Source organism: Pseudomonas sp. Leaf48, from assembly GCF_001421885.1.
In the GTDB taxonomy this organism is placed as follows: Bacteria; Pseudomonadota; Gammaproteobacteria; order Pseudomonadales; family Pseudomonadaceae; genus Aquipseudomonas.
On sequence record NZ_LMLH01000030.1, the window covers coordinates 57268 to 113866 of the forward strand.

Sequence of the window (56599 nt, forward strand, 5' to 3'; positions counted from 1 at the left end):
GAGTCGATGGGGCTGCGGCTAACCAAGCGTTTGGGTGTGGGTCAAAGTGTGGGTCAAGGACGGTGCTTTTTATCCGGGCCGCATTCTACGTGGATTTCAGGCATTAAAAAGCCGGCTTGTGGCCGGCTTCTCGGGGACTGGCTTGGTTTATTTTTGGTAAACCGCGCCAGCCTTCAAAACGTACACCCGGATCTTGCGTCCGGCTGTGGGACCTGGCGAGAAAGTCATCTGCCGGTCGATGCGATCTGAGCCGCGTTGGGGCGGGTCGATGCGCAAATGTGGGGCGCAGCATACTGATTTTTTTGGGGAATTCCCAGTCTGGTGTGTCGGGTGGGGCGATTTTGCTGGTGTGCGGCCGCAGGTTTCGTCTGCGGCGGCGGGTTGTGCATTTACAGGAAGGGCACTTGTGGCCGCCGTTTATGCAAGGTCGACCACCAGAACACCCAGCCCAATATCCTGATGTTCTGTTCTTCAATCTGTGCCGCCCTGAAGATCTCATCCGGGTACTCGGCGCGGTTATGGCTGCGCAATCGCAGCGCGTTTCCGGGTATTCGATGCAGGTACTTGATGCGCAGCATGCCGTCATGTTCGATGGCGTAGATTTCGCCATCGATAATCTGGGTCAGTCCGCGGTCGATTGCCAAGGTGGAGCCGTCTTCAATTTTCTCGGCCATGCTGTTGCCGATCATCTGCGCGCAGATGGCGTCGATGTGTTTGACTTCCAGGGAGTCGAGGTGGCTGCGGGGCAGGCGGATGGAGTGATCACGATCTTCGATGACGTGGGTTTTGTTGGAACCGGGGGCGGTGACGGCTTCTTTATAGAAAGGCAATTCGACGTCGGTGGGTTCGACGACCGTGTAGACGCCTCGAATGGTCTGGGCGTCGAAGGTATTGCCGCTGTCGTCGAGCAGGCGCAGGTGCCGGGCGTCCTTGGGGCCTTCGCCGGTTTTCAGCCAAGCACTGTTGACGGACAGTTTTCTGGCGACTTCTTCCATGCAGTGGGCGGGCACGCCGCGGGTGTACCAGTTATGTACATTTTGCGGTGCCGTGTCCAGGAAGTCGGCAAATCCTGTGGTCGTGATGTTCGCTGCTTCAAGTAGCTCTTTAAAGCGAGGGCCGCTGGTGTTCTTTTTCATAAACACGAGTCTACTGGCGCCGGATAAGGCTTTGAATAAACGCTATGTTCAAAATCAGCGGGAAATTCGAGACCGGATGTAAGACGCTCTTGGGGAAAATTAAACAGGAAATATCGAGATAAGATCGAATTAAACGTGCTGTGTGGTTGGTGCTTTTTCGCGGCCAAAAAAAACCCCGGCTTAACCGGGGTTTTTTTTGTCGCTAGCAGCTAAAAGCTACTGGCTGTACTTAGCCTTTATAGGCCGCAACCGACTTGGTGATCGCTTCGCGGGCGGCGTCTGCGCCGGCCCAGCCTTCGATCTTCACCCATTTGCCTTTTTCGAGATCTTTGTAGTTCGCGAAGAAGTGCTCGATCTGCTGGATCAGCAGTGGCGGCAGGTCGGTGTATTCCTTCACGTCGACGTACAGCTGGGACAGCTTGTCGTGTGGAACTGCGATGACTTTGGCATCGCCGCCGCCGTCGTCGGTCATGTTCAGGATGCCGACCGGGCGAGCGCGGATTACCGAGCCTGGCGCAACCGGGTAAGGGGTCACGACCAGCACGTCGAGGGGGTCACCGTCGTCAGCCAGGGTGTTCGGGATGTAACCGTAGTTGGCCGGGTAGAACATTGGGGTGGCCATGAAACGGTCAACGAACAGGCAATCGCTGTCTTTGTCGATTTCGTATTTGATCGGCGCGTGGTTGGCCGGAATCTCGATCGCGACGTAGATGTCGTTCGGCAGGTCTTTGCCAGCCGGAATCTTGCTGTAGCTCATTGGGCGTTGCCCCCGTTAGTTGACCAGAAACACTTGGCCGGATTGACCAAAAAGTGGCGGCGATTATAGGCATATTCCTACGGCGACGCCATGTACCAGAGGTCGTGTAGTCATCAGTGAGCCCGGTAGACCGGATCTTGCGCCAGAAGTTGCCGAAGCCGGCCCAGCGGGTCCTGTCGATAGAACAGTTGCAGCTGTTCATAGACCTGTGGATACGCTTCGTGGAGCAGATCCGGGGCGCTGAAGAAGTATTCGCTGGTGACGGCAAAGAACTCGGCAGGGTTTTCCGCGGCGTAGGGGTCGATGGCGGTTTCTGCGTCGGGGTTGCGCTCCAGTTGCCGGTCGAGGTCGTCGTAGGCCTCTTGCATGATCCTGGCCCAGTCGCTGACCCGCATGTCGGCGTGCAACGGCGGCAGGCCGTTGGCGTCGCCGTTGAGCATGTCGAGTTTGTGCGCCAGTTCGTGAATCACCAGGTTGTAGCCTTCCCAGCCGCCGCTGGCCATCACGCCCGGCCAGGCGAGGATGATCGGACCTTGCTGCCAGGCTTCGCCGCTGTGTTCGCCGTCCCACTCGTGCTCCACACCACTGGCGTCGCGATGACGCTGGGGGCTGAGAAAGTCGTCGGGGTAGAGAATGATCTCGTGGAAACCCTGATACCAGTTGAGGTCGCCCAGATGCAGCAGCGGCAGTTGCGCCTGGGCGGCGAGCAGCAGGCGTTGTTCCTGGTGCAGTTCGACACCGGGCAGGGCTGTCAGGTGTTTGTCTTCGAGAAACAGTACGCAGGCTTCGCGCAGCCAGCGGTCTTCGGCGGCGCTGATGCCATCGAGAAAGCTCAGGTGATGGCGCACCCGTTGCCACATGTCATCGGCAATCGGGTGCCTGGCCAGGATGCGCCGGCGACGCCAGGCGCTGAGGGACCACATGCTGTCAGCGTGATTCGGCTTTGGGATTGGAGCCGCCGAGACGGCTGCGCACGACGCTGATGATCATTGGCAACAGCGACAGCAGGATGATCCCGACCACCAGCAGCGACAGATTCTGCTTGATGAACGGCACGTTGCCGAAGAAGAAGCCGAGGGTCACCAGGCCGCCAACCCACAAAATGGTGCCGAGTACGCTGAAGGCGAAGAAACGTGGGTACGGCATCTTGCCGACGCCGGCGACGAATGGGGCGAAGGTGCGGATGATGGGCAGGAAACGCGCCAGGGTCACGGTTTTGCCGCCGTGCTTGTCATAGAAATCATGGGTTTGTTGCAGGTAATCGCGGCGGAATATTTTCGAGTCCGGGTTGCTGAACAGCTTTTCCCCGGCTGTTCGCCCAATCAGGTAGTTGGTGCTGTCACCGAGAATCGCCGCCAGCATCAGCAGGCCGCCGAGCAATACCGGGTCCATGCCGCCACCCGCCGCAACGGCGCCGGCAATGAACAGCAGGGAGTCGCCCGGCAGGAAGGGCATGACCACCAGGCCGGTTTCACAGAAGATCACCATGAAAAGAATCGCGTAGATCCAGGTCCCGTAGTTGGTCACGAGCATGTCGAGGTAGACGTCGAGATGCAGGATGAGATCGATCGGGTTGAAATCCATGGAAAGCACCTATGGTGATGGCCCGGCTCAGCAGGCCTGTGCGGATGACTTCGCGTAAGACTACATGCATGCGTAGTTTATTCTTACAAGCCGGAAAAGGTCGGCATTATACGGGCCGTGAGATGAAAAGCGCGTCGAGATTGTAGCGGGGGATGTTTTCGGGGGACGGGCAGGGTGGTGCAAAGATCGTCCGAAGGCTCGGGCCGGTTCGGACGATCTCTTGCGAGGCTATTTACAGTTCGTCGCTGATCGGCAGCACGTAGTTCTTGAACTGGGTATCCACCTTGAATCCGATGGATTCATAGGTTTTCTGCGCGACTTCGTTGTTGCTGCTGGTGGAAACGCGCATGCGCACGGCATTGGTTTCCTTGGCCATTTTTTTTGCGGTGCGGATCAGATTGTCGGCGACCAACTGGCGGCGGGCGTCTTCGGCGACAAAGATGTCGTTGAGAATCCACACGCGTTTGAGCGAAAGCGAAGAAAAGCTGGGGTACAACTGACAGAAGCCCATCAGTTTGTTGTTGTCATCATCGGCCAGGGCCAGGTAGATCACCGATTCCTTGCGGCGCAGGCGTTTTTCGAGGAACGCCCGCGACGAGTCCGGGTACGGCAGGGAACCATAAAACTCGCGATATCTGACGAACAAGGGCACTAGCAGGTCCAGGTGTTCGAGGGTCGCTTGAATAATCCGCATCGTAGGTCTCGTCTTCAAGTGGCTGTCTAACGTCATTTGACGGCAACGGGAAACCTTGGCGGCCGCGGAACGATCGTGCCTGAAACCGCAACACAAACGCAATGTGGAACGGTTCAGGTTTGCGGTGGGTCGAGTAGAAAGTTGCCTTTGAGCTCTGTGCCCGGGGCTGCTTCCAGCGTTTGCAGTTGCGCTTCGTCCTTCAGATTGACCCCTGAAAGCTGTCGCCGACAGGCTTCGCGCATCAAATAAAGCAAACGATGTGCCGCCACGCCATAGCTCAGCCCTTCAAGCCGGACATTGGAGATGCAGTTGCGCCAGGCATCGGTCAGGCCGACTTTGGGATTGTAAGTGAAATATAATCCCAGGCTGTCCGGCGAGCTGAGGCCGGGGCGCTCGCCGATCAGGATCACGGTCATTTTTGCTCCCAGCAACTCGCCGATTTCGTCGGCGACTGCCACGCGCCCCTGTTCCACCAGCATGACCGGTGCCATGGTCCAGCCATCTGCGGCACTCTGTTCTTCAAGGCGCGCCAGAAACGGCAGGGTGTGGCGATGAACCGCCAATGCCGACAGGCCATCGGCGACCACGATCACCAGATCCACCCCGCCAGGATGGGCGCTAGCGTACTCGCGCAAGCGCTGCGCCGACGCATCACTGAGTTTTCGCCCCAGATCGGGGCGCTGCAGGTAACTGTTGCGATCGATTGCCGCACTGTGCAACAGCAGGCTTTCGCGGCCCTGTTCGGCCAGCTGCGAGCTGAGGGTCGCATGGTCGAATGGCAGGTGCACGGCATCTCGCGCCTGGGCATGGGCGAACTGGAAGTCCAGCTGGGCGCGGGTTGGCAGGCTGGTACCGGTGCGGCCCAAGGCAATTCTTGCCGGGGTCAGGCGGCGCAATTCCAGCCAAGGGTTGTGCGGATCGTAGGGTGGTTTATCCATGTCGGCAGTCATCCCAGTTGTGCCAGGGCCTGACGGAAGGCGGCTGGCAAGTTGCTGCCAAACCTGACCTTGCCGTCCGCCTGGGTGAAGATGCCCGTTTTCGCCAGCCATTGCTCGAACTCCGGCGCCGGCTTGAGGCCAAGGGTCTGGCGGGCGTACAGCGCGTCATGAAACGAGGTGGTCTGGTAGTTGAGCATGATGTCGTCAGAGCCGGGAATGCCCATGATGAAGTTGATCCCGGCCACGCCCAGCAGGGTCAACAGGGTGTCCATGTCATCCTGGTCGGCCTCGGCATGGTTGGTGTAGCAGATGTCACAACCCATGGGCACGCCGAGCAACTTGCCGCAGAAATGGTCTTCGAGGCCGGCGCGGATGATCTGTTTGCCGTTGTAGAGGTATTCCGGGCCGATGAAGCCGACCACGGTGTTGACCAGAAACGGTTTGAAATGCCGTGCCACGGCGTAGGCGCGGGTTTCGCAGGTCTGCTGATCGACACCATGATGGGCATTGGCCGACAGGGCGCTGCCCTGGCCGGTTTCGAAATACATCAGGTTCTGCCCCAGGGTGCCGCGATTGAGGCTCAGGCCGGCGTCATAACCTTCCTGCAACAGGTTCAGGTTGATACCGAAACTGGCGTTGGCCGCTTCAGTGCCGGCGATCGACTGGAATACCAGGTCCAGTGGTACACCGCGATTGACGGCTTCGATCGAGGTGGTGACGTGAGTCAGTACGCAGGCCTGGGTGGGAATTTCGTAGCGCTGGATAATCGCGTCGAGCATTTCCAGCATCGTGCAAATCGACGCGATGCTGTCGGTGGCGGGGTTGATGCCAATCATGGCATCACCATTGCCGTGCAGCAGGCCATCGAGAATGCTGGCAGCGATCCCGGCCGGTTCGTCGGTGGGATGGTTGGGTTGCAGGCGCGTGGACAATCGGCCACGCAGGCCCAAGGTGCCGCGAAACTTTGTGACCACGCGGATTTTCTGGGCCACCAGCACCAGATCCTGTACGCGCATGATCTTCGACACGGCGGCGGCCATTTCCGGGGTCAGGCCGGGGGCCAGCGCGCGCAGGCTGTGTTCGTCGGCGGCGTCGCTGAGCAACCAGTCGCGGAAATCGCCGACGGTGAGGTGGCTGACGATGGCAAAGGCCTGCTTGTCATGGGTGTCGATGATCAACCGGGTAACTTCATCGGTTTCGTAGGGAATCAGCGCTTCCTGCAGGAAGTGACTCAGCGGGATGTCGGCCAGGGTCATTTGCGCGGCCACACGCTCGCCATCGTTGAGCGCGGCGACACCGGCCAGAAAGTCCCCGGAGCGTGCCGGGCTGGCTTTGGCCATGACGTCCTTGAGGTCGTCGAAGCGGTAGGTCTGGGCGCCCACGCTATGGGAAAAACTTGCCATTTCAGTCTCCGTTTCAAATGGGACAGTGCGCTGCCCGGGGCCGGCCTTGGCTGAGCATGCCACGCCCGGTGTGGGCAGCGCACTTCAATGCAGCGGACTCAGGCCGTTGCCTTGGTGCCGTCGGGGTGCAGGGTTTCCGGCAGTGGCAGGCCCAGGTACTCGCCCTTGGCAATGATCCCGGCGGCGCGGTCCTCGGCCTCCAGTTGCAAGGCCTTGGGTACCGACAGCCAATACGCCAGGCCCACGGCAATGAAACCTGCACTTATCTTGCCAATCAGCACCGGCACAATGATGGTGGGCTGGAAGTTGGCGGTGAAGGACAGGTGGTCGCCCAGCAGGAAGGCCGCGCACACGCCAAAGGCAATGTTGATCACTTTGTCTTTGGGCGGCATGAAGCGCACCAGGCGGAACATGGCCAGGATATTGGCGATGGTGGCCAGCATGCCGGCACTGCCAACGGCGCTCAGGCCGATCTTGCTGCCCAGGCTTTCCAGCGGTTTGCCCAGGTATTTGCGCAACAGGTAGACCATCGGGAAGGCGCCGGCCAGCATGATGCCGATATAGCCGGCGGTTTCCAGGGCGCGGGTCTGGTCCTCGGCGTCGGCGATGATCGGGTGGAACCCCCAGTTGCCGAACACCAGGGTGAACACGCCGGTGAAGTACTCGACGATGGAGAACACCAGCACCAGCTTGATCGCCGCGTCCAGGGTGCGGCCGAAAATGATGAAGCCTTTGATCATCAGGTCGGGCAAAAAGCGCAGGCCCAGGGCCAGGGCTACGACGAAGATCAGGATCGGCAACAGGTTGGCGAAGATGCTGCCCAGGCCCAGGGCCAATTGATAGGTGGCTTCGCCGTTGGTCGACACCAGTTCCCGGACCAGCGGGTTGCTGAACGCGAGGATGACACTGGCAATCAGCACGCCCAGGGGGATGGTCAGGATGCCCGACATGATGCCCAGGGCCATGTATTTATGGTCACGCTTGTCGAGCATTGCCAGGCCCATCGGGATCGAGAACACAATGGTTGCGCCGCCCATGAACCCGGTGATCAGCGCCATGACCAGGGCTTCTTTGCTGGCCGCCAGGCCCGAGGCGAGGTGATAGCCGCCCATGTCCGAGGCGATGATCATGGTCGCTGCCAGCGCCGGGTCTGCGCCCAGGGAGCTGAAGAACGGGCCGAAGGCTTTTTCGATGACCACGGTCAGGTAGGGGATGGACGCCATGATCCCCGCCGCTGGCACGAAGATGTGCCCCGTGGCGTGGATACCCTCCATGAATTCTTTACCAAGTCCTTCGTCGCTGTTGTAGATCGCCGCGAAGGCGCCGAGTACGGCGCAGAACATGATGAGATAGAGCACGTAGTTGCCGATCTGATCCAATGCGGACTCCTTTCTTATTGTTGTTTGCAAGCGCGGACGCTGTGTTTACCAAGGGCGCGCGGGCCTTTGCGTTTTTTTGCGTGCAGCCGTGCATCCGGCCGCCGACGGGGGCTGAATGCATTGGACAAAAAATGGGTCTTGCCGGAACAAGCCCCTCCCGGCGACCGAAGTCGCCGGGAGGCTCGATCAGAAGAAGCCCAGCGGATTGATGTCGTAGCTCACCAGCAGGTTTTTGGTCTGCTGATAGTGATCGAGCATCATCTTGTGGGTTTCACGACCGACGCCGGACTTCTTGTAACCGCCGAACGCAGCGTGGGCCGGGTACAGGTGGTAGCAGTTGGTCCACACACGACCGGCCTTGATGGCGCGGCCCATGCGGTAGGCGCGGTTGATGTCGCGGGTCCAGAGACCGGCACCCAGGCCGAACTCGGTGTCGTTGGCGATGGCCAGGGCTTCGGCTTCGTCCTTGAAGGTGGTGATGCTCACTACCGGGCCAAAGATTTCTTCCTGGAACACACGCATTTTGTTGGTGCCCTTGAGCAGGGTCGGCTGGATGTAATACCCGGTCGCCAGGCTGCCCTCGAGTTTTTCTACCTTGCCGCCGGTCAGCAGCTCGGCGCCTTCGCCCTTGGCGATTTCCAGGTACGAAAGGATTTTGTCGAATTGCTGTTCGGACGCCTGGGCGCCGACCATGGTGTCGGTGTCCAGCGGGTCGCCACGTTTGATCGACAGGACTTTTTTCATCACCTCTTTCATGAAGTCGTCGTAGATCGACTCTTGCACCAGGGCGCGAGACGGACAGGTGCAAACTTCGCCCTGGTTGAAGAACGCCAGCACCAGGCCTTCAGCGGCTTTTTCGATGAAGGACGGTTCGGCCTTCATGATGTCTTCGAAGAAGATGTTCGGCGATTTGCCACCCAGCTCCACGGTGGACGGAATGATGTTTTCGGCGGCGCATTTCATGATGTGCGAGCCGACCGGGGTCGAACCGGTGAACGCGATCTTGGCGATGCGCTTGCTGGTGGCCAGGGCTTCGCCGGCTTCTTTGCCGTAACCCTGGACAATGTTCAGCACGCCCGGTGGCAGCAGGTCGCCGATCAGTTCGATCAGCACGGTAATGCCCAGCGGGGTTTGTTCGGCAGGCTTGAGTACCACGCAGTTGCCGGCAGCGAGGGCCGGGGCGAGTTTCCAGGCGGCCATCAGGATCGGGAAGTTCCACGGAATGATCTGCCCAACCACGCCCAGTGGCTCATGGATGTGATAGGCCACGGTGTTGCCGTCGATTTCGGCAGCGCTGCCTTCCTGGGCGCGGATGCAGCCGGCGAAGTAGCGGAAGTGGTCGGCAGCCAGCGGAATGTCGGCGTTGAGGGTTTCACGCACGGCCTTGCCGTTGTCCCAGGATTCGGTGATTGCCAGCAGTTCCAGGTTCTGTTCGATGCGGTCGGCGATTTTCAGCAGCACCAGCGAGCGCGCCTGGGCGGACGTGGCGCCCCAGGCATCGGCAGCGGCGTGGGCAGCGTCCAGGGCCTTGTCGATGTCTTCGGCCGTGGAACGTGGGAATTCGGCAATGGGTTGGCCATTCACTGGCGAGGTATTGGTGAAGTACTGACCTTTGACAGGCGCGACGAACTCGCCGCCGATGTAGTTACCGTATTTGCTCTTGAACGAAACGATAGCGCCTTCAGTACCGGGGTGAGCGTAACGCATGATGAGTCTCTCCTTGCTTTTGTGCTTATAGGGAGGTGCGCATGTGCGCTTGTTATAAGCGTAGAGCAAAGGCCGGGCCAGCGCCCTGCAGCTCAGGCAAATCAAGGCTTTGCGCGGTTTTTGTCGGACGGGCGGAGGACCGCTGTGACGCTTTCGGTACAAGCTGGGTGACACTTTGTACCGTTGCTGGTACAGCGAGTGACTGACCAGTCTCGCCAGCATTGCAAAGCCCGCCCGGCTGGAGGATGCTCGGACGTGCGCGTCGCCGAGGACCGGGGAGAACAATAAGAAATGCACGACAACCACTTGAGTCGCCATGCCCAGCAAGTACTGACCGTGACCCAGGGCAAAGCCCACCTGCAAGGTCCTGGCAGCGATCCATCCATCGCCCGGTCCTGGCTGCGTTGCCTTGAGGACTATCACCTCGACCCGGCCCAGACCATGGCGCCGACAGTGCTGGAGCACGGCCGCGTCCTCGAAAGTCGCGAGCGCTTGCAGCAAGTGCTGCACATCGCCGGCAACGAGATGAACAGCCTGCACCAGCAACTCTCGGGCGCTGGCCACGCAGTGTTGCTGACCGACGCACGCGGCGTGATCCTCAACTGCGTCACCGCCCCCGCCGAGCGCAGGATTTTCGAGCGCGCCGGGCTATGGCTCGGCGCCGACTGGAGCGAAGCCTGCGAAGGTACCAACGGCATCGGCACCTGCCTGGTGGAGCGGCAATCGCTGACCATCCATCAGGACGAACATTTTCGCGGTCGGCACACCGGGCTGACCTGCTCGGCCAGCCCGGTGTTCGATCCCCATGGCGAACTGCTGGCGGTACTCGACGTGTCTTCGGCGCGACGCGATGTCTCCCGGCAGAGTCAGTTTCACACCATGGCCTTGGTCAATCTGTCGGCGAAGATGATCGAGAGCTGCTATTTCCTGCGCTGCTTCGATAACCAATGGCTGCTGCGTTTTCATTTGCAGGCCGAGTCTGTCGGGCTGTTCAGCGAAGGCTTGCTGGCGTTTGACGGGGAAGGGCGGATCTGCGCGGTCAACCAGAGTGCGCTGAACCTGTTGGGGCATATTCGTGGCGGTTTATTGGGCAAGCCGGTTGAGGCGTTCTTCGATTGTTCACTGGACGAACTGCTCGGCCGAGCGTGCGTGAACGCCAGCGCCAGTTGGCCGTTGCGCACCCGTGACGGGCGCTGCCTGTTCGCAGTGTTGCGCGGGCAAGCCCGCCGCGCGCCCATGCCGCTGGTGCCCGCGCCAGTGGTTGAAGAGCGTGCGCAAATTCCTGGCATCTGCCTGGGTGATGCGACGTTGCAGGCAGATTTTCGCAAGGCTCTGCGCGTGTACGAGCGAGACGTGCCGTTACTGGTCAACGGTGAAACCGGATCGGGCAAAGAAGCGTTCGCCAAAGCGATTCATCACGCCAGTCAACGCGCCGACAAAGCCTTCGTCGCCCTCAATTGTGCGGCGATTCCCGAGAGCCTGATTGAAAGCGAGTTGTTCGGTTATCGCGGTGGCAGCTTCACCGGTGCGCGCAAGGAAGGTATGCGCGGCAAGTTGCAACAGGCCGATGGTGGCACCTTGTTCCTCGATGAAATCGGCGATATGCCGCTGGCCCTGCAGACACGGTTGTTGCGAGTGCTGGAAGACCGGCAGGTCGTGCCGATCGGCGGCGAGCCGGAGTCGGTGAATGTGCGGATCATCAGCGCCACCCACCGTGACCTGCTGGGACGGGTGCAGGACGGTAGTTTTCGCGAAGATTTGTATTACCGCCTCAATGGGCTGGAAGTGGCATTGCCGGCATTGCGTGATCGCACGGACAAATCGCAACTGCTCGACTTCCTGCTGGCCGAAGAGGCCGCTGGGGACAGCGTGCTGATCGACGCGCCGGCGCGGGAAGCCTTGTTGAGTTTTGCCTGGCCTGGCAACGTGCGGCAGTTACGCAATGTGCTGCGAACGTTGGCGGCGTTGTGTGACAACGGGCGTATCGGGCTTGAGGATTTACCGGCGATGATTCGTCAGGCGCGGCCGGCGGCATTGCCGGTTGAGGGGGCGTCCGGGCATCCTCTGGAGGATGCTGAGCGGCTGGCGTTGTTGAGTGCGCTGGAGCATACGCGCTGGCATATGACGCATACGGCGCAGCAGTTGGGGGTGAGCCGCAATACGTTGTATCGCAAGTTGCGTAAGCATGGGATTGCGCGGTAGACCTCAAAAGCGCCCTGACCCTAACCCTCTCCTGGAGGGGACTGACCGAGTTGTCTGTCAATGATTTCGCGGCCTGATATTTCCAGGTGAACCGAGAATATGAAACCAACCGAGATCAGCTCCCTTACCCCTCTCCCCATTGGGGTGAGGGGATGGATCTCGAGCAAAACGCAAGACTCCAAAGCCACCATCCCTCGGTCCCCTCACCTAAAGAGTGCGATTTTCCCCTCCCTAAGCTAACCTGCGGCCATGTTTTACGAGGTCGACTATGCACATTCATATTCTGGGTATCTGCGGCACCTTCATGGGTTCGATGGCGGTTCTGGCCAAAGAGCTGGGCCATCACGTGACGGGCTCTGATGCCAACGTCTATCCGCCGATGAGCACTCAGCTGGAGGCCCAGGGCATTGAGCTGACCCAAGGCTACGACCCTGCGCAACTCGATCCGGCGCCGGACCTGGTGGTGATCGGCAACGCCATGTCGCGGGGCAATCCCGCCGTGGAATACGTACTGAACAAAGGCCTGCCTTACGTCTCGGGGCCGCAGTGGCTGGCCGATCACGTGCTGCAAGGGCGCTGGGTACTGGCGGTTGCCGGTACCCACGGCAAGACCACCACCAGCAGCATGCTCGCCTGGGTGCTGGAGTACGCCGGCATGAGCCCGGGCTTTTTGATCGGTGGCGTACCGCAGAATTTCTCGGTGTCGGCCCGATTGGGCGGCACCCCGTTTTTCGTGATTGAAGCCGATGAGTACGACAGTGCGTTCTTCGACAAGCGCTCCAAGTTCGTACACTACCGTCCGCGCACGGCGATCCTGAACAACCTGGAATTCGACCACGCCGATATCTTCCCGGACCTGCCGGCCATCGAGCGCCAGTTCCATCATTTGGTGCGGACCATCCCGAGCGAAGGCCTGGTGATTCATCCGACCACTGAGCCGGCTTTGCAGCGCGTCATCGAGATGGGCTGCTGGACCCCGGTGCAAACCACCGGCGCTGGCGGCCAGTGGCAGGTCAAGCTGCTCAGCGAAGACGGTTCGAAGTTCGAAGTGATGTTCGAAGGCGTCGCCCAAGGTGTGGTCGAGTGGGACATGACCGGTCAGCACAACGTCGCCAACGCACTGGCCACGTTGGCGGCCGCGCGCCATGTCGGTGTGGTGCCGTCCATGGGTATCGCCGCATTGAGCGCGTTCAAGAGCGTGAAGCGGCGGATGGAAAAAGTCGCGGACGTGCGTGGCATTACCATCTATGACGACTTCGCTCACCACCCGACAGCCATCGCCACCACGCTGGACGGTCTGCGCAAACGCATCGGCGATGCTCCGTTGATTGCGATCATCGAACCACGTTCCAACTCCATGAAGCTCGGTGCTCACCGCGATGGCTTGCCGGAAAGCGTGGTCGATGCCGATCAGGTGATCTGGTACGCGCCGGCCAACCTCGGCTGGGATCTGGCGGGCACCGCTGCGTTGTGCACCGTACCGTCGATTGTCAGTGATTCCCTGGAAGGCATCATCGAGCGTGTGAAGAGCCAGGCTCAACCCGGCACTCACGTGGTGATCATGAGCAACGGCGGCTTTGGCGGCCTGCACGGCAAACTCGCCGAGGCGCTCAAATGAACAACGGTCCGGACCGCATCACTCTGGCGATGACCGGCGCTTCGGGCGCCCAGTATGGTCTGCGCCTGCTCGACTGCCTGGTGCGGGAAGATCGAGAAGTGCACTTCCTGATCTCCAAGGCCGCGCAATTGGTGATGGCCACGGAAACCGACGTTACGCTGCCGGCCAAGCCGCAGATGATGCAAGCCTTCCTCACCGAATACACCGGTGCTGCCGCAGGGCAGATTCGCGTCTACGGCAAGGAAGACTGGATGTCGCCGGTGGCCTCGGGTTCCGGCTCGCCGTCGGCGATGGTGGTGGTGCCGTGCTCCACGGGCACCCTGTCTGCCATCGCCACGGGCGCTTGCAACAACCTGATCGAACGCGCCGCCGATGTGACGCTCAAGGAACGACGCCAGCTGATTCTGGTGCCTCGTGAGGCGCCGTATTCGAGCATTCATCTGGAGAACATGCTCAGGTTGTCGAACATGGGCGTGACAATCCTGCCTGCGTCGCCGGGCTTTTATCATCAACCGCAAACCATTGATGATCTGATCGATTTCGTCGTGGCGCGGATTCTCAACCTGTTGAACATTCCTCAGGACATGCTGCCGCGTTGGGGCGAGCATCATCTGACCAGTGATGAATAAGCTGCTGGCGATTGTGCTGGCGCTGCAACTGGCTGGTTGCGCCACGGCACGCACCCTCGATGCGGCCAAGCCGGGGGCGCCGGTGGTGTACTCGGGAACTCGTCTGGATTGGTATGCGATCCAAGGGGGTTGTTGCGCCATGGACCGATTCGGTGCCGAAGCACCGAGTTATCCCGGCGTCGACCTGCCGGCCAGTGCGTTGCTCGACACGCTGCTGTTGCCGTTGTCATTGCTGACCGTGCTTGGAGTAGGTTTTCAGGCGACCGGGGGATTGTAGGAGGAAGCGCTTTTGTGGCGAGGGGGCTTGCCCCCGTAGGGCTGCGAAGCAGCCCCCAACAAGGTCATCTCCGTTTTACAGATACACCACACGCACAGGATTTGCGCGCAGCCGTACGGGGGCAAGCCCCCTCGCCACAGGTCCGCTATTTACCTAATTTGCGTAGTTCATCGGATTCAATAACCCGCACGCCATCCTGTTCTTCCAGGGCCAGGCGCCACATCGCGCGGGCCAGTTGGCAGGCTTCGATGCCATGGTATTTACCGGGGATCAGCCGTGACAGCGGGCCGGCGAGTTTTTCGCCCAGGCGCGGTTCGGTGCGTTCGCCCAGCAGCAGCGAAGGGCGGCAGATGGTCAGCTGCGGCCAGTCCTGCGCGCGCAATGCCAGTTCCATCTCACCTTTGACCCGATTGTAGAAAATCGACGATTTCGGATCAGCCCCTAAGGCGCTGATCACGATCAGGTGTCGTGCGCCCATTTCCCGGGCGCGTTTGGCAAACGCCACCACCATGTCCAGATCCACCGCGCGAAATGCCTGTTCGGAGCCCGCCTGCTTGATGGTGGTACCCAGGCAGCAATAGGCGATATCGACGCGCCCGTTCAACTGCGGAAGAAACACCATCGGGTCGCCGATAGGGTTTTCCAGGTGCGGGTGCGTGGCCAATGGCCGGCGAGAAGGCGCCAGCACGCGGGTGATCGTTGGTTCGTTCAGCAAGCGATCCAGCAAGTGTTCACCGGTCAAGCCGGTGGCTCCGGCAAGCAGCACGTGTTGAGGCGTCAAGTACATAGTGTTTCTCCCTTGATACTGTTCAGCTTAGTTGCTGTTTGTATCCTTGCTGTCGTTAGAGACACTTTGTAATGCCTTTCGTGCCTGTTGCTTGCGTAACAACTGCCAGTGCGAGAGGACGGTTTTCGGTGCCCAGAGCTGCGGCTCGGAGGCCTCGAAACCGTCCGCCAGTTCACGCTCGGCGACGGTAGCCTTGGCCAGCTTGAAGGCTTGCTCCAGATCATCGGTCTGGTTCAGGGCCTGGGCAAACAGGGCGTCGCCAAAGTAGGTGAAGTTGGCTTCTTCTGAGCAACCGAAGGAAACCCGATCAGCCCGGGACGCCGTGATGATCAGCGTGCGTTCATCCTTGAGGGCGGGGATGAAACCGCCGGAGTAGCAGGCGGAAATCACGATGACCTTGTCACGGTTTTTCAGCGGGGCCAGGACGGCAGCCATTTCGTCGGCCGGCAGATCCGCCAGTTCCATGCGTGGTTGTTCGAGTACCAGTTCGTGTTCGGCGGTGCCGTGGCTGGTCAGGTAGATGAAAACCAGATCCTCCGGGCCACTGCGTTCGGCCAGCGTCACAGCGGCGCGGCGCAGGTTTTCCCGGGTGGCCATCGGGCGGTCGCCGAGGTGGTCGCGATGGTTCACCAGGCGGATCTGGCCATAGGCGCCGAAGCGCGAGGTGAGCATGTTGGCGACGTAATCAGACTCGCGCAGGAACACGCTCTGCTTGCCGTCACCGCCCAGGGTCAGCGAATAGAGTTCCACTGCCGGGGTTGAGGCCGGCACACTGGCCAGTGCTTCTTCGAGCAGGCGTCCCTGGGCCAGCAGGCCGAGTTCCAGTGTGTCAGGCAGCAATTTGCCGTCGGCGTCCCGCACGCGCTGGCCGTTGATCCAGGTGCCGCTCATGACGGTGCCGTCGGTCAGTACCAGGGTGCCGCGACCCTGATAGCTGTCGTTGTCGAACTGCCCGGTGTAGAAGCTGCCGTCGGCCAGGTTCAAGCGACCCTGGCCGGTAAATCGCCAGTCGTTGAAATGGCCGATGTAATGGCTGCCGTCGGCACCGATCAGCTCACCCTTGCCATTGAGCGAACCTTCCTTGAACTGACCCAGCCAGACGTCGCCGTCGGCGTTCTCGTAGCGTCCCTTGCCGTGCAGTTGATTGTTCTTGAAGCCGCCGACATAGATGTCGCCATCGGCGCTGTTGAATGTACCGTTACCTTCCAGCTGACCGTCGACGAAATGCCCGGTGAATTGATTGCCGCTGCCGTCGCCACGCTGGCCTTCGCCGTTGGGTTTGCCGCGGGTGAACTGGCCCTCATAACTACTGCCGTCTTCGAGTTCGAGGCGACCGAGACCGGAGTACTGATCGGCCTTGAATTCGCCGCGGTAGGTCATGCCGTTTTCTTTGAGGGTGCCTTCACCATCGCGCCGCCCGGACTTGAATCCGCCGCTGTAACTGCTGGCGCTGGTGGTCAGGCTGCCTTGGCCGTCAAACAGGCCCTGATTGAATTGCCCGCGATAAACCTCGCCGTTACTGCCGTGCCATTCGCCCCGGCCATGCCACTGGCCCTTGTCGAATTCGCCGGCGTACCAGCTGCCGTTCGGATAGTCGATGCGGCCCTGGCCTTGCAGCATTCCATTGACCAGTTCGCCGCGATAGCGTCCGCCGTCCGGCAGGCGGGCATCGGGAGGTAATGGCGATTCGCCATCCACGCAAGCGGTGAGCATCAGGGTCAAGGCAAGGAGTGCAAGTGGGCGCATAGCGGGTTCCGGGCAATTAGGCGACCGAGTATGCCGCAGCCATGTGCCCATATATAGGGCCGGGAGCAGGGAGAGGGCGCGAAACAGCGTGAGCTGTTTCGCATCCGGGACGTTTTACACGAAGCAAAGCGACAGAGGTTCGGCGACGTATGCCGGTTTGTCCGAGCCTTCGATTTCCAGGGTGGCGGTAGCCTTGAGTAGCCACTGGCCGGGTTTTTTCTCGATGACTTCGGTCAGCTCGACCTTGAGCCGCACCTTCGAATTGACCTTGACCGGTTGAATGAAGCGCACGCTGTCCAGGCCGTAATTGATCACCATCTTCAAGCCTTCAGGCATGACGAGGATGTCTTCCATCAGTTTCGGAATCAGCGACAGCGACAGGAAACCGTGGGCAATGGTGCAGCCAAACGGCGTTTGAGCAGCTTTGACCGGGTCGACGTGGATGAACTGAAAATCCCCTGTGGCTTCGGCGAACAGGTTGATGCGCTCCTGATCGATGGTGAGCCATTCGGAACTTCCAAGTTCCTTGCCGATATAGTCATTTAGCTCCGCAACTGGAACATAGGGCATTGAGACACTCCTTGGATTCTTCACTTTTATAATTGTTGAGGGGGGGATTTCGACCTCCCGGCTTACTGCCTTAGATCAACATGGCAAAAGGCCCCGGTCAACTGCCGATGCGTTTGGCGAATGCCGATCCATAGCGCAGGCGTGCTTATAATGCGTGTGCCAATGCGGGTGATGGATTTTTGCGGGAGATCAACGATGTTGTTACGGGGCCTGACATGGCTGGTGCTGTTCCAATTGCTCGGCACGGCGATCAATCATTTGTTTTTGCCGGTGCTACCGGGTCCGATTGTCGGTCTGCTGTTGCTGCTGGTGTACCTCATCAGTCGAGGCCAGGTCGGTGAGCCGTTGAACCTGGCAGCCGGCAGCCTGCTGCGCTATCTGCCATTGCTGCTGGTACCGCCGGCGGTGGGTGTGATGGTTTACGCCAAGGACATTGCCGCCGACTTCTGGGCCATCGTCGGTGCGCTGGTTCTGTCGCTGCTGCTGTCCATGGCCTTTGCCGGTGTGCTGATGCAACGCATGGTCAAACGTCATACGCACCCTGAGGACGGCCAATGATCCTGGACTGGCACGGCGCCTGGACGTCGGTAATTCATCATCCACTGTTCGGCATCGGCATTACCCTTGGCGCCTATCAACTGGTGTTGGCAGCCTACGAAAAAACCCGCTGGATCTTTTTGCAGCCTGTGCTGGTCTCCATGTTGTTGGTGATCGGCGTGCTGGTGAGTTGTGGCCTGACATACGCCGAGTACCGCAAGAGCACCGAAATTCTCAGCATTCTGCTTGGCCCGGCCACTGTCGCGCTGGCGGTACCGCTGTACCTCAACCTGCGACGGATTCGGCAGTTGTTCTGGCCGATATTTACTACGCTGGTGATAGGCGGCGTGGTGGCCACCGCAATGGGCGTACTGCTCGGCTGGTGGTTCGGGGCCGAACACATGATCCTGATGACCATGGCACCGAAGTCCGTGACCTCGCCAATCGCCATGCTGGTGGCCGAGCAGATCGGTGGCGTCGCGGCGCTGGCGGCTGTGTTTGTGCTGATAACCGGTGTGATCGGCGCGATCTTCGGCCCGAGCCTGTTGACCCGGCTCGGCGTGCACAGTCCCGAAGCCCGGGGCATGGCCCTGGGTATGACCGCCCACGCCGTGGGCACCTCGGTGGCGTTGCAGGAAAGTGAAGAGTGCGGTGCCTTCGCCGCGCTGGCGATGAGTCTGATGGGCGTGGCCACGGCGGTGTTGCTGCCGCTGGCGGTATCGATGGTGGTGTAAAGGAAATGTCTATGAGTCTGCCGCTTTTTCCACTGAACACGGTGCTGTTTCCGGGCTGCATCCTCGACTTGCAGATTTTCGAGGCGCGCTACCTGGACATGATCGGCCGCTGCATGAAGCAGGGCGGCGGCTTTGGCGTGGTATGCATCCTTGATGGCGAGGAAGTTGGCCTTGCTCCCGAGGGGTATGCGCTGGTGGGCTGTGAAGCGCTGATCACCGATTTCAAGCAGCAGGATAATGGCCTGTTGGGTATCCGCGTGCAGGGCGCGCGGCGTTTCAATGTGCTGCGCAGCGAAGTCCAGCGCGATCAATTGACCGTCGCCGAGGTCGAGTGGCTGGAAGACGAGCCGGAGCAACCGTTGCAGGACGAGGATGCCGACCTGGTCGCCTTGCTCAAGGCCCTGGCGGAGCATCCGATGGTCGAGGCCCTGAACATGGGTACTGAAGCGACCGGTCAGCAATCGCTGGCCAATCAGCTGGCCTACCTGTTGCCGTTTGCCGAAGTGGACAAGATTGATCTGCTGCAACTCGATGATCCGCAGCAGCGACTGGATGCCATTCAGGCGCTGCTGGATGAATTACAGGGTGAGTTGTTTGCCTGACAGGCCTGGTTACTGATAGGCATACCGCAACAGCGTATGGGGCAAATGCCGCAATACGAAGAACCCGAACAACGCTACCAGTGCCGGCAGTACCAGCCACCAGACCCTGGTTGGCATAGCGGTAAGCGGCGCCTGGCGCTGGGTCAACCAGAGGCTGGCCGCGCAGATACAAGCCGCCAGCATCGCACCAGCCAAGACATCCGTCGGCCAGTGAACGCCGAGGTAGACCCGGGAAAGGGCGATCGCCAGTGCCGGCAAGCAAGCCACCAGCAACCAGGTCAGGCGCATCCGTGGTGGTTGTCCGCGACCCGCCAGTACGGCCAGGGTCAGGAATAGAGCGAACGCTCCCGATGCATGGCCACTGGGCATGCTGTAACTGGTCAGCGGATCGCTGAGCACTTCCGGGCGCACGCGGGCGAAGAAAAACTTGGTCCCGGTATTGGCCAGCGATGTGCAGAGCAGGGTGGCGCAGGCGAAAATCGCATGCCGCCACTGCCGGGTAATAAGCAGCAGCGCTACCAGCAACCCACTGAACATCAGCATGTAGTGGAACTCGCCGATCAAGGTGAAAACCACGGCCACTTCATCCAGCGCCGGGCTGCGGTGTTCCTGCACCAGGGTCATCACCCCCTGATCAAGGGCGCTGAGGTGCGGATAGCCGATAAACAGACCGGCAAGGATCAGCAAACTCATGCCGGCAATGAACAGCGTGGCTCGGCGGTGTTGGCGCAGGCTGCTGGTTGCACTGATCCCGACCATGGCCGCAATGCTGGCGGCAACGACCCCGGCCTGCAGCCAGAAACCCTCGGGCAATGGCAGGCGAATCGCCGCGCCGGTAGCCCAGCCAGGCATCAGATAAGCCACTGACCAACCCGCGCCGGCCAGCAGGCTGACGGCGAAGAATCGTGGAAAGGGCATATCGCACATGCCGGCGACCATCGGCAGCATTGGCCGCAGGGGCCCGATGAAGCGCCCGACCAACAGGCTGGCTATGCCGTAGCGCTGGAAATAGGCTTCGGCACCCGCGATCCATTCCGGGTGGTGGCGCAAGCCAGGCAGGCGCCGGATGTTCTGATGGAAGTGGCGCCCGAGGAAATACGAAACCACATCGCCCAGCACGCCGGCGAGAAAGCCCAGCAGCAAGGTTTCACTCAGTGACAGCGCACCGCTGCCGGCCAGCACCGCCACGGCGAACAGCAAAACCGTGCCGGGCACGATCAGCCCGGCAATCGCCAGGCATTCGACAAAGGCCACGATGAACACTGCCGCCGCCAGCCATTGCGGGTTGACCGCCAACCATCCGGTCACGCTATCGAGCCATGGGCCCATATTCAAAACTCCAGTTTATAAGTGCCTCCCCCTGTAGGAGCGAGCTTGCTCGCGATGATCGTTAACGATGACGCGCACTGCCTGCAACAAAGCGTCGCCTTCAGATTCATCGCGAGCAAGCTCGCTCCTACAGGGGGATGTTCATAGCAGTATGTAATCGTGACCTTCGATTTGCCCGCGACGCAGCGGGTTGCGCGTACAGTAGGGCGCATACGCTGCGTCGACGAAGCGGTACATCAAATGTTCGTCACGCCCGTGGGGAATGCCCAGGCGCGTGGTCTGAATAATGTGCGTCGGTACCGGCCCGACATCTTCCACCAGCAGAACTTCATGGTCAAAACGCTTGGCATCCCACACCGGTACTTTCAGTCCCAGGGCCTTGCACAGCAATGTCTGCCCGGAGCAGAGCTTTCGCGAAGGGCGAGGACGGCCCTGGGTATCGGGGTTGTTCAGCATCATTTGCGCCAGGCTGGCCGGCCCGCTGATCTGATCGACCCACGGATAAGCCGATTTGATCAGCACCGCGTTGCCGGGCCCCTGGGCGCTGAAGTTCAGCGAATCGCCGCCACGGGCGTAGTACATATAGATGTGGCCGCCATCCAGAAATAAAGCCTTACGCTTTTCCGTGTAGCCAAGTGAGGCGTGACTGCCTTTCTCGCTGCAGTAATAAGCTTCGGTTTCGATTATTCGAGCGCTGAGCCACAGGTCGCCGATCCGGTGGCGGATGACCTTGCCCAATAATTCCCGGGCCAGGACCTGGGCGTCCCGATCGAAAAAGGCGTCTCCAAGTGCCTTGGGCTGGGTCATTGCGTTCGCGCGAACAGTCAGATCGGACATGATAAGCGGCGTAATAAGGGCTGAATGAGTCGTGATGATAACAATTTGCAGCTTAATCGAGCCTGAATGCAGGCAAATCACCCTCCATTTCGACCATCCGCCCGTCACCGCTGTTAGTCAGGAGACGCGGCAGCTATAATCTGCCGCTTTACTCTTTGCCACGACCTTGGAAAAGGCCACGCCAGACCATGACTGAGTCCGTTCTTGACTACATGACCCGCCTGGGTCGCGCTGCCCGTGAAGCTTCCCGCGTGATCGGCCGTGCCAGCACCGCGCAAAAGAACCGCGCCCTGCAGGCTGCCGCCAATGCGCTGGACGCCGCTCGCGCCGAGCTGACCGCTGCCAATGAACAGGATCTGGCGGCTGGCCGTGCCAATGGGCTGGAGCCAGCGCTGCTGGAACGCCTGGCACTGACTCCGGCACGGATCGACGGCATGATCGTCGGGCTGCGTCAGGTTGCTGCCTTGCCGGACCCGGTGGGCGCTATCCGTGACATGAGCTACCGGCCGTCGGGTATCCAGGTGGGCAAGATGCGCGTGCCTTTGGGCGTGATCGGGATCATCTACGAGTCGCGGCCGAACGTGACCATCGATGCCGCCAGCCTGTGCCTGAAGTCTGGCAACGCGACTATCCTGCGTGGCGGGTCCGAGGCGATTCATTCCAATCGTGCCATCGCCGCCTGCATCCAGCGCGGCCTGGCCGAGGCCGATCTGCCGGCCGCGGTGGTGCAAGTGGTCGAAACCACGGATCGCGCTGCCGTCGGCGCGTTGATCACCATGCCCGAATACGTGGATGTCATCGTGCCCCGTGGCGGTCGTGGCCTTATCGAGCGCGTCAGTCGCGACGCCAGGGTGCCGGTGATCAAGCATTTGGACGGTATTTGCCACGTTTACGTCAGTGAGCACGCCGACCTGGCCAAGGCCCAACGCATCGCGTTCAACGCCAAGACTTACCGCTATGGCATCTGCGGCGCCATGGAAACACTGCTGGTCGATCAAACCGTTGCGAAAGATTTCCTGCCAGCTATGGCCGCCCAGTTCCGCGAAAAAGGCGTCGAGCTGCGCGGTTGTGAGCGCACCCGGGCGAACATCGAAGCGCTGCCGGCCACCGAAGAAGACTGGAGCACCGAATACCTGGCGGCGATCCTGTCGATCCGTGTGGTGGACGGACTGGACCAGGCCATCGAGCACATCAATCATTACGGTTCCCATCACACCGATTCGATCGTCAGCGAACACCAGGGCGACACCCGGCGTTTTGTGGCTGAAGTCGACTCCGCGTCGGTGATGATCAATACCCCGACGTGCTTCGCCGATGGCTTCGAATACGGTTTGGGTGCCGAGATCGGCATTTCTACTGATAAGCTGCACGCCCGAGGCCCGGTGGGTCTTGAGGGGCTGACCTGCGAGAAGTACATCGTGGTCGGTGATGGCCAGTTGCGCGGACAGGAGCCGGTCTGACTTGGGCGACTTCGACCCGTCAGCCCCGGTCACTGCCCCAGAACCTGTGCCTCGCCGCATTGGCGTACTGGGCGGAACCTTTGACCCGGTGCACATCGGCCATTTGCGCGGTGCGCTGGAAGTCGCCGAGACACTGGCGCTCGATGAGCTGCGCCTGACACCCAGTGCCAGGCCACCCCATCGGGATACGCCACAGGTGTCGGCGAAAGACCGTCTGGCGATGGTCGAGTGCGCGGTGGCCGGTGTGGCACCGTTGGTGGTGGACGCCCGTGAATTGCAGCGGGACAAACCGTCCTACACCATTGATACCCTGGAACTGATGCGGGCCGAGTTGGCCGCGCACGACCAGGTTTTTCTGCTTCTGGGCTGGGACGCTTTTTGCGGCCTGCCCACTTGGCACCGCTGGGAAGAGTTGCTCCAGCATTGCCACATCCTGGTGTTGCAACGCCCGGATGCCGACAGCGAGCCGCCGGATGCCTTGCGCAACCTGCTGGCAGCGCGCTCGGTGAGCGACCCGCTGGCCCTCAAAGGGCCGAGCGGACAGATTGCATTCGTCTGGCAGACGCCGCTCGCGGTATCCGCCACCCAGATCCGTCAACTGCTGGCCAGCGGTAAGTCGGTACGTTTCCTGGTGCCCGACGCGGTCCTGGCCTACATCGATGCGCACGGACTTTACCGTGCGTCGAACTGAATAGGAGTGCTTCAAGGCACGTGGCAACAACGTGTATCGAAGCGCCCGAACATACGAGCAAAACGAGTTTTATATGACAGACAAAGACCAAACCAAAGTTAAGCGCAAAGGCACGTTCAAGAGCGCCCCGCTGCCAGTAGAGGCTCACACTGGCGTGATTCTGGCCGGCGCAGAGCTGGTCAAGGTTGCCGTAGCTGCCCTGGAAGACGTCAAGGCCCAGGACATCCAGGTGATCGACGTTCGCGACAAGCAGAGCATCACTGACTACATGATCATCGCTACCGGTACCTCCAACCGCCAGATCGGCGCGATGCTGGACAAGGTCCGCGAGGCGGTCAAGGCTCAAGGCGTCAAGCCGCTGGGTGAAGAAGGCAAGGGCGACAGCGACTGGGTCCTGCTGGACATGGACGATGTCATCGTACACATGATGACCGCGTCGGCTCGCCAGTTCTACGACCTGGAGCGCCTGTGGGCCGGTGCCGAGCAGAGCCGTTCGGCCAGCGCTGCTCACCACAGCCCGGAAAACACCCATGAGCACTTCACCAAGCTCAACAAAGACCAGCAATAAGGGACCGCTGTGCGACTGCGACTGATCGCCGTCGGTTCACGCATGCCCAAATGGGTGGAAGAAGGCTGGCACGAATATGCCAAGCGTCTTCCGTCCGAGCTGGCGCTGGAACTGGTGGAAATACCGCTCAATACCCGGGGCAAGAACGCCGACGTGGCCCGCTTCATCCGCCAGGAAGGCGAAGCCATGCTGGCCAAGGTCGGGCCGAACGAGCGGATCGTTACCCTCGAAGTCCACGGCAAGCCCTGGAGCACCGAGCAACTGGCGGTCGAACTCGATCGCTGGCGGCTGGACTCGCGTACGGTCAATTTCATGGTCGGCGGCCCCGAGGGGCTGGCGCCGGAAGTTTGTGCCCGGGCTGATCAACGCTGGTCGTTGTCGCCGCTGACCTTGCCGCACCCGCTGGTGCGGATCTTGATCGGCGAACAGTTGTACCGTGCCTGGACCGTGCTGTCCGGTCACCCTTACCACAAGTAGTTCTGCCCTCATGTCCCAGCCGATCCGCATCAAGGACCACGAAAAAGACGCCCGTCTGGTGCGTGGCCGCGTCGTGTTCGGGGCCATCGCAGTGGTGCTGCTGATTGGCGTGCTGATTGCCCGGTTGTATTTCCTCCAGGTGATCCAGTACGACTATCACTCGACCTTGTCGGAAAACAACCGCGTCCATGTGCAGCCGATTCCGCCGACCCGCGGGTTGATTTTCGACCGCAATGGCGTAGTGATCGCCGACAATCGGCCCAGTTTCAGCCTGAGCATGACCCGCGAGCGTTCTGGCGAGTGGCAGAAGGTGCTCGATGTGATCGTCGAAGTGCTGGAGCTGACGCCCGAGGATCGGGCGATTTTCGAGAAGCGCATGCGCCAGGGGCGACGGCCGTTCGAGCCGGTGCCGATCCTGTTTGAATTGACCGAAGAGCAGATCGCCCGTATTGCCGTGAACCAGTTCCGCCTGCCCGGTGTGGAAGTGGTCGCGCAACTGGTCCGTCATTATCCGCAGGGCGCGCACTTTGCCCACTCGGTGGGTTACATGGGGCGGATCAACGAGAAAGAGCTCAAGACCCTGGACCCGGTGAGTTACAGCGGCACCCATCAAATTGGCAAAACCGGCATCGAGCGCTTCTACGAGGCGGAGTTGCACGGTCAGGTGGGTTACGAGGAAGTCGAGACCAACGCTCGGGGCCGTGTATTGCGGGTACTCAAGCGTACCGAGCCGATCTCCGGCAAGGACATCGTCCTGAGCCTGGATATCAAATTGCAGGAAGCTGCTGAAGCTGCGCTCGGTGGTCGTCGAGGTGCGGTGGTGGCCCTGGACCCGAAAACCGGCGAGGTCCTGGCGATGGTCAGTCAGCCGAGCTTCGATCCGAACCTGTTCGTGACGGGAATCAGCTCAAAGGCCTATTCCGAACTGCGCGACTCCATTGACCGGCCTCTGTTCAACCGCGTGCTGCGTGGTCTGTATCCGCCGGGTTCGACCATCAAGCCGGCGGTAGCGATCGCGGGGCTGGATGCGGGCGTGGTGACCGCGTCTTCCCGGGTGTTCGATCCGGGTTATTACATGCTGCCCAACTACGATCACAAATACCGTAACTGGAACCGTACCGGCGACGGCTTTGTCGACCTGGATACGGCAATCATGCGCTCCAACGATACCTACTTCTATGACCTGGCCCACAAGCTGGGGATCGATCGGTTGTCGGCGTATATGAGCAAATTCGGCATTGGCCAGAAGGTATCCCTGGACATGTTCGAAGAATCGCCGGGGCTTATGCCGACCCGGGAATGGAAGCGCGCGACCCGTCGGCAAGCCTGGTTCCCGGGTGAAACATTGATTCTGGGGATCGGTCAGGGCTACATGCAGTCGACGCCATTGCAATTGGCCCAGGCCACGGCACTGGTGGCCAACAAAGGCGTATGGAACCGTCCGCACCTGGCCAGGACCATCGAAGGCCAGAAGCCGGTGGATGAGCACCCGATGCCGGACATCATCCTGCGTGACCCGTCCGACTGGACCAAGGTCAACCATGGCATGCAGCAAGTGATGCACGGTGCCCGTGGCACTGCGCGCAAAGCCGCGATCGGTGCGCAATACCGGATCGCCGGCAAGAGCGGTACGGCCCAGGTGGTCGCGATCAAGCAGGGAGAAAAGTACGACCGTTCCAAGGTCCAGGAACGCCATCGCGACCACGCCTTGTTCGTTGGCTTCGCGCCGGCCGACGACCCGAAAATCGTAGTGTCGGTGATGGTCGAGAACGGTGAGTCCGGCTCCGGCGTCGCCGCGCCGGTCGTTCGTCAAATCATGGACGCCTGGCTGCTGGGCCCGGACGGCCGGTTGAAGCCCGAATACGCCGACCCTATCAGTGCAGAGGCTACCGCCCGTGATGAATAATTTTGATCGCATGCTCTCCAGCGAGGATGTGATGCGTCGTCGAGCGACGTTATTGCAACGCCTGCACATCGATGGCCCGTTGTTGATCCTGCTGCTGACACTGGCCGCCGGTAGCCTGTTCGTGCTGTATTCGGCCAGCGGCAAGAGCTGGGATCTGCTCGCCAAACAAGCCACTTCATTCGGCATCGGCCTGGTGTCGATGATCGTCATCGCCCAGTTCGAGCCGCGCTTCATGGCCCGCTGGGTGCCGGTCGGCTATGTGGTCGGTGTGCTGTTGCTGGTGGTGGTGGACGTAATGGGTCACAACGCCATGGGTGCTACGCGCTGGATCAACATTCCCGGCGTCATTCGCTTCCAGCCTTCGGAGTTCATGAAGATCCTGATGCCGGCGACTATCGCCTGGTACCTGTCCAAGCGCACCTTGCCGCCGCAGCTCAAGCACGTGGGCATCAGTCTCATGTTGATTGGCATCCCGTTCATTCTGATCGTGCGGCAACCGGACTTGGGCACTTCGCTGCTGATTCTGGCCGGTGGGGCGTTCGTGCTGTTCATGGGTGGCCTGCGCTGGCGCTGGATCCTCAGCGTGCTCGCCGCTGCCGTGCCTGTGGCGATAGCCATGTGGTTCTTCATCATGCACGACTATCAGAAGCAGCGAATCCTGACGTTCCTCGACCCCGAGAGCGATCCGCTCGGCACCGGCTGGAACATCATTCAGTCCAAGGCGGCCATCGGTTCTGGCGGTGTGTTCGGCAAAGGCTGGCTGCTGGGTACCCAGTCGCATCTGGATTTCCTGCCGGAAAGCCACACCGACTTCATCATCGCGGTGATGGGTGAAGAATTCGGCCTGGTGGGTATCTGCGCGCTGCTGCTGATTTACCTGTTGCTGATTGGGCGCGGCCTGGTGATTACGGCCCAGGCCCAGACATTGTTCGGCAAGTTGCTCGCGGGCAGCCTGACGATGACGTTTTTTGTTTATGTTTTCGTCAACATCGGTATGGTCAGTGGCCTGTTGCCGGTGGTGGGGGTGCCGTTGCCGTTCATTAGCTACGGAGGAACTTCGCTGGTGACGCTGCTGTCAGCGTTTGGGGTTTTGATGTCGATCCATACCCATCGTAAGTGGATCGCGCAGGTTTGAATAAGGTGAAGATTTCAATGCAAGCAATGCGTGGCTGGGTGACTCGATACGCGCCATGGGTCAGCCTGGTAAGCATCCTTGGCACAACGCAGTCAGCAATGGCCGGCGAATATGAAGGTTCACCCCAGGTGGCCGAATTCGTAGGTGAAATGACCCGCGACTACGGCTTCGCCGGTGAGCAACTGATGGGAGTGTTCCGCGAAGCCGAGCGCAAGCAGTCGATTCTGGATGCGATCTCCCGGCCCGCGGAACGGGTCAAGCAGTGGAACGAGTATCGCCCGATGTTCATCACCGACGCGCGGATCGCCCGCGGGGTGGACTTCTGGCGTCAGCACGAGGCGGTACTGGCCCGTGCCGAGCAGGAATACGGCGTGCCGGCGCAGGTTATTGTGTCGATCATCGGCGTTGAAACCTTTTTCGGCCGTAATACCGGGAATTTCCGGGTGATCGATGCCCTGTCGACCCTGGGTTTCGACTATCCTCCCCGTGCCGAATTTTTCCGCAAGGAATTGCGTGAATTCCTGTTGTTGGCCCGGGAAGAACAGGTTGATCCATTGACGCTAAAAGGTTCTTACGCCGGTGCGATGGGGCTGCCGCAATTCATGCCGAGCAGCTTTCGCGCTTATGCCGTGGACTTCGACGGCGATGGCCACATCAATATCTGGACCAATCCGGACGATGCCATCGGCAGCGTTGCCAGTTATTTCAAGCGTCACGGTTGGGTTGCCGGCGAACCGGTGGTCAGTCGCGCCGATGTACGCGGCGAACAGGTGGACGAAGGTTTGACCACCGGTATCGAACCGACGAAAACCGTCGGGGAGTTGCGGGCTCTGGGGTGGTCAAGTCATGATGCGCTGCGCGATGATATGCCGGTTACCGCTTTCCGCCTGGAAGGCGACAATGGCCCCGAGTACTGGATGGGCCTGAAGAACTTCTACGCGATCACGCGTTATAACCGCAGCGTGATGTACGCCATGGCCGTACATCAACTGTCTGAACAGCTGGTCCAAGCACGGGGCGTCAAGTAATGCGGGCATTGCCTATGGATAAACCCCTGAAGCTGATGGCTTTCGCCGCATTGGCGGTGCTGGTAGCCAGTTGCTCGACCAGTCGTGCACCGGCTCCTCAGAAACCCGCCCCCACCGCCGCCGTGCGCACCACGCCGGGGCTGGACATCAACCGTGCCCACAAGGATGGCGCACCCTGGTGGGATGTCGATGTTTCGCGCATCCCTGATGCGACGCCAACTCTGCACACCGGGCCCTATAAGGCCAACCCGTATACCGTGCTGGGCAAGACATATTTCCCGCAGCAGGAGTCCAAGACCTACGTTGCTTCAGGCACGGCCTCCTGGTACGGCACCAAGTTTCACGGTCAGAACACCGCCAACGGCGAAGTGTATGACCTGTACGGCATGAGCGCCGCGCACAAGACATTGCCACTGCCGAGTTATGTTCGGGTAACCAACCTGGACAACAACAAAAGCGTGATCCTGCGGGTCAACGACCGAGGTCCGTTCTATTCGGACCGGATCATCGACTTGTCCTACGCCGCCGCCAAAAAGCTCGGCTATGCCGAAACCGGTACCGCGCGAGTCAAGGTCGAAGGCATCGACCCGCAGGCCTGGTGGGCTGCCAAGGGCCGGCCGGCGCCGCTGATGCTCAACGAGCCAAAAGTCGCGCAAAATAGCGCCCCGGTGATTACGCCTTCGACCGGCACCGTTGAGCAATGGACGCCGCCGCCACAGCAACACGCTGCCGCCGTGGTGCCGGTGCAGCTTGATACCAAAAAAACCGCTTCTGCAGCGTCTGGCCAGTATCTGCAGGTGGGCGCGTTCGCCAACCCGGATGCTGCAGAACTCCTGAGATCGAAGCTCAGCGGGATGGTGAGCGCTCCGGTGTTCATCAGCTCGATCGTGCGCAATCAGCAAACCCTGCATCGGGTACGCTTGGGGCCGATTGGATCGCCGGGTGAAATCCAGCAAGTGCAAAACAGTGTGCGCCTGGCCAACCTCGGTTCGCCGAGCGTAGTGACAGAGTAAAATACGTAGGACTTGATTGACGGTTCACTCGCAGTCGGGGGTGAACCAGGTTGTTGGCTCGTCGAGAACAAAAGCCCGGCAAGGGTGACTGGAGTGAGCAACTAAACACGCGATGACTCGTTAGAAAGTCATTTGATTAGTTTTGCCTGCGGGCAAGTTTCCATTAGCGATTTCGAGAGACGGATGAACATCACCACCTTTGCCAAACGCCTGTTCCTGCTAGTCCCGCTGCTCCTCTCACCTGCCGCGTTCGCGGCCGAGATGATGCCGTCGCCACCGCAACTGGCCGCCAAGGCCTACGTGCTCATGGATGCCAGCAGCGGCAATGTGCTGGTCGAGAACAACGGTGACCAGCGACTGCCGCCGGCCAGCCTGACCAAGCTGATGACCGCCTACATTGCGACCCTGGAAATCCGTCGTGGCCAGATTGGCGAAAACGATCCGGTGACCGTCAGCGAAAACGCCTGGCGTACCGGTGGTTCGCGGATGTTCATCAAGGTCGGCTCGCAGGTGACTGTCAGCGACCTGTTGCACGGCATCATCATCCAGTCGGGCAACGACGCCAGCGTTGCCCTCGCCGAGCACATCGCCGGCAGCGAAGATGCGTTCGCCGACATGATGAACAAGAGCGTTGCCGATCTGGGCATGAGCAACACCCACTTCATGAACCCGACCGGTCTGCCGAACCCTGAGCACTACTCGTCGGCTCACGACATGGCCGTGCTGGCTCGCGCGATCATCCACGAAGACCCGGCTCACTACGCGATCTATTCGCAGAAAGAGTTCTTCTGGAACGGCATCAAGCAACCGAACCGTAACCTGCTGCTGTGGCGCGACAAGACTGTCGACGGTCTGAAAACCGGCCACACCGACGAAGCCGGCTACTGCATGGTGTCCTCGGCTGTACGTGATGGCATGCGCCTGATCGCCGTGGTGTTCGGCACCAACAGCGAAGTGGCTCGCGCCTCCGAGACCCAGAAGCTGCTGACCTACGGTTTCCGTTTCTTCGAAACCCAGACCTTCTATCAGAAGGGCACCGAGCTGGCTCAGGCTCCTGTCTGGAAAGGCTCCACCAACCAGGTCAAGGCTGGCCTGGCTCAAGACCTGACCATGACCCTGCCAAAAGGCCAGCTGAAAAAGCTCGCTGCGAGCATGACCATGAACCCGCAACTGATCGCGCCAATCGCCAAGGGCGACGTGATCGGTAAAGTCGAAGTGAAACTGGACGACAAGGTGGTGCACAGCGCCGATCTGATCGCTCTGGACGCTGTCGAGGAAGGTGGTATCTTCCGCCGCATGTGGGATAGCATCCGTCTATTCTTCTACGGCTTGTTCAACTGAATTTAGTGTGCACCCGCATGGCCCCGCGCTGATCCGGCGCGGGGGCATGCCCGTCGCCACGGCTTACGCTTACGAGGCCGTTACGCCATGACCGATACCGAAGTAAAGGCGCCAAAGATCGAATTCCCTGCCACTGATTACCCGGTTAAGGTGATCAGCGATACTGGCGTGGGCAACAAGGACAGGATCATCGACATCGTCAGGAAACACGCCACCATCAACGATGAGCGTGTTGACGAGCGCCAGAGCAGCAACGGCAAATACACCACCATTCAGTTGCACATTGTCGCGACCGACCAGGACCAGCTGTACAACATCAACAGCGAACTGCGGGCCACCGGTTTCGTGCACATGGTGCTGTGATGTCTGGCACGCTGGGCTTTCGCGAGCTCGGCCAGATGGCTTACGAGCCGGTCTGGCATGCCATGCAACGCTTCACCAACGAGCGCGGCAACGACGCCCCTGACGAAATCTGGCTGGTCGAGCACCCTGCGGTGTTCACCCAGGGCCAGGCGGGCAAGGCCGAACATCTGTTGCTTCCCGGTGATATTCCGGTGGTGCAGGTCGACCGTGGTGGTCAGGTGACTTACCACGGGCCGGGTCAGTTGGTGGCTTACCTGCTGCTCGATGTGCGCAAATTGGGTTTTGGCGTGCGCGATCTGGTCAGCCGGATGGAGCAATGCCTGATCGAGCTGCTGGCCAGTTACGGCGTAACCGCCGCGGCCAAGCCCGATGCACCAGGCGTCTACGTCGACGGGGCGAAAATCGCTTCACTGGGTCTGCGGATCCGCCACGGCTGTTCCTTTCATGGCCTGGCCCTGAATGTGGACATGAACCTGGAACCGTTTCGACGGATTAATCCCTGCGGCTACGCCGGGCTGGCGATGACCCAGCTGAGCGATCACGCAGGATCGATTGAATTTGCCGAGGTAAGTGCCCGGCTGCGTGCGCAGCTCGTCAAACACCTCGACTATGCTGAGCAGACGACCCTAACGGGCGGAATCGACTGATATGACTACTGATGCAGTGCAAACCATGATCCCGACGCAGGATGTCACCGAGCGTCCGGCCCCGCGTGCCAAGGTTGAAGCCGGCGTAAAGCTGCGCGGCGCCGAAAAGGTTGCACGCATCCCGGTGAAGATCATTCCGACCACCGAACTGCCGAAGAAACCCGACTGGATTCGCGTGCGCATCCCGGTGTCTCCGGAAGTCGACCGCATCAAGGCCCTGTTGCGTAAACACAAGCTGCACAGCGTTTGCGAAGAGGCCTCTTGCCCGAACCTGGGCGAGTGCTTCTCCGGTGGTACCGCAACCTTCATGATCATGGGTGACATCTGCACCCGTCGTTGCCCGTTCTGCGACGTCGGCCACGGCCGGCCGAAGCCACTGGACGTCAACGAGCCGGAAAGCCTGGCCATCGCCATCGCCGACCTGAAACTCAAGTACGTGGTGATCACCTCGGTGGACCGCGACGACCTGCGTGACGGCGGCGCCCAGCACTTTGCCGACTGCATCCGTGAAATCCGCAAGCTGTCGCCGAACGTGCAGCTCGAGACCCTGGTTCCCGACTACCGTGGCCGCATGGACATCGCGCTGCAAATCACCGCCGCCGAGCCGCCGGATGTGTTCAACCACAACCTGGAAACCGTGCCGCGCCTGTACAAGGCTGCGCGCCCGGGTTCGGACTACCAGTGGTCGCTGACCCTGCTGCAACGCTTCAAGCAGATGATGCCGCACATTCCGACCAAGTCCGGCCTGATGCTGGGTCTGGGCGAAACCGACGAAGAAGTCATCGAAGTCATGAAGCGCATGCGCGAGCACGACATCGACATGTTGACCCTGGGCCAGTATCTGCAACCGTCCCGCAGTCACTTGCCGGTTCAGCGCTTCGTGCACCCGGACACCTTCGCCTGGTTCGCCGAGGAAGGTTACAAAATGGGCTTCAAGAACGTCGCCTCCGGTCCGCTGGTGCGTTCCTCGTACCACGCCGACGAACAGGCGAAGCTGGTCAAGGCCGAGCTGCTCGGCGCCTGATTGGGTGATTCACCGGAAAATGCCCGCATGGCTCCACAGCTCTGCGGGCATTTTTTTGCCTGTCTTACAGCGATGGCCGCTTTTTCCTGCAACCTGCGGGACGATTGACCCTCTTCTGTTTGTTCCCGTTCCTGACTACTGTGTGCTGAAGTTTTCACGCAGGGAGATTCACGGATGACCGCTCGACCGAACCACACCCTTTGGCCCCATGTTCCTGTCCCCGCCTTGCCGTCAGAAGGGCTGATCGGCGTTATTGCGCCTGCAGGACCCGCAGCGCTGGACACCGACAAAGCCGTGCAATGGATGCGTGCTCGTGGCTATTCACTGAAAGTGTTTCCCGGCGTATACGAGAAGGATGGCTACCTGGCCGGAAGCGACGAGGTGCGGCTCAATGATCTGCACGCCGCCTTCGCCGACCGTGAGGTGGATGCGATCATCTGCCTGCGCGGCGGATACGGGACGCCTCGTTTGCTTGATCGCATTGATTTTCAGCTGCTGCGCGATAATGCCAAGCCATTCGTCGGCTACAGCGATATCACCGCACTGCATCTGGCGATCAGCCGCTATGCCGGTTTTGTAACCTTCCATGGTCCGCTGCTCAATGCGGACTTGTTGGGAGATAAGCAAAAGCCCACCGAGTCCTCGTTTTTCAACATGCTGCGCGGTCAAATGAAGGCGGGCAGCGTACTGGCGCACCCGGTGGCCTACCCATTGACCATGATCGAGCCAGGCATCGCTCACGGGCGCTTGCTCGGCGGCAATCTGGCCATGATCGCCGCGACCATGGGCACACCTTACGAGATGGACGCCGAGGGTGTCATTCTGTTGATCGAGGACATCAACGAGCCGCTGTATCGCATCGACCGGTTACTCACTCAACTGCGGCTGGCTGGCACGTTGCACAAGTTGCGCGGTGTGCTGGTCGGGGATGTAGCGGGGGTGGAGATGGCAGCGCTGGACAGGTTGCTCAAGCAGACCTTCGAGCCATTTAAGATTCCGGTGCTGTCCGGGTGGCGCAGTGGGCACTGCGATCCGAACCTGACGTTGCCCATGGGGGCGTTGGTCAGGCTGGATGCCGGGAGCAAGGAACTGGTACTGGAGCAGGATGTGGTGGTCAGGCGCTAGACTTTCATTGCCTGTCAGTCAGTCTTCGCGAGCAAGCCCGCTCCCACATTCCACTCTTTTCGTATGCAAGAACGCGGTTCAATGTGGGAGCGGGCTTGCTCGCGAAGGCAGTTCCGGCCATTCGGCTAGTTAACGGTTACGCAACCCTTCCAGCAACTTGTGCGTCGGATACCCATCCGCTGGCCAGCCAAACGACTGCTGGGCGCTGCGGATGGCCTTGCGGGTGTTGGCGCCGATGATGCCGTCGGCAGTGCCGGCGTCGTAGTTTTGCGCGCTCAGCAGGTTTTGCAGTTCGATCCGCTCGGTACGGCTCAGCGGCAGGTCATCTTTGGGCCAGCTGCCCTGGATCTGGCCTGCGCCGTTGAAGCGCTCGGACAGCAGGCTTACGCCCAAAGCGTAGGATGACGAGTTGTTGTACTTGAGAATCGCCCGGAAGTTGTCGAGCACCAGGAACGCCGGGCCACGATAACCGGCTGGCAGCAGCAGCGCTGCGGACAGCTGTTCCGAGCCTGCCGGTGGCTGGGCTCCATTGGGCAGGGTCACGCCCAGCTGACGCCATTCGGCGACGCTCTTGCGAATCGTGCCATCGGCCAGCATGTAGTTGAAGCCACCCGGCAATTGCACTTCGAAGCCCCATGGCTGGCCTCGCTGCCAGCCCGAGCTTTGCAGGTAATGCGCGGTCGAAGCCAGTGCGTCGGCGGAACTGCCCCAGATGTCGCGGCGACCGTCGCCATCGAAGTCCACGGCGTGGGTGTTGTAGGTGGTCGGGATAAACTGGGTCTGGCCCATGGCGCCCGCCCACGAACCGAGCATTTTCTCCGGTTGGATATCACCTTGCTGCAGGATTTGCAGGGCAGCGATCAATTGCGCGTGAGCGAAGTCGGGACGGCGGCCCTCGTAGGCCAGGGTCGCCAGGGAGTTGATCACCGACTGGCTGCCCTGGAACTGACCAAAGTTACTTTCCATTCCCCACACCGCGACCAAGGCCTGCCGATCGACGCCGTAGCGCTGCTCGATGCTTTGCAGGACATCGGCATACTGATTGACCAACGCCTGGCCTTTGCGAACCCGCAGTGGCGACAGGGCGCCGTCGAGGTATTCCCATACCGGTTTTGCGAATTCCGGTTGGCTGCGATCGGCACGGATCACACTGGGGTCGAAGCTGACATTGGCGAAAGCGCGATCAAACAGATCGGCGCGGATACCCGCGGCCAAGGCATCTTTGCGAAAACCCGCCTGCCATTCGGCAAAGGTCTGGGTTGGCTGTATGTCGAGGTTCTCACCTGTTGGAACCACAGGTGGAACAACCGCCGGTGCGGTAGCGACGGGAAGTGTCTGAAGCGGCTGAGCGTCGGCTGCGGTCGGTTTTTCCGCGCAGGCGACAAGCAAAATGAGGCTGGAGGCTGCAATCAATTGGCGCAGGTGCCAACGACGGGGAAGACAAAAGGGCATGCACGGGTCCAGGGAAAACGGATCAGGTACAGACCTTAACATGTAGAAGGGGTGCTGCGCTTCAAGCAGCCAGAAAGTAAGAAGCCTCCCAGCTATCAGACTGGAAGGCTTCGCGGCGGTAGCTGCCTTTGCCCTTGGCGGTTCGTTCCTGACGGCTGCGGAACAGGGGCTGGGCGATGATGGATTTGGCCTTGTTGGGGCCGTGTCTGGACGGCTTTTTGCTCATGATCGGATCTCTCGATTGAGTGATTTTTGCGCGGGGAAATAATCTGCTGAAGTTGGGGTTCTGTCTAGTGCCCACATTGTGTAGGACCTTTCCGTCTTCTGGGGCTTTTGTGGCGAGGGGGCTTGTCGGACCGCCGCACCGCCCCGTTCGGCTGCGAAGCAGTCGTAAAACCGGCGCCCGCGGGATTTCTGGACAAACGCTGTTGCAGATTTCAGGGCCGCTTCGCGCCCCAACGGGGTGATGCGGCATTCCGACAAGCCCCCTCGCCACAAAAAACTCACTCGGCGGGCAGCGACAATCTCTGGCCGGCCATCAACAACGACAACCGACTGAGGCTCATCCACGGCGACCCGGCAGCCTGGCCCTTGATTTGCGCGTCGATGCGCTGAGCTTCCAGCAGCAACTGCGCCCAGCGTTGTGCCGAGTAGCGTTGCAGGGCCTTGCTCATCAACGGTTTGCGCTTGTCCCAGACAGGCGGTTTGGCCTGGCTGAATGCCTTGTCCAACGGCGTGCCCTGGCTGTATTGCAGGGAAATATTGGCCAGCAGACGCAGTTCACGGGCCAGGGCCCAGAGAATCACCGGCGGTTCAACGCCTTCACCGCGTAATCCTTCGAGCATGCGCAAGGCATGGGCCGCTTCGCCGTTGAGCACCGCATCGGTCAGGCCAAAGACATCGAAGCGTGCACTGTCGGCCACCGCAGCCTGCACGGTTTCAACAGTGATCTGTCCGCCTTCGGCCATCAGCTTGAGCTTTTCGATTTCCTGGGCGGCTGCCAGCAGGTTGCCCTCGACTCGAGCCGCGATCAGTTCAACGGCGTCCTGGCTGGCGCTAAGCCCTGCCTGGGACAGGCGTTGACGAATCCAGCTCGGCAGCTGGCTGACATCCACCGGCCAGATTTGCACAAACTGGGTCTGCTGACCCTCGACCAGCGCTTTGCCCCACTTGGTCTTCTGCGCACTGCCATCGAGTTTCGGCAGGCTGATCAACAGCAGCGTGTCTTCGGCCGGGCGCGAGCAGTACTCGATGAGCGCGGCAGCACCTTTGTCACCGGGTTTGCCGGAAGGCAGACGCAGTTCCAACAGGCGCTTTTCGGCAAACAGCGACATGCTGGCGCCGGCTTGCAGCAGCGTACCCCAGTCGAAACTGGCGTCGGCGGCAAATACCTGGCGTTCATCGAAACCCTGTTGGCGCGCGGCTGTGCGAACAGCATCGGCGGCCTCCTGGCACAACAACGGGTCATCGCCGCTGATGATGTAGACAGGCGCAAGGGTACCTTGCAGGTGTTTGGCGAGTTGGGCGGGAGCGAGCTTCATAAGAGAGGGCGAACAGGGCGCCTGAGCGCCCCGTAAGTCTTACTGCTGTGGCAGTTCGACAGGCGACTGACGCGGGGTGTTCGCTTCAGCCTTCTGTGCCGCTTCCAGTGCCGCGGCGTCAGCCTTGGCCTTGGCGTCGGCGGTCTGCTGCAACTGATCGAGCTGGGCCGGGGTCAGTTGTTGCAGACGCAGCATCATGCGCTGAACCAGCTCGCGACGGGTTTCTACTCGCGCTGTATCTGCTTCCTGGTCGGAGCCCACGAGGTTGTTGCCGTCGTGCATGAAGATTTTCTGCACTTCAAGCTTGTCGCTCAGCAGTGGCTGGTTGCCCTGGCCACGGATGTCGTAGCTCAGCACCGTACTCACTTGATACTCACCAGCGCGGCCGGCACCGGCGTAGCTGAGGATGCGCTGGCTTTCCTGTTCATTGGTCAGCACCAACTTGTAAGGTGCGCCGGTGTAAACCTTGACCCCGCTGCTTTGCAGAACCTGACGCAGTTGGGTAACGGTTTGGCCGTAGGCGTCACGGGCGCTCACGTCGAGTTCCTTGATCGCCAGCTCGTTGGTGCCGGTGCCGCGCAGCTGAAAACCACAGGCGCTCAACAGGACCGCAAGGCCCATCACCAGCAGATTGCGTTTGATCATCTTGTTGCTCCCCTTGAAACCATGTGGGCCGACCAGGCGGCCCGAAAGGTTTTACTCGGCGCCAGGCGTACCTGGCGCCTGTTCCAATTAGCTGGCGACGATATTGACCAGTTTCCCGGGCACTACGATCACTTTACGAATGGTCAGACCGTCAACGAAACGCAGCACGTTCTCATTGGCGCGGGCGGCCGCTTCGACTTCTTCGCGGCTGGCGCTGGCCGGCATTTCGATGTGGCCGCGCAGCTTGCCGTTGACCTGGATGACCAACTGCAGGCTGTCCTGCACCAGAGCGCTTTCGTCCAGCACCGGCCAACCAGCATCGATCACCGGGTCGGCATGACCCAGTTGATTCCACAACTCGTGGCTGATGTGCGGGGTGATCGGGGCCAGCAGCAGCGTCACTGTTTGCAGACCTTCATGAACCAGTGCGCGATCCTGTTCGGTGCCTTGCGGGGCTTTTTCCAGCACGTTCATCAGCGTCATCACCTGGGCGATGGCGGTGTTGAATTTGTGGTTCTGGCCGACGTCATGGCTGGCTTGCTTGATGGCCTGGTGGATCGAACGGCGAATGACTTTCTGCTCGTCGTTCAGGCTGGCGATGTCCAGTTTGCCCGGCAGGCCCTGAATGACGTGGGCTTGAGCCAGACGCCAGACGCGCTTGAGGAAGCGGTGCGAACCCTCTACGCCGGAGTCGGACCATTCCGCGCTCATATCTGGCGGCGAGGCGAACATCATGAACAGGCGGCAGGTGTCTGCGCCGAACTGGTCGATCATCGACTGTGGGTCGACGCCGTTGTTCTTCGACTTGGCCATCTTCTCGGTGCCACCGATTTCCACCGGCAGGCCGTCTGCGATCAGCTTGGCGCTGATGACCTTGGCCTTGCTGTCGCGTTCGAGTTCAACGTCCGCCGGGTTGAACCAGGTGTAGGCACCGTTGGCTTCGCGACGATAGTAAGTCTCGGCGATCACCATGCCCTGGGTCAGCAGGTTCTTGAACGGCTCGTTGGAGCTCACCAGGCCTTCGTCACGCATCAGCTTGTGGAAGAAGCGCGCGTAGAGCAGGTGGAGAATCGCGTGTTCAATACCGCCGATGTACTGATCCACCGGCAGCCAGTGGTCGGCAGCGGATTTTTCTACCAGACCGCCTTCAAAGTGCGGTGAGGCGTAACGGGCGTAGTACCACGAGGACTCGACGAAAGTGTCCATGGTGTCGGTTTCGCGCTTGGCAGGCTGGCCGCATTTCGGGCAGCTGCACTCGTAGAACTCGGGCATGCGTGCCAGCGGTGAACCGGCGCCATCGGGTACGACGTCTTCCGGCAGTACGACCGGCAGTTGATCTTCCGGTACCGGCACGTCACCGCACGCAGTGCAGTGGATGATCGGGATCGGGCAGCCCCAGTAGCGCTGACGGCTGATGCCCCAGTCGCGCAGGCGGAATTGGGTGCGCGAGGCACCAAGGTTTTTCTTGATCAGCGCCACTTCGATGGCATCGAAGGCGCCAGCGAAGTCGAGCCCGTCGAATTCACCGGAGTTGATCAGGGTGCCGTGCTCACCGTAGGCGTCCTGCCAAGGTGCCGGGTTGGTGTCGCCAGAGCTTGTGCGCACCACGGACTTGATCGGCAGGTTGTACTTGGTGGCGAATTCGAAGTCACGCTCGTCGTGTGCCGGAACAGCCATGACCGCGCCGTCGCCGTAATGCATCAACACGTAGTTGGCGACCCACACCGGCAGTTTTTCACCGGTCAGCGGGTGCTCGACGAACAACGAAGTCGGCAAGCCTTTTTTCTCTTGAGTGGCGACGTCGGCTTCGGCGACGCTGCCGCCCTTGCATTCAGCGATGAACGCTTGCAGCTCAGGGTTGTTCTGTGCGGCCAGAGTGGCCAATGGGTGCTCGGCGGCCACGGCGACATAAGTCGCTCCCATGAGGGTGTCCGGACGGGTGGTGAAGACTTTCAGTGCACCGGCTTCGCCGATGGAGTCGACGTTGTACGGGAACTGCACTTCCATGCCGCGGGATTTGCCGATCCAGTTGCGCTGCATGGTCTTGACCTGTTCAGGCCAGCCAGTCAGTTCGTCGAGGCTATCGAGCAGCTCATCCGCATAGGCGGTGATCTTGAAGTAGTACATCGGGATTTCGCGCTTTTCGATCAGCGCGCCGGAACGCCAGCCGCGACCGTCGATCACCTGTTCGTTGGCCAGAACGGTCTGATCGACCGGGTCCCAGTTCACGGTGCCGCTTTTCTTGTAAATCACGCCTTTTTCGAACAGGCGAGTGAACAGCCATTGTTCCCAGCGGTAGTAATCGGGCTTGCAGGTGGTCACCTCACGGGACCAGTCCACCGCCAGGCCCAGGCTGCGCAGCTGGGATTTCATGTAGGCGATGTTTTCGTAGGTCCACTTGGCGGGCGCTACGTTGTTCTTCATCGCGGCGTTTTCCGCCGGCATGCCGAAGGCGTCCCAACCCATGGGTTGCAGTACGTTCTTGCCCTGCATGCGCTGATAGCGGGAGATCACGTCGCCGATGGTGTAGTTGCGCACGTGCCCCATGTGTAGCTTGCCGCTGGGGTAAGGGAACATGGACAGGCAGTAGTAGGTCTCCTTGCCTGGCTGTTCACTGACTTCAAAGGACTTTTGCTCGTCCCAGAACGACTGGGCGGCGGCTTCGATTTCACGGGGCTGATATTGTTCGTGCATGGCTACTTTTGAACTGAATAGGGGTGGCCTAATCCTCTTCAATGCAACGCTGGACGTTGAAGGCGCCGGATTGGCGTTTTCGATGTCCAGCCGAGCTGGAAGTGGAGTTACAGGAAGCGCCGTAGCATACATGACCGCGCTCTACCGAGGGAAACCCTGATTGTTGCCGCGCATCCGGCAAAAATGACTGCAAGGTCCGTTTGTCGCGGCGTTCAGCCGGTTTGTTCATGGAAGCTAAGCTCTAACTGGGGAGTAGGTCTTATCTTCCAATGAGGTGAGGGATGGTTGAGTCACAACGAAAAGCTACTAAGCCGGAGCTGTACGAAAGACTGATTGATCGTCTGGGCATGGCCCTGGAAGCGGCGAAAACTGCTGGACGGCTGCGTGACGTACGCCCTCTGGAACTGGAACTGCGTGGCCTGAGCCCCGCAGAGTTTGCACTGGTCAAGGCGTATCTGGATCGCAGTGAGCGTGAGACACACGGATACCTGTCAGAAGCGATAAAGCAACTCGATACACCACGTTCGGCCAAGATCATCTGGCTCAAGGACAAAGTCCCCGGCAGAGACGCGGTAAAGGTCCGGTCTTTGCAGTTCAAATAGGCAAAGAGCCATGCACCATGATTTTTTCCAAGCATAGTCTTTGCGTATCGATTGTTGTATTGCGTCAACCCACTTAGGCTTCGGGCATCTCAGGGAGATGCTCGATGCCGTTTCGTTATTTCGTTAAACAACTTCTTCTGCCACCCGGCATTCTCTTGCTGCTGCTTTTGCTCGCCTGGTGGCTGCGCCGCTCAAGGCCGCGGCTTGCGGGTGCGTGCTTTGCCCTCGGCCTGGGCGGGCTCTGGCTGATGAGCCTGCCGGTCGTAGTGCAATGGAGTGCCAGCCAGCTTGAACGTGAGCCCCCTCTGGCTCGCGACGAATGGGCAACCCTGGGACAGCGCGCCGACGCCATCGTGGTGCTCGGTTCCGGGCGCGAGCGGGGCGATGTGGCCTGGGGCGCCGACCAGCCCACGGGAATCGGCCTGGAGCGTCAGCGCTACGCGGCGCGGCTGGCCAAGGCGTCTGGTTTACCGGTGCTGACCAGTGGCGGGTTGCATTTCGGCACGCCGCCCAGCGAGGCGCAGTTGATGGCCGATTCCTTGCGCGATGATTTCGGTGTGATGGTGCGTTGGCAGGAAGGGGGCAGCCGGACCACCTGGGAGAATGCGCAACTCACGGCGCAGGTATTGTTACCCGAAGGCATCAAGCGTGTGGTGGTGGTCACTCATGCGGCGCACATGCCTCGCGCGGTCTGGAGTTTCCACAAGGCAGGATTTGAGGTGGTGCCCGCCCCGGTCGGTTTCCTGGGCGGCGACAGCGCACTGCCGTTGGGTGGCTGGATGCCGGAGTACAAATCGATCTGGCAGAACGGGCAGTTGATGAATGAGGCGGTGGGGCAGATCGGGTATTCGTTGTTTTACCGCTGAACCCTGTAGCGAGGGGGCAAGCCCTCTCGCCACAAAAGGCCGCCAGTCTCAGACGGTTTTCGCCATCCGGTTCGCCACCAGCGCCCAGCCAAACAACAGCACACAAAGGATGATCAACGGCCATGAACGCCACTGCAGATAAGGCGTCAGGTTGTGCATCGGCACCACTTCACCGTACAGGATGCCTCGCTCGAACTGCGGGATCTGGGCGGTGATCTGGCCGAATGGATTGATCAGCCCGGTTACACCGTTGTTGGTCGCGCGGATCATCCAGCGACCGGCTTCCAGCGCGCGCATCTGCGCCATTTGCAAGTGTTGCAGCGGGCCTATGGAGGTGCCGAACCAGGTGTCGTTGCTGATGGTCAGTAACAGATCGCTACGGGCGGCCAGGCTGGCGGCAAACTCCGGATAGACCACTTCGTAGCAAATGTACGGCGCGATCTGATAACCCTTGGCTTGCAGCAAGGGCTGGTCGGCCGGGCCTCGGGCGAAGTCCGACATCGGCAAATCGAAGAATGCGATCAGGCCTCGCAGCACATCCTGCAGTGGCACGTATTCGCCAAACGGCACCAGTTTCTGCTTGAGGTAAGTACCATCGCCTTCACCCGTCACGGTAATGCCGTTGTAAAAACGCTTTTCCTGGTGGACCATTTGGCGGATCGGCACGCCGGTAATCAGCGCCGAATTACGCTCGGCTGCAAAATTGCCCATCATGTTCAGGTAGCCCTCGGCGGACTCCTTGAGCACCGGCACCGCCGTTTCCGGCCAGATCAGCAGGTCGACGGGTTTGGAGCTGAAACTCATGTCGCGATAAAGCGCCAACTGCGCGTTGAGCTGCGCCGGGTCCCACTTCAGGCTCTGTTCGACATTGCCCTGGATCGCCGCGACACTCAGTGGTGCCCCGGCCGGGCTGGTCCAGGCATGATGCTTTAGGGCGAAACCCGCCACCCAGGGGCCGACCAACAGCAAAGCGCCCGCTGCAATGAAGCCTTTGCGGCCAGTGCGAACCAGGCGCAGGGCGTTGTAGAGCAATGCTGCGGTCAGGGCCAGGGTGAAGGAAATCAGCCACATCCCGCCCACCGGCGCGAGGCCGGTCAGCGGGCCGTCGAGCTGACTGTAACCCGAGTAGAGCCACGGAAAGCCGGTGAGAAACCAGCCGCGAAAGGCTTCCTGTCCAACCCACAATGCAGCAAACGCCAGGGCATCGGCCAGTGGAGCCTCGTTGCGACGCAACCAGCGCGCCCACAACCAGGCGGGCAGGGCGAAGAACCAGGCAATCGCCGCCGTGAAGAGCAGCATGAGGAAGCCGGCCAGCAGCATTGACGCGCCACCGAAGTGGTGGATGCTGTAGTAGATCCAGCTGGTACCGGCACCAAAAAGTCCGAAGCCGAAGCACCAGCCTCGACCAAGGGCCTGGCGTGGACTGAGCTCACGCAGGCCGGCGTAGAACAATCCGACCGCCAGTAATGCCAGCGGCCAGATATCGAACGGCGCAAGCGCCAGGGTGGTGATTGCACCGGCCGCCACGGCCAGCAGGTTACCGGGCCAGCCGGGGCGGGTTGTCCAGCGCATTTCAATCCTTAGCGAGCAATGGGTGTCAGACGCAGCAGGTGAATCCTTCGGCTGTCGGCATTCAGGATGCGGAAGCGGTACTGGCCGATTTCGGTGATTTCGTTGCGTTTTGGCAGGTGCCCGAACGCACTCATCACCAGGCCGCCGACGGTGTCGAACTCGTCGTCGGAAAATTCGCTGTCGAAAAACTCGTTGAAGTTCTCGATCGGCGTCAGTGCCTTGATCAGGAAGTCTCCGCTTGGCAGCGGCTTGATGTAGCTGTCTTCCTCGACGTCGTGTTCGTCTTCAATATCACCGACGATCTGTTCCAGGACGTCTTCAATCGTCACCAGACCCGCCACACCGCCGTATTCGTCGATGACGATGGCCATGTGATTGTGGTTGGCGCGGAACTCGCGCAGCAGCACGTTCAGGCGCTTGGACTCCGGCACGAACGTGGCCGGACGCAGCAGGTCCTTGATGTTGAAGCTGTCGCCATTTTCCTTGAGGATCAATGGCAGCAAGTCCTTGGCCAGCAGCACGCCCATCACGTCATCGTGGCTTTCGCCGATCACCGGGTAGCGGGAGTGGGCCGAGTCGACCACGGCTGGGAGGAATTCGCGGGGTGTCTGGGTCGCCTTGATGCTGACCATTTGCGAACGCGGCACCATGATGTCGCGTACCTGCAGGTCGGCTACCTGGATGGCGCCTTCGACGATGGCCAGCGCTTCGCTGTCCAGCAGTTTGTTCTGGTGTGCGTCGCGCAGCAGCTCCAGCAGCTCCTGGCGGTTCTTCGGCTCGTGGGCAAAAGCCTGGGTGAGCTTACCCAGCCATGACTTCTGCCCGTTGCTCGATCGATCTTCGCTCATAGCGATTACTCTGAATCCTTTGTTGTTTCGGTAGGGGAAATATCAGTTTCGTCGTCCGCGTACGGATCGGGATAGCCCAGCTCTGCAAGCAACGTTCGTTCCAGTGCTTCCATTTCTTCGGCTTCTTCGTCGTCTATATGGTCGTAACCAAGCAGATGCAAGCAGCCGTGAATCACCAGGTGTGCCCAATGGGCCTTGAGTTCCTTGCCTTGCTCGGCGGCTTCGCGCTCGACCACCGCCACGCAGATCACCAGATCGCCCAGCAACGGGATGTCGAGAAACTCGTCGGGAACATCCGCCGGGAACGACAAGACGTTGGTGGCGTAATCTTTCTGCCGCCAAGTGTGGTTCAGCTCGCGGCCTTCGGCTTCGTCGACCAAACGAATGGTCATTTCCGAGTCGGCGCTACGCTGGCGCAGGGCCAGTTCACACCATTGGCGGAACTCGGCTTCGCTGGGCGCGCGCGCTTCGGTGGCGATTTGCAGGTCTAGCTCAAGCATCGCGGCGGCTATCCTTGGCGGCTGCATCATCGGCCGCTTTGGTTTCGAAGCGCTCGTAGGCTTCGACGATGCGCTGCACCAATGGGTGGCGCACGACGTCTTTGGGCTGGAAATGGGTGAAGCTGATGCCCGGCACATCCTTGAGCACTTCTATCACGTGATGCAGGCCGGACTTGGTGCCGCGAGGCAGGTCGACCTGGGTGATGTCGCCGGTAATGACTGCCGTGGAGCCGAAGCCGATCCGGGTCAGGAACATTTTCATCTGTTCGACCGTGGTGTTCTGGCTTTCGTCGAGGATGATGAAGCTGTTGTTCAGGGTGCGCCCGCGCATGTAGGCCAGCGGCGCGACTTCGATCACCTGGCGCTCGATCAGCTTGGCGACGTATTCGAAGCCGAGCATTTCGTAGAGTGCGTCGTAGAGCGGACGCAGGTACGGGTCGATCTTCTGCGACAGGTCGCCGGGCAGGAAGCCGAGTTTTTCACCGGCTTCGACCGCAGGACGAACCAGCAGGATGCGGCGGATCTGCTCGCGTTCCAGCGCATCGACCGCACAGGCGACAGCCAGGTAGGTCTTGCCGGTACCGGCCGGACCAATGCCGAAATTGATGTCGTTACCGAGGATTTCCTTGACGTAGCGCAGTTGATTCAAGCCGCGGGGGCGAATCATGCCTTTCTTGGTGCGCAGGGCTACGGAGGGTTCGGCGGGGGAGTGGTTGTCCAGCTCCTCGATGGCCGATTCCTGCAGGAACAGGTGGACCATGTCCGGCGACAGCTCGGTACCCTTGGTTTCCCGGTACAGGCGGCGCAGGAGGTTTTCCGCGGAGGAGGTGTGTTTGGGCTCGCCGATCAGTTCGAACTGGTTTCCGCGATTGCGGATCTCGATGCTCAGGCGCTGTTCGATCAAGCGCAGGTGCTCGTCGAATTGCCCGCACAGATTGGCAAAGCGGCGAGCCTCAAAGGGCTCGAGGATGAAACGATGTGGTTCTATGGGTGCGTTCAAGGTCGTATTTAGCCGCCCTGGGGCAATTGAGATGAAATCAAGGATAACGCCAGTGGCGTGGGTGCGAAAGCTCTTAAATAAGATGCACGAATTCGCTACTTGACTGTGGCGAGGGGGCTTGCCCCCGTTCGCCTGCGATGCAGTCGCAAAATATAGGGAGCGCTGCGCGATCCAGCGGGGGCAAGCCCCCTCGCCACAAAAGCCCGGCTCCCACAGTGTTACTGGATCAGCGAACCCCGCAGCGAGTGCGGTTGCGCGGCATCGATGTGCACATCGGCGAACTGGCCGATCAGGGTCGGATTGTCGCAGCGGAAGTTGACGATCCGGTTATTCTCGGTGCGACCCTGCAACTCGCCGGGGTCTTTTTTCGAGTAATCGGTCACCAGGATGCGCTGGACCGAGCCGACCATTTGTCGGCTGATCTCGAAACCTTGCTGGTTCAGGCGATGTTGCAGGGCGTTCAGCCGTTCTTTTTTCAGTTCTTCCGGCGTGTCATCGGCCAGATCGGCTGCCGGAGTACCCGGGCGCTGGCTGTAGACGAACGAGTAGGAGAAGTCGAAACCGACGTCCTCGATCAGCTTCATGGTCTGTTCGAAGTCTTTCTCGGTCTCGCCCGGGAAACCGACGATGAAGTCCGAGCTGATGCAGATGCCCGGCACGGCGGCCCGTAACTTGCGCAGCTTGGATTTGTACTCCAGCGCTGTGTGGTTGCGCTTCATCGCTGCCAGGATGCGGTCCGAGCCCGATTGCACCGGCAGGTGCAGGTGTTTGACCAGCTCCGGTACCTCGGCGTGGGCCTGGATCAGGCTGTCGGAGAACTCCAGCGGGTGCGAAGTGGTGTAGCGGATGCGATCGATGCCGTCGACAGCGGCCACCACGCGGATCAGTTCGGCCAGATCAGCCAGGCGCCCGTCATGGGTAAGGCCGCGATAGCCGTTGACGTTCTGCCCCAGCAAGGTCACTTCGCGCACACCGTTCTCGGCGAGGTGAATGATCTCGGCGATCACGTCGTCGAACGGCCGGCTGACTTCTTCGCCGCGGGTGTAGGGCACCACGCAGAACGTGCAGTACTTGCTGCAGCCTTCCATCACCGACACATACGCGCTTGGGCCGTCGATACGCGGCTCGGGCAAATGGTCGAATTTTTCGATTTCCGGGAACGAGACGTCGACCTGCGGCAGCCGGGTGCTGCGCGCAGCGTCGATCATTTCCGGCAGGCGGTGCAAGGTCTGCGGGCCGAACACCACGTCGACGTACGGGGCGCGGTCGCGGATGGCGGCGCCTTCCTGACTGGCCACGCACCCGCCGACGGCGATCACCATTTCAGGGTTGGCCAATTTCAGCTCGCGCCAGCGGCCGAGCTGGGAATACACCCGGTCCTGGGCGCGTTCGCGGATCGAGCAGGTGTTGAGCAGGATCACGTCGGCGTCTTCAGCGCGAGCGGTGACTTCCAGGGCCTGATGTTCGCCCAGCAGATCGACCATGCGCGAGCTGTCGTACTCGTTCATCTGGCAACCGTGGGTTTCGATGTAAAGCTTCTTGGCCATGGAATAGAGTCATCACGTGATTCAAAGAACCGCGCATTATAGGGAACATGTTCCAAGGTTCCTACCGCTGTGCGTCCGGCGGCTATGCTATAGTTCGCGCCCTCATTTTTATCCCCCGATGTGTTGCTCGCCCACCATGACCAAACGTGAAGCTCCAATCTACAAGGTGATTTTTCTTAACCAGGGCCAGGTGTACGAAATGTATGCCAAGCAGATCTATCAAAGTGATCTGTGGGGCTTCCTGGAAGTGGAAGAATTCGTCTTTGGCGAGCGCACGCAAGTGGTCGTCGATCCGAGCGAAGAAAAGCTCAAGGCTCAGTTCGAGGGCGTTGTGCGCAGTTTCGTGCCGATGCATTCGATCGTGCGCATCGACGAAGTCGAGCGCCTGGGTACGCCTAAGATCAGTGAAGCCCGCGGCGCGGTCGGCAATGTGATGCCGTTTCCGATGCCGATGCCTGAGAAGTAGGGCTTTTGTGGTGAGGGGGGTGTGGCGAGGGAGCTTGTCGGACCGCCGCACCCCCCTCACCACAAAATCATTTGTGACAATTAAGGCAGCGGCGCAAACGGCGTGCGCCCATCGGCACTCTGCAATTCCATCAAATATTTACGGAATATTTGCCCCAGCACCTGGGTAGCGATTTCCAGTTCTTCGCGCGGCATCTTTTCCGTGACTTCGTCGGCGGTGTCCAGCGCATCTTCAGCGCCATTGACCGCCGCCATTTTCAGCAAGATATAGGCTTGAACGTTGTTGGCCGGTACGCCGTCGCCGTGGAAGAACATGGTGCCAAGTTTGAATTGCGCCTGGGCGTGGCCCTGCAGCGAGGCCTTTTCGAAATAGCTCAGGGCTTGATTGAGGTCGCGCGGCGCGTTTTTGCCGTCGTAGTAGAACTCGCCCAACTCGTATTGCGCCTGGGCATCCCCTTCATCCGACGCTTTCTGGCAGGCGGCGAGTGCCTGGGCCAGGTCCTGCGGCTGGGTATTGAGGGTGCAGCGACCCATCGCTGGGATTAACAACGAGTTGCCGCCTGCTTGTGCGTGCGCGAGCAGGGGCTGAAGGAGCAACAGGCAGCCCAGTGAAAGGGCGCGGCCGGTGCGGTTCATGGGAATCGACTTACCTCTGAAGGGCGCGCGGACCCATCGAGGGGATCCAATAAGCGCGCATTATGAAATAAGCAGGGGCAACCTTACAAAGTCTTTACTCGTTTTTCTGCTGCGTGGGAAATATATCGCCCACTTTGCGGGGAATTATGGGCGGGGGGAGTCAGATAAAGCGCAGGAATGCAGGTGAAAAGCTGACGCTGGCAGTGACCAGCGTCAGCGCAGCACCCTTACTTCAATGCAGCGAAGGCGCGCTCGGCGGCATCCAGGGTCAGTTTCAACTCGGCTTCGCCATGGGCGATCGAGGTGAAGCCGGCTTCGAACGCGCTCGGTGCCAGGTAAACGCCACCTTCCAGCATCAGGTGGAAGAAACGGCCGAACAGGGCGGCGTCGCTGGCCATGACGTCATCGAACGTCACGATGTCGTCGGCACCGCTGAAATACAGACCGAACATGCCACCGGCCTGGGTGGTCACGAACGGAATGCCGGCTGCATCGGCGCGTTGTTGCAGGCCGTCCAGCAGGCGAGTGGTGTAGTCGGTCAGCTCGGCGTGGAAGCCCGGACGGCTGATCAGGCGCAGGGTGGTCAGGCCGGCGGCCATTGCCAGCGGGTTACCCGACAGTGTACCGGCCTGGTAGACCGGGCCCAGCGGTGCGATGCGCGACATGATTTCGCGCTTGCCGCCGAAGCAGCCGACCGGCATGCCGCCGCCGATGATCTTGCCGAAGGTGGTCAGGTCCGGCTTCACGCCGTAGTGCGCCTGGGCGCCGCCGAGGGCGACACGGAAACCGGTCATGACTTCGTCGAAAATCAGCACCACGCCGTGTTTGTCGCACAGCGTCCGCAGGCCTTCGAGGAAGCCCGGAGCCGGTGGTACGCAGTTCATGTTGCCGGCCACGGGTTCAACGATGATGCAGGCCACGTCCTGGCCAACTTCGGCGAGCATGGCCTCAACTGCGTCGATGTCGTTGAACGGCAGGGTCAGGGTGTGTTTGGCGAACGCTGCCGGCACACCGGCCGAGCTCGGCACGCCTTGGGTCAGGGCGCCGGAACCGGCCTTGACCAGCAGGCTGTCGGAGTGACCGTGGTAGCAGCCTTCGAACTTGATGATGCTGTCGCGACCGGTGAAGCCGCGGGCCAGGCGGATGGCGCTCATGGTCGCTTCGGTACCGGAGCTGACCATGCGCACCATTTCCATCGATGGCACGAGCGAGCAGACCAGATCGGCCATCTGGGTTTCCATCTCGGTCGGGGCGCCGTATGACAGCCCGTGCTCCAGTTGCTTGCGCACCGCGTCCAGCACGTCCGGATGGCTGTGACCGAGGATCATCGGGCCCCAGGAACCGACGTAGTCCACATAGCGTTTGTTGTCTTCGTCGGTGACGTAGGCGCCTTCAGCGTGCTTGAAGAACAACGGCGTGCCGCCAACGCTCTTGAACGCGCGCACCGGCGAGTTCACGCCACCGGGGATGTGTTTCTGGGCATTGGCAAACAGGGTTTCGGAACGAGACATGATCGGGCTCTCAAATCGGATTTTAAGCTACTTAAATAGAAAACAGTTCGTTGAAGGCGCGGGCGCGGCGGGTCACTTCAGCCGTGCTCTGTGCACCAAACAGGCCATGCACCACCGCCAGCAGATCAACGCCATGGGCCACCAGCGGCGCGGCGTTATCAAGGGTGATACCGCCGATCGCGCAGATCGGCAGGTGCAATTGCTTGCGGGCCTGGTCGAGTAGTTCGAGGCTGCAAGTGGGTGCGCCGGGCTTGGTGCTGGAATTGAAGAAGCGGCCAAAGGCGACGTAACTGGCGCCTTCTTTTATGGCTTGCTCAGCCAGTTCGATTTGCGCATGACAGGTCGAGCCGATGATCGCTTTGGAACCGAGCAGTGCGCGGGTCGGCGACAGTGGGCCATCGGTCTGGCCAAGATGCACGCCGACGTTCAGGCGCGCGGCCAGCTCCGCATCGTCATTGATGATCAACTGGGTCTTGTATCGATCGCACAGATCGCGCAAGGCTTCGGCCTCGCGCAGGCGGCGGGCCTCATCGCTGCTCTTGTCGCGGTACTGCAGCAAGGTGACGCCACCTTCCAGCGCCGCCTCCACGTACGAAAGAAGTTTACCGGCCAGCAACTGGCTGTCGGTAATGGCGTACAGGCCACGTAGTTTCATCGGACTAGCCTCATGGCATTACGAACAGAAATCCAGTGGCAGGCGGCGTGGCACGAATTGGCCTTTGCCCAGCTGCTCGGCATCGCGCAGGGTGCGCCACGTGTAGTTAAGTGCAGTCTGTACGGCGCTGGCGAGGTTTTCACCCTGGGCCAGACGACCGGCCAGGGCGCTGGCCAGGGTGCAACCGGAGCCATGATAGCTGCCGGGCAGGCGCTGGCAGGTAAAGGTTTCGCGCAGGCCATCACGGCTGTACAGGCGATTGTGGATTTCGGTTTCGTCGCCGTGACCGCCGGTGATCAGCAGGTGTTTGACGTATGGCAGGAGTTTTTCTGCGCACTCGTCCGCAGTGCCCTCAGGCAGTTCGGCGAGGATGCGGGCTTCAGGGAGGTTGGGGGTGGCAATGATCGACAGGGGCAGCAGGCGTTCACGCATGGCGTAGCCCACTTCGTCCTTGCCCAGTCGCCCGCCGCCGCCGGCGCGCAGTACCGGGTCACAGACCACTGGCAAATGCGGGTGAGCCGAAAGCAGTTCGACAACGGTGTCGACCATTTCCAGGGAACCGAGCATGCCCAGTTTGACCGCAGCGACTTCGGAGTCGTTGAGCACGGCATTGGCCTGGGCCAGCACCCACTCACGGTCGAGGACGCGGAAGTCAGTGACATTGACGGTGTCTTGCACGGTCAGGGCGGTCACGGCCGGAGCCGCATGGCATCCCTGAGCGAGCAGGGCTTCGATATCTGCCTGCAAGCCGGCGCCACCACTTGGGTCGTGGCCGGAGAGACAGAGGACAACGGGGCGAGAGCTGTAGATATTCATGGTGCGCGAGCTTACCACCAAACATGTTTTTCGGGTGTGTGCACGCATTGGCATAGCGATCTTTTGATCATTGCCATCAAGGCAGTGGTTTTGGATCGCTGATTAGTGCTGAGGTGCCCGTTCTAGAGCCTTTTCAATATAATTTTCGATGGTGCTTAAAGGCCATCAACGGCTATGCTAAAGTGGATCCAAACCAATAACAGGTGATACCGGTTTTACGTCTACTCAAAGGGAATGGGGGGCTTCCTGAAAAGACCGGACAGTCCACGCTGGGGCTTAAATGCGCTATCTGCTGATGTTGCTGTTGTGTTTGCCCCTTTTGGCGAACGCCGTCGAGTTCGATGAGTTTACTCGCAGCCTTCCCTTGGGCCGAACCCTGCAAGTGCTGGAGGACGCGGGTGGTCAGGCGACCATCGCGGATGTACTTGCGCAAGCGGCAGCCGGCAACTTCAAGCCTCACCACAAAGACACGCTCAACGCCGGGTATTCACGTTCTGTGTTCTGGCTGAAAATTGACCTGCACTACCGTCCGGGCAACCCGGCAGCGCAACGGACCTGGCTGCTGGAACTGGCCTATCCGCCTCTGGACCGTCTCGATCTTTATTTACCCGATTCGGCCGGCGACTATCATCTGGTCCGGCAGACCGGCGATGCCTTGCCATTTGCCAGTCGTGAGATTCACCAGAACAATTACCTGTTCGACCTGGCGTTCAAGCCAGATCAGCGCGAAACCCTCTATCTGCGTCTGCAAAGTGAAGGCTCGATCCAGGCGCCCGTGACGTTGTGGTCGAGCACCGCCTACCTCGAAGAACAACCCGTGCGCCTCTATGTACTTGGGTTGATATACGGCGTGTTGCTGGGAATGCTGGTCTACAACCTGTTCATCTACCTCAGTGTGCGCGACACCAGTTATCTCTACTACATCTTCTACATCGCCTCGTTCGGTCTGTATCAGCTGTCGGTGAACGGGGCGGCGGTGCAGTATTTCTGGCCCGACAACCCTTGGTGGGCCAATGCCGCGACGCCATTTTTCATTGGCTGCGCGGGTCTGTTCGGCAGTCAGTTCGCCCGCAGTTTTTTGCAGATGGCTACCCACAGCCGCTGGGTCGATCGCTTATTGCTGGCGCTGGTCGTTTTCAGTGCGCTGGTGGTCGGCCTGTCATTGATGGCCAGTTATGCCCTGGCGTTACGGCTGGCCACGGCGCTGGCGCTGACGTTCACCGTAGTGATTTTTGCCGCCGGCATCTTTGCCTGGCTGCGCGGCTTGCGCGTAGCGCGGTACTTCATCATCGCCTGGTCGGCGTTTCTGCTCGGTGGCGTCGTCAATACGCTGATGGTGCTGGGTTACCTGCCCAACGTGTTCCTGACCATGTATTCCAGCCAGATCGGTTCGGCGATCGAGGTGGCTTTGCTGTCCCTGGCCCTGGCCGATCGCATCAACGCAATGCGCGAGCAGCAAGCACAGACCCTGCTCGATGCCAGCCAGAAACTTGAAGTGCTCAACCAGCAACTGGAGCGCAGCAACCAGCTCAAGGACGAATTTCTCGCCACCCTGACCCATGAACTGCGTACGCCGATGAACGGCGTAATCGGTTCTCTGGAGCTGATGCAGACCGTAGAAATGGACCCGGAGCTGGAGCAATACCAGCAGACGGCCTCGGGGTCGGCGCGGGACATGATGCGCATGGTCAATGGCATTCTCACCCTCACCGAATTGCAGGCCGGCAAGCTCAAGGCCTCGGCGGATGCCTTCAGTTTGCGTGGTATGGTCGAGTCGTTGCGAGGGCAGTTCGAAGGTAATGCAACAGCCAAATCCCTGGATTTCAAGGTCGATATCGCCTCGGGTGTGCCGGACCGCCTGCACGGTGACAAGGCGAAGATCTCGCAATGCCTGGAGTGCCTGCTGGATAACGCAATCAAATTCACCCGCATTGGAGGCCTGGCCTTGCGGGTGACCGCGAAGGCGAACCAGCCTGACCGATTGGCATTGACCTTTGCGGTGATCGACACCGGCATCGGTTTTACCGATCTTGGGGAGGCCACCATGTATCAGCGCTTCTTCCAGCTCGACGGTTCGATGACTCGCGAATATGGCGGACTTGGGGTCGGGCTGGCGATCTGCCGGCAGTTGGTTGAATTGCTTGGTGGGCGTCTGACTCACCGTTCCGAGCCCGGGCGCGGCAGCCGCTTCCAGCTCGACGTCGAAGTTGAACTGGAAGCAGCCGGGCGTTCTGTGGCACCCCTGATGCCCCGGGATTTTCCACTCCTGCGCTTGCCACAGGAATGCGCCGTACTGCTGGTGGATGACAACAGCATCAGCCAACTGGTGATGCGCGGCATGCTGCTCAAGCTCGGCTTTCGCGTGCGCACCGCCGACAGCGATACCGTCGCCCTCGAACTGCTGCAGCAAGAAGCCTTTGATGCCGTGCTGGTGGACTGCCAGTTGCCGAAAACGCAAGGAATGTCGGTCTGTTGTCAGATCCGCGCCTTGCCGGGTTGCGCACAATTGCCGTTGTTCCTGGTCGCCCTCGGTGTCGATCGGGAACGCTGTCCGACCGGTGCATTGATCGATCACTTGAGTAAACCGGTGAAATTCGAAGACTTGCAGGCGGCGCTTTATCGTCGGGTGCTCTGCCCGCAGCATGGCGAAAGCGCCGGCAGTTAGGCAGATATGACACTTTGTTCGGCCATGGGGCAGTGCTTAACTGAAGTCCCTTGGCTGACCAAAGGAGCCCTGTCATGAACCTGCATCAGTTCGCCGAAACCCACGAAGTCACCAACCAGCCACCGTCGCTGGATGGCGCCAACCTGTACCGCATCGACCTGCCGTTGCAGGAGTGGTCGCGGCGGTTCGGTGCCGGTTGGGCCGAGTCGCGAATCGACGCCTATGGTGCATTGGCCGGCGGGCCGTTGATGGAGGCCGGGTTCCTGGCCAACCAGAATAAGCCGGAGTTCAGCAGCCATGACCGTTACGGTCATCGTATTGACCTGGTGGAGTTTCATCCCGCCTATCACCAACTGATGCGCACGGCAGTCGAGCATGGCCTGACTTCGTTGCCCTGGGCGCACCCACAGGATGGCGCCCATGTCGCGCGCGCGTCCATGACTTACTTGCACAGTCAGGCCGAAGCCGGCAGTGGCTGCCCGTTGACCATGACATTTGCCAGCGTACCGGCGCTGCGCCTGCAAGCGGATCTGGCGCAGCAGTGGTTGCCGAAAATCCTCGCTACCGAATATGACCCGCGCAACGTCGGCATGGCCCACAAGGCCGGGGTCACCATTGGCATGGCCATGACCGAGAAGCAGGGCGGCACCGATGTGCGGGCCAACACCACCAAGGCTTACCCGGTGGGGGGCCGTGGTCCTGGTCAGGCTTATGAACTGGTGGGGCACAAGTGGTTTTGTTCGGCCCCCATGTGCGATGCCTTCCTGACCCTGGCGCAGACGGACAAGGGCCTGACCTGCTTCCTGTTGCCGCGCCATCGCCCGGACGATACGCGCAATCAGTTTTACATCCAGCGTCTGAAGAACAAGCTGGGCAACTGCTCGAATGCTTCCAGTGAAGTGGAGTTCCGTGGGGCACTGGCCTGGATGGTCGGCGAGGAGGGCCGCGGGGTTCCGACAATCATAGAAATGGTCGCCATGACCCGTTTCGATTGCATGGTCGGTTCCAGTTCGTTGATGCGCCAGGCGCTGACCCAGGCCAGCCATCACTGCGCCCATCGCTCGGTCGGCGGCAAATTGCTCAGCGAACAACCCTTGATGCAGAACGTGCTGGCGGATCTGGCCCTGGAAAGCGAAGCGGCCCTGGCCTTGAGCCTGCGCATGGGCCGGGCGCTGGATCATCTGGATGACTCGCAGGAAGCGAAATTCGCCCGCCTGGTGACGGCGGTGGGCAAGTACTGGATATGCAAGCGTGCGCCGGGGATGATCAACGAAGCCGCCGAATGCATGGGTGGTGCGGGCTATGTCGAGGACAGCATTCTGCCGCGCCTGTATCGCGAGGCACCGGTGAACTCGACATGGGAAGGTTCCGGCAACGTGCAATGCCTTGATGTGTTGCGGGCGCTGTCGAAAGAGCCGGGTGTGCTCGATGCATTGTTCAGCGAGCTGGGTGACGGTCATGGCGACAAGCGTCTGGCCGCACACATCCGCCAGTTACAGGAGGCCTTCAAGGATACCAGCGACATTCAGTACCGTGCCCGGCAGCTGACTGAAGATATTGCCCTGGGGTTGCAGGCCAAGCTGTTGCTGGAAGCCGGGAATGCGGCGGTCAGTGATGCGTTTATTGCCAGTCGTCTGGATGGCGGTGGCCGAGTGTACGGCGCATTGCCACGCGGGCTGGACGTAGAAGCCATTGTCGCCCGCTCGACACCTAATGCGTGATCGACCCTGATCCTCTGTGGGAGCGGGCTTGCTCGCGAAGGCAGTATTTCAGCCGGCATCTTCATTGGCTGGCACGACGCCTTCGCGAGCAAGTCCGCTCCCACAGTGAACTTTGGTGTTTGCAGTATTTTTGTAGCAGCACGCAACTGTTCCCGTGAAGCGACGATGCAGGCAAGATGAAGCTCTGCAAGTCAGAACACAGGATGCTGATCGTGACCGAAGCTTTTATTGTCGTTCAAACCGCCGAGCAAGCCGTGGACCGGCTCGCACTCTTGCACAGTCGTGCGACTACTGCGCTGAATCAGGCGCTCAAGCGTTACCTCAAGGACCGTGTCGAGCCTGATGCCGAACAGCGTGCGATGTTCCGGTATCCCGAGTTGCGCCTGACTTACCATTGCCAGGGCGAAGTCCCGCAGACCACCCGGGCCTACGCCAAGGTGCAATTGCCGGGCACCTACAGCGTCACCGTCACCCATCCGGCGGCTTTCCGTAAATACCTGCTGGAGCAACTGGTTCCGTTGATGCATGACTTCACCGTGACGGTCGAGGTGGGTCTCAGTCAGCAGAATATTCCTTACCCATACGTCGTCGAGCAGGGCGATGAGCTGGCCGGTTCCGG

General features: G+C 60.5%; 54 protein-coding genes (1 of these 54 cut by a window edge). 26 read left to right on the forward strand and 28 right to left on the reverse strand.

Going from position 1 to position 56599, the window contains the following annotated elements; translation table 11 throughout:
* Window positions 1–389: 389 nt before the first annotated feature.
* From ASE98_RS20965 to exaC, 9 genes are all read right to left on the reverse strand, one after another.
* Window positions 390–1136, reverse strand: coding sequence for a LexA family transcriptional regulator (locus ASE98_RS20965; RefSeq protein ID WP_060543238.1), 747 nt, complete (start codon window positions 1134–1136; stop codon window positions 390–392).
* A 229-nt stretch (window positions 1137–1365) separates the two neighbouring features.
* Complete coding sequence (gene ppa, locus ASE98_RS20970) at window positions 1366–1893, reverse strand: inorganic diphosphatase (RefSeq protein WP_003205933.1); 528 nt, start codon at window positions 1891–1893, stop codon at window positions 1366–1368.
* Between the two features lie 113 nt (window positions 1894–2006).
* Window positions 2007–2816 carry a zinc-dependent peptidase gene (locus ASE98_RS20975; RefSeq protein WP_060543239.1) on the reverse strand — a complete coding sequence of 270 codons (810 nt, stop codon included), beginning with the start codon at window positions 2814–2816 and terminating at the stop codon, window positions 2007–2009.
* A 4-nt stretch (window positions 2817–2820) separates the two neighbouring features.
* The gene (locus ASE98_RS20980) at window positions 2821–3477 is read right to left on the reverse strand and encodes a DedA family protein (RefSeq protein ID WP_060543240.1); all 657 of its coding nucleotides are present in this window, start codon (window positions 3475–3477) and stop codon (window positions 2821–2823) included.
* A gap of 232 nt (window positions 3478–3709) precedes the next feature.
* Window positions 3710–4171, reverse strand: coding sequence for a GNAT family N-acetyltransferase (locus ASE98_RS20985; protein ID WP_060543241.1), 462 nt, complete (start codon window positions 4169–4171; stop codon window positions 3710–3712).
* Window positions 4172–4284: 113 nt separating this feature from the next.
* Window positions 4285–5109 carry an ethanolamine ammonia-lyase subunit EutC gene (eutC, locus tag ASE98_RS20990; protein ID WP_060543394.1) on the reverse strand — a complete coding sequence of 275 codons (825 nt, stop codon included), beginning with the start codon at window positions 5107–5109 and terminating at the stop codon, window positions 4285–4287.
* Between the two features lie 8 nt (window positions 5110–5117).
* Window positions 5118–6512 (reverse strand): ethanolamine ammonia-lyase subunit EutB, encoded by a 1395-nt coding sequence (locus tag ASE98_RS20995; protein ID WP_060543242.1) that lies wholly within the window; start codon window positions 6510–6512, stop codon window positions 5118–5120.
* A gap of 98 nt (window positions 6513–6610) precedes the next feature.
* Complete coding sequence (gene eutH, locus ASE98_RS21000) at window positions 6611–7891, reverse strand: ethanolamine utilization protein EutH (RefSeq protein ID WP_060543243.1); 1281 nt, start codon at window positions 7889–7891, stop codon at window positions 6611–6613.
* A 186-nt stretch (window positions 7892–8077) separates the two neighbouring features.
* The gene (exaC, locus tag ASE98_RS21005) at window positions 8078–9598 is read right to left on the reverse strand and encodes an acetaldehyde dehydrogenase ExaC (RefSeq protein ID WP_060543244.1); all 1521 of its coding nucleotides are present in this window, start codon (window positions 9596–9598) and stop codon (window positions 8078–8080) included.
* Window positions 9599–9889: 291 nt separating this feature from the next.
* Here exaC and ASE98_RS21010 point away from each other — a divergent pair, with 291 nt between their 5' ends.
* The 4 genes from ASE98_RS21010 (at window position 9890) to ASE98_RS21025 (ending at window position 14324) form a co-directional block, all read left to right on the forward strand.
* A complete protein-coding gene (locus ASE98_RS21010; protein WP_060543245.1) occupies window positions 9890–11800 on the forward strand; it encodes a sigma-54-dependent Fis family transcriptional regulator in 1911 nt (636 codons plus the stop codon).
* Window positions 11801–12068: 268 nt separating this feature from the next.
* On the forward strand, window positions 12069–13418 hold the full coding sequence (mpl, locus tag ASE98_RS21015) for a UDP-N-acetylmuramate:L-alanyl-gamma-D-glutamyl-meso-diaminopimelate ligase (protein ID WP_060543246.1): 1350 nt from the start codon (window positions 12069–12071) through the stop codon (window positions 13416–13418).
* Window positions 13415–14047, forward strand: coding sequence for a flavin prenyltransferase UbiX (ubiX, locus tag ASE98_RS21020; protein ID WP_060543247.1), 633 nt, complete (start codon window positions 13415–13417; stop codon window positions 14045–14047). Before mpl ends, ubiX begins: the two co-directional genes overlap by 4 nt.
* Window positions 14040–14324: a YceK/YidQ family lipoprotein gene (locus ASE98_RS21025; protein WP_060543248.1), complete on the forward strand. Its 285-nt coding sequence runs from the start codon at window positions 14040–14042 to the stop codon at window positions 14322–14324. The genes ubiX and ASE98_RS21025 overlap by 8 nt, the downstream gene beginning before the upstream one ends.
* Window positions 14325–14469: 145 nt before the next feature.
* On the opposite strand, the gene ASE98_RS21030 is transcribed toward ASE98_RS21025, so the two are convergent.
* From ASE98_RS21030 to ASE98_RS21040, 3 genes are all read right to left on the reverse strand, one after another.
* Window positions 14470–15111 carry an oxidoreductase gene (locus ASE98_RS21030; protein ID WP_060543249.1) on the reverse strand — a complete coding sequence of 214 codons (642 nt, stop codon included), beginning with the start codon at window positions 15109–15111 and terminating at the stop codon, window positions 14470–14472.
* Between the two features lie 27 nt (window positions 15112–15138).
* The gene (locus ASE98_RS21035) at window positions 15139–16857 is read right to left on the reverse strand and encodes a C13 family peptidase (RefSeq protein ID WP_060543250.1); all 1719 of its coding nucleotides are present in this window, start codon (window positions 16855–16857) and stop codon (window positions 15139–15141) included.
* A gap of 114 nt (window positions 16858–16971) precedes the next feature.
* The gene (locus ASE98_RS21040) at window positions 16972–17427 is read right to left on the reverse strand and encodes a MaoC family dehydratase (RefSeq protein WP_060543251.1); all 456 of its coding nucleotides are present in this window, start codon (window positions 17425–17427) and stop codon (window positions 16972–16974) included.
* Window positions 17428–17622: 195 nt separating this feature from the next.
* Here ASE98_RS21040 and ASE98_RS21045 point away from each other — a divergent pair, with 195 nt between their 5' ends.
* Genes ASE98_RS21045 through ASE98_RS21055 form a run of 3 tightly spaced genes read left to right on the forward strand, consistent with a single transcriptional unit; the run spans window position 17623 to window position 19300 of the window.
* Window positions 17623–17985: a CidA/LrgA family protein gene (locus tag ASE98_RS21045; RefSeq protein ID WP_060543252.1), complete on the forward strand. Its 363-nt coding sequence runs from the start codon at window positions 17623–17625 to the stop codon at window positions 17983–17985.
* Between the two features lie 2 nt (window positions 17986–17987).
* On the forward strand, window positions 17988–18698 hold the full coding sequence (locus ASE98_RS21050; protein ID WP_177336992.1) for an LrgB family protein: 711 nt from the start codon (window positions 17988–17990) through the stop codon (window positions 18696–18698).
* A gap of 11 nt (window positions 18699–18709) precedes the next feature.
* Window positions 18710–19300, forward strand: coding sequence for an LON peptidase substrate-binding domain-containing protein (locus tag ASE98_RS21055; protein WP_060543254.1), 591 nt, complete (start codon window positions 18710–18712; stop codon window positions 19298–19300).
* A gap of 9 nt (window positions 19301–19309) precedes the next feature.
* Here ASE98_RS21055 and ASE98_RS21060 read toward each other — a convergent pair whose 3' ends face one another.
* Together ASE98_RS21060 and ASE98_RS21065 are read right to left on the reverse strand one after the other, a co-directional pair.
* Window positions 19310–20629, reverse strand: coding sequence for a bifunctional DedA family/phosphatase PAP2 family protein (locus ASE98_RS21060; protein ID WP_060543255.1), 1320 nt, complete (start codon window positions 20627–20629; stop codon window positions 19310–19312).
* A gap of 141 nt (window positions 20630–20770) precedes the next feature.
* On the reverse strand, window positions 20771–21466 hold the full coding sequence (locus tag ASE98_RS21065) for a DNA-3-methyladenine glycosylase (protein WP_060543256.1): 696 nt from the start codon (window positions 21464–21466) through the stop codon (window positions 20771–20773).
* Window positions 21467–21654: 188 nt separating this feature from the next.
* Here ASE98_RS21065 and ASE98_RS21070 point away from each other — a divergent pair, with 188 nt between their 5' ends.
* The 13 genes from ASE98_RS21070 to ASE98_RS21130 all read left to right on the forward strand — a co-directional run bounded on the left by ASE98_RS21070 (window position 21655) and on the right by ASE98_RS21130 (window position 34244).
* Window positions 21655–22926, forward strand: a complete 1272-nt coding sequence (locus ASE98_RS21070; RefSeq protein WP_060543257.1) for a glutamate-5-semialdehyde dehydrogenase — start codon at window positions 21655–21657, stop codon at window positions 22924–22926.
* 46 nt (window positions 22927–22972) lie between these two features.
* A complete protein-coding gene (gene nadD, locus ASE98_RS21075) occupies window positions 22973–23617 on the forward strand; it encodes a nicotinate-nucleotide adenylyltransferase (RefSeq protein WP_162237411.1) in 645 nt (214 codons plus the stop codon).
* 73 nt (window positions 23618–23690) lie between these two features.
* A complete protein-coding gene (gene rsfS / locus ASE98_RS21080; RefSeq protein ID WP_060543259.1) occupies window positions 23691–24185 on the forward strand; it encodes a ribosome silencing factor in 495 nt (164 codons plus the stop codon).
* Window positions 24186–24194: 9 nt separating this feature from the next.
* The gene (gene rlmH / locus ASE98_RS21085) at window positions 24195–24662 is read left to right on the forward strand and encodes a 23S rRNA (pseudouridine(1915)-N(3))-methyltransferase RlmH (RefSeq protein ID WP_003185785.1); all 468 of its coding nucleotides are present in this window, start codon (window positions 24195–24197) and stop codon (window positions 24660–24662) included.
* A 10-nt stretch (window positions 24663–24672) separates the two neighbouring features.
* The gene (gene mrdA / locus ASE98_RS21090) at window positions 24673–26568 is read left to right on the forward strand and encodes a penicillin-binding protein 2 (protein WP_060543260.1); all 1896 of its coding nucleotides are present in this window, start codon (window positions 24673–24675) and stop codon (window positions 26566–26568) included.
* A gap of 31 nt (window positions 26569–26599) precedes the next feature.
* Window positions 26600–27703, forward strand: coding sequence for a rod shape-determining protein RodA (gene rodA / locus ASE98_RS21095; protein ID WP_060543395.1), 1104 nt, complete (start codon window positions 26600–26602; stop codon window positions 27701–27703).
* Between the two features lie 17 nt (window positions 27704–27720).
* Window positions 27721–28731, forward strand: coding sequence for a lytic murein transglycosylase B (mltB, locus tag ASE98_RS21100; RefSeq protein ID WP_060543261.1), 1011 nt, complete (start codon window positions 27721–27723; stop codon window positions 28729–28731).
* Entirely contained in the window at window positions 28731–29744 is a 1014-nt protein-coding gene (locus ASE98_RS21105; RefSeq protein ID WP_060543262.1) for a septal ring lytic transglycosylase RlpA family protein, read from the forward strand. The genes mltB and ASE98_RS21105 overlap by 1 nt, the downstream gene beginning before the upstream one ends.
* Window positions 29745–29927: 183 nt before the next feature.
* A complete protein-coding gene (locus ASE98_RS21110) occupies window positions 29928–31085 on the forward strand; it encodes a D-alanyl-D-alanine carboxypeptidase family protein (protein WP_060543263.1) in 1158 nt (385 codons plus the stop codon).
* Window positions 31086–31172: 87 nt separating this feature from the next.
* On the forward strand, window positions 31173–31448 hold the full coding sequence (locus ASE98_RS21115; RefSeq protein WP_060543264.1) for a DUF493 domain-containing protein: 276 nt from the start codon (window positions 31173–31175) through the stop codon (window positions 31446–31448).
* Window positions 31448–32095 carry a lipoyl(octanoyl) transferase LipB gene (gene lipB, locus ASE98_RS21120; protein ID WP_060543265.1) on the forward strand — a complete coding sequence of 216 codons (648 nt, stop codon included), beginning with the start codon at window positions 31448–31450 and terminating at the stop codon, window positions 32093–32095. Before ASE98_RS21115 ends, lipB begins: the two co-directional genes overlap by 1 nt.
* Window position 32096: 1 nt before the next feature.
* Window positions 32097–33119 carry a lipoyl synthase gene (lipA, locus tag ASE98_RS21125; RefSeq protein WP_060543266.1) on the forward strand — a complete coding sequence of 341 codons (1023 nt, stop codon included), beginning with the start codon at window positions 32097–32099 and terminating at the stop codon, window positions 33117–33119.
* Window positions 33120–33293: 174 nt separating this feature from the next.
* Complete coding sequence (locus tag ASE98_RS21130; RefSeq protein ID WP_060543267.1) at window positions 33294–34244, forward strand: S66 peptidase family protein; 951 nt, start codon at window positions 33294–33296, stop codon at window positions 34242–34244.
* A gap of 129 nt (window positions 34245–34373) precedes the next feature.
* Here the strand turns inward: ASE98_RS21130 and ASE98_RS21135 are convergent, their stop codons facing one another.
* From ASE98_RS21135 to leuS, 5 genes are all read right to left on the reverse strand, one after another.
* On the reverse strand, window positions 34374–35696 hold the full coding sequence (locus ASE98_RS21135) for a lytic murein transglycosylase (RefSeq protein ID WP_060543268.1): 1323 nt from the start codon (window positions 35694–35696) through the stop codon (window positions 34374–34376).
* A gap of 61 nt (window positions 35697–35757) precedes the next feature.
* The gene (gene arfA, locus ASE98_RS21140; protein ID WP_060543269.1) at window positions 35758–35922 is read right to left on the reverse strand and encodes an alternative ribosome rescue factor ArfA; all 165 of its coding nucleotides are present in this window, start codon (window positions 35920–35922) and stop codon (window positions 35758–35760) included.
* A 277-nt stretch (window positions 35923–36199) separates the two neighbouring features.
* A complete protein-coding gene (gene holA / locus ASE98_RS21145) occupies window positions 36200–37237 on the reverse strand; it encodes a DNA polymerase III subunit delta (protein WP_060543270.1) in 1038 nt (345 codons plus the stop codon).
* A 39-nt stretch (window positions 37238–37276) separates the two neighbouring features.
* Window positions 37277–37882: an LPS-assembly lipoprotein LptE gene (locus tag ASE98_RS21150; protein ID WP_060543271.1), complete on the reverse strand. Its 606-nt coding sequence runs from the start codon at window positions 37880–37882 to the stop codon at window positions 37277–37279.
* Between the two features lie 87 nt (window positions 37883–37969).
* Complete coding sequence (gene leuS / locus ASE98_RS21155; RefSeq protein ID WP_060543272.1) at window positions 37970–40576, reverse strand: leucine--tRNA ligase; 2607 nt, start codon at window positions 40574–40576, stop codon at window positions 37970–37972.
* A gap of 281 nt (window positions 40577–40857) precedes the next feature.
* On the opposite strand from leuS, the gene ASE98_RS21160 reads away from it, so the two are divergent.
* Window positions 40858–41178 (forward strand): hypothetical protein, encoded by a 321-nt coding sequence (locus ASE98_RS21160; protein ID WP_060543273.1) that lies wholly within the window; start codon window positions 40858–40860, stop codon window positions 41176–41178.
* 104 nt (window positions 41179–41282) lie between these two features.
* Complete coding sequence (locus ASE98_RS21165) at window positions 41283–42044, forward strand: YdcF family protein (RefSeq protein WP_060543274.1); 762 nt, start codon at window positions 41283–41285, stop codon at window positions 42042–42044.
* Between the two features lie 48 nt (window positions 42045–42092).
* Here the strand turns inward: ASE98_RS21165 and lnt are convergent, their stop codons facing one another.
* From lnt to miaB, 5 genes are all read right to left on the reverse strand, one after another.
* The gene (lnt, locus tag ASE98_RS21170) at window positions 42093–43616 is read right to left on the reverse strand and encodes an apolipoprotein N-acyltransferase (protein ID WP_060543275.1); all 1524 of its coding nucleotides are present in this window, start codon (window positions 43614–43616) and stop codon (window positions 42093–42095) included.
* Between the two features lie 8 nt (window positions 43617–43624).
* On the reverse strand, window positions 43625–44464 hold the full coding sequence (locus ASE98_RS21175; RefSeq protein WP_060543276.1) for an HlyC/CorC family transporter: 840 nt from the start codon (window positions 44462–44464) through the stop codon (window positions 43625–43627).
* 5 nt (window positions 44465–44469) lie between these two features.
* The gene (ybeY, locus tag ASE98_RS21180; protein ID WP_060543277.1) at window positions 44470–44964 is read right to left on the reverse strand and encodes an rRNA maturation RNase YbeY; all 495 of its coding nucleotides are present in this window, start codon (window positions 44962–44964) and stop codon (window positions 44470–44472) included.
* A complete protein-coding gene (locus ASE98_RS21185; protein ID WP_060543278.1) occupies window positions 44957–45964 on the reverse strand; it encodes a PhoH family protein in 1008 nt (335 codons plus the stop codon). The genes ybeY and ASE98_RS21185 overlap by 8 nt, the downstream gene beginning before the upstream one ends.
* Before the next feature lie 218 nt (window positions 45965–46182).
* The gene (miaB, locus tag ASE98_RS21190) at window positions 46183–47511 is read right to left on the reverse strand and encodes a tRNA (N6-isopentenyl adenosine(37)-C2)-methylthiotransferase MiaB (protein ID WP_060543279.1); all 1329 of its coding nucleotides are present in this window, start codon (window positions 47509–47511) and stop codon (window positions 46183–46185) included.
* Between the two features lie 136 nt (window positions 47512–47647).
* On the opposite strand from miaB, the gene ASE98_RS21195 reads away from it, so the two are divergent.
* Complete coding sequence (locus tag ASE98_RS21195; protein WP_007894425.1) at window positions 47648–47977, forward strand: DUF1820 family protein; 330 nt, start codon at window positions 47648–47650, stop codon at window positions 47975–47977.
* Window positions 47978–48057: 80 nt separating this feature from the next.
* On the opposite strand, the gene ASE98_RS21200 is transcribed toward ASE98_RS21195, so the two are convergent.
* From ASE98_RS21200 to ASE98_RS21215, 4 genes are all read right to left on the reverse strand, one after another.
* Window positions 48058–48612, reverse strand: coding sequence for a tetratricopeptide repeat protein (locus tag ASE98_RS21200; RefSeq protein WP_060543280.1), 555 nt, complete (start codon window positions 48610–48612; stop codon window positions 48058–48060).
* 227 nt (window positions 48613–48839) lie between these two features.
* Window positions 48840–50123 carry a glutamate-1-semialdehyde 2,1-aminomutase gene (gene hemL, locus ASE98_RS21205; RefSeq protein ID WP_060543281.1) on the reverse strand — a complete coding sequence of 428 codons (1284 nt, stop codon included), beginning with the start codon at window positions 50121–50123 and terminating at the stop codon, window positions 48840–48842.
* Between the two features lie 31 nt (window positions 50124–50154).
* Window positions 50155–50778 carry a thiamine phosphate synthase gene (gene thiE, locus ASE98_RS21210; RefSeq protein ID WP_060543282.1) on the reverse strand — a complete coding sequence of 208 codons (624 nt, stop codon included), beginning with the start codon at window positions 50776–50778 and terminating at the stop codon, window positions 50155–50157.
* 18 nt (window positions 50779–50796) lie between these two features.
* Window positions 50797–51594 carry a hydroxymethylpyrimidine/phosphomethylpyrimidine kinase gene (locus ASE98_RS21215; RefSeq protein WP_060543396.1) on the reverse strand — a complete coding sequence of 266 codons (798 nt, stop codon included), beginning with the start codon at window positions 51592–51594 and terminating at the stop codon, window positions 50797–50799.
* 280 nt (window positions 51595–51874) lie between these two features.
* Between ASE98_RS21215 and ASE98_RS21220 the strand changes: the two genes are divergently transcribed.
* From ASE98_RS21220 to amn, 3 genes are all read left to right on the forward strand, one after another.
* Entirely contained in the window at window positions 51875–54259 is a 2385-nt protein-coding gene (locus ASE98_RS21220; RefSeq protein ID WP_060543283.1) for a hybrid sensor histidine kinase/response regulator, read from the forward strand.
* A gap of 74 nt (window positions 54260–54333) precedes the next feature.
* Window positions 54334–55980, forward strand: a complete 1647-nt coding sequence (locus ASE98_RS21225; protein WP_060543284.1) for an acyl-CoA dehydrogenase family protein — start codon at window positions 54334–54336, stop codon at window positions 55978–55980.
* Window positions 55981–56156: 176 nt separating this feature from the next.
* Window positions 56157–56599: the beginning of an AMP nucleosidase gene (gene amn / locus ASE98_RS21230; RefSeq protein ID WP_177336991.1), read on the forward strand. The gene runs 1057 nt beyond the window's last position; the window shows 443 of its 1500 coding nt (coding positions 1–443); the start codon lies at window positions 56157–56159; its stop codon lies beyond the right edge, outside the window.

Coding starts and splice junctions, on each gene's coding strand:
- leuS (WP_060543272.1), bottom strand. CDS start 40,576: ATGCACGAACAATATCAGCCCCGTGAAATCGAAGCCGCCGCCCAGTCG.
- miaB (WP_060543279.1), bottom strand. CDS start 47,511: ATGGCCAAGAAGCTTTACATCGAAACCCACGGTTGCCAGATGAACGAG.
- lnt (WP_060543275.1), bottom strand. CDS start 43,616: ATGCGCTGGACAACCCGCCCCGGCTGGCCCGGTAACCTGCTGGCCGTG.
- ASE98_RS21070 (WP_060543257.1), top strand. CDS start 21,655: ATGACTGAGTCCGTTCTTGACTACATGACCCGCCTGGGTCGCGCTGCC.
- ASE98_RS21165 (WP_060543274.1), top strand. CDS start 41,283: ATGCCGTTTCGTTATTTCGTTAAACAACTTCTTCTGCCACCCGGCATT.
- lipB (WP_060543265.1), top strand. CDS start 31,448: ATGTCTGGCACGCTGGGCTTTCGCGAGCTCGGCCAGATGGCTTACGAG.
- ASE98_RS21220 (WP_060543283.1), top strand. CDS start 51,875: ATGCGCTATCTGCTGATGTTGCTGTTGTGTTTGCCCCTTTTGGCGAAC.
- ASE98_RS21045 (WP_060543252.1), top strand. CDS start 17,623: ATGTTGTTACGGGGCCTGACATGGCTGGTGCTGTTCCAATTGCTCGGC.
- mrdA (WP_060543260.1), top strand. CDS start 24,673: ATGTCCCAGCCGATCCGCATCAAGGACCACGAAAAAGACGCCCGTCTG.
- ASE98_RS21115 (WP_060543264.1), top strand. CDS start 31,173: ATGACCGATACCGAAGTAAAGGCGCCAAAGATCGAATTCCCTGCCACT.
- ppa (WP_003205933.1), bottom strand. CDS start 1,893: ATGAGCTACAGCAAGATTCCGGCTGGCAAAGACCTGCCGAACGACATC.
- ASE98_RS21200 (WP_060543280.1), bottom strand. CDS start 48,612: ATGAACCGCACCGGCCGCGCCCTTTCACTGGGCTGCCTGTTGCTCCTT.
- ASE98_RS21025 (WP_060543248.1), top strand. CDS start 14,040: ATGAATAAGCTGCTGGCGATTGTGCTGGCGCTGCAACTGGCTGGTTGC.
- ASE98_RS21150 (WP_060543271.1), bottom strand. CDS start 37,882: ATGATCAAACGCAATCTGCTGGTGATGGGCCTTGCGGTCCTGTTGAGC.
- ASE98_RS21135 (WP_060543268.1), bottom strand. CDS start 35,696: ATGCCCTTTTGTCTTCCCCGTCGTTGGCACCTGCGCCAATTGATTGCA.
- mpl (WP_060543246.1), top strand. CDS start 12,069: ATGCACATTCATATTCTGGGTATCTGCGGCACCTTCATGGGTTCGATG.
- ASE98_RS21215 (WP_060543396.1), bottom strand. CDS start 51,594: ATGAATATCTACAGCTCTCGCCCCGTTGTCCTCTGTCTCTCCGGCCAC.
- ASE98_RS21030 (WP_060543249.1), bottom strand. CDS start 15,111: ATGTACTTGACGCCTCAACACGTGCTGCTTGCCGGAGCCACCGGCTTG.
- ASE98_RS20995 (WP_060543242.1), bottom strand. CDS start 6,512: ATGGCAAGTTTTTCCCATAGCGTGGGCGCCCAGACCTACCGCTTCGAC.
- ybeY (WP_060543277.1), bottom strand. CDS start 44,964: ATGCTTGAGCTAGACCTGCAAATCGCCACCGAAGCGCGCGCGCCCAGC.
- holA (WP_060543270.1), bottom strand. CDS start 37,237: ATGAAGCTCGCTCCCGCCCAACTCGCCAAACACCTGCAAGGTACCCTT.
- eutC (WP_060543394.1), bottom strand. CDS start 5,109: ATGGATAAACCACCCTACGATCCGCACAACCCTTGGCTGGAATTGCGC.
- lipA (WP_060543266.1), top strand. CDS start 32,097: ATGACTACTGATGCAGTGCAAACCATGATCCCGACGCAGGATGTCACC.
- rodA (WP_060543395.1), top strand. CDS start 26,600: ATGCGTCGTCGAGCGACGTTATTGCAACGCCTGCACATCGATGGCCCG.
- ASE98_RS21035 (WP_060543250.1), bottom strand. CDS start 16,857: ATGCGCCCACTTGCACTCCTTGCCTTGACCCTGATGCTCACCGCTTGC.
- arfA (WP_060543269.1), bottom strand. CDS start 35,922: ATGAGCAAAAAGCCGTCCAGACACGGCCCCAACAAGGCCAAATCCATC.
- thiE (WP_060543282.1), bottom strand. CDS start 50,778: ATGAAACTACGTGGCCTGTACGCCATTACCGACAGCCAGTTGCTGGCC.
- ASE98_RS21195 (WP_007894425.1), top strand. CDS start 47,648: ATGACCAAACGTGAAGCTCCAATCTACAAGGTGATTTTTCTTAACCAG.
- ASE98_RS20965 (WP_060543238.1), bottom strand. CDS start 1,136: ATGAAAAAGAACACCAGCGGCCCTCGCTTTAAAGAGCTACTTGAAGCA.
- ASE98_RS21130 (WP_060543267.1), top strand. CDS start 33,294: ATGACCGCTCGACCGAACCACACCCTTTGGCCCCATGTTCCTGTCCCC.
- ASE98_RS21105 (WP_060543262.1), top strand. CDS start 28,731: ATGCGGGCATTGCCTATGGATAAACCCCTGAAGCTGATGGCTTTCGCC.
- ASE98_RS21010 (WP_060543245.1), top strand. CDS start 9,890: ATGCACGACAACCACTTGAGTCGCCATGCCCAGCAAGTACTGACCGTG.
- ASE98_RS21065 (WP_060543256.1), bottom strand. CDS start 21,466: ATGTCCGATCTGACTGTTCGCGCGAACGCAATGACCCAGCCCAAGGCA.
- rsfS (WP_060543259.1), top strand. CDS start 23,691: ATGACAGACAAAGACCAAACCAAAGTTAAGCGCAAAGGCACGTTCAAG.
- ASE98_RS21110 (WP_060543263.1), top strand. CDS start 29,928: ATGAACATCACCACCTTTGCCAAACGCCTGTTCCTGCTAGTCCCGCTG.
- ASE98_RS20980 (WP_060543240.1), bottom strand. CDS start 3,477: ATGGATTTCAACCCGATCGATCTCATCCTGCATCTCGACGTCTACCTC.
- ASE98_RS21060 (WP_060543255.1), bottom strand. CDS start 20,629: ATGGGCCCATGGCTCGATAGCGTGACCGGATGGTTGGCGGTCAACCCG.
- hemL (WP_060543281.1), bottom strand. CDS start 50,123: ATGTCTCGTTCCGAAACCCTGTTTGCCAATGCCCAGAAACACATCCCC.
- ASE98_RS21225 (WP_060543284.1), top strand. CDS start 54,334: ATGAACCTGCATCAGTTCGCCGAAACCCACGAAGTCACCAACCAGCCA.
- ASE98_RS21175 (WP_060543276.1), bottom strand. CDS start 44,464: ATGAGCGAAGATCGATCGAGCAACGGGCAGAAGTCATGGCTGGGTAAG.
- exaC (WP_060543244.1), bottom strand. CDS start 9,598: ATGCGTTACGCTCACCCCGGTACTGAAGGCGCTATCGTTTCGTTCAAG.
- ubiX (WP_060543247.1), top strand. CDS start 13,415: ATGAACAACGGTCCGGACCGCATCACTCTGGCGATGACCGGCGCTTCG.
- ASE98_RS20975 (WP_060543239.1), bottom strand. CDS start 2,816: ATGTGGTCCCTCAGCGCCTGGCGTCGCCGGCGCATCCTGGCCAGGCAC.
- ASE98_RS21040 (WP_060543251.1), bottom strand. CDS start 17,427: ATGCCCTATGTTCCAGTTGCGGAGCTAAATGACTATATCGGCAAGGAA.
- ASE98_RS21055 (WP_060543254.1), top strand. CDS start 18,710: ATGAGTCTGCCGCTTTTTCCACTGAACACGGTGCTGTTTCCGGGCTGC.
- mltB (WP_060543261.1), top strand. CDS start 27,721: ATGCAAGCAATGCGTGGCTGGGTGACTCGATACGCGCCATGGGTCAGC.
- ASE98_RS20985 (WP_060543241.1), bottom strand. CDS start 4,171: ATGCGGATTATTCAAGCGACCCTCGAACACCTGGACCTGCTAGTGCCC.
- ASE98_RS21160 (WP_060543273.1), top strand. CDS start 40,858: ATGGTTGAGTCACAACGAAAAGCTACTAAGCCGGAGCTGTACGAAAGA.